This window comes from Chlorogloea sp. CCALA 695, from assembly GCF_003003885.1.
In the GTDB taxonomy this organism is placed as follows: domain Bacteria; phylum Cyanobacteriota; class Cyanobacteriia; order Cyanobacteriales; family Chroococcidiopsidaceae; genus Aliterella.
Window position 1 is genome coordinate 1 of the sequence record NZ_PVWN01000012.1, and the last position, 57,671, is coordinate 57,671.

Below are 57,671 nucleotides of genomic sequence, written 5' to 3' on the forward strand. Positions count from 1 at the left end.
TGGGGGAGGCAACTCGTCCCCCAATGGGGGGTTTGGGGGGCAGACCCCCCAATTCTTGGTTTTTCTTCAGACAAGATGGACAGCAAAACCCACTTTAATTATGCGCGGAGGGTAAGAGAATCGACAGTTACCAAAGGCAAAGAAGCCTTCGCACTAATAGCAGCCTCCACAAATTGGCTAACCCGATTGGGATCGATAGACCCGTCTATTCGCCCATGACGCTTGAGGGAACTTGAAACAATTACCCCATCGGCGGCGGACAAAAGCGTAGAGACATTTTCCCAATTTGCCCCACTGCCGATAAAAACTGGCGTACCTTTCGCCGCAGCGCTTGCCAACTCCAGATCCTCCAAGTTTGGCGGACTACCCGTAGCCCAACCTGATAAAATGATCCCATCAGCCAAACCCCGCTCAATCGTATCTTGTACCGCCACCGTAAGATTTGGCGAGTTCAAAGGTCTAGCGTGTTTGACCAACACATCGGCAAATATTTTCACATCGCTGCCCAATTCCCGACGATAGCGCAGCAAGTGATGGGCTGCCCCCTCAATTAGCCCCTGATCGGTCGCCATTACGCCTGTCAGCACATTTACCCTGATAAATTGAGCTTTGACCACACTAGCAATGGCGATCGCGCTATGAGCATCATTACGCAATACATTGATCCCAATCGGTAAAGTTACTAAATTCATCAAACGATCAATTACAATCGTCATCGCACTGACAATCGCCGGATCTACCTGACCTTTAGTAAATGGCGCATCAAAAAAATTTTCAACAATAATGCCATTAACTCCGCCACTAGCTAAAGCCGTTGCTTCTTGCTCTGCGCGATCGATTACAGCTTTAAGACTACCTCCCCACCGGGGCGATGTAGGCAAAGGCAGTAAATGAACCACACCAACGATCGGATTTGGAGTTTTAAATAGCCGAGTTAAGTCCACTTCTTTCCTATCTGAATTCAGCCCTTAGTTAGCTAAAGTTCCGTTAAATTTTTACACAAACAAGCCTTTATTATGCCTTTTTCCGAAAATAGGAAAATTTAGCCGTAAAGTACTCATAAGATATGTTAAGATAAAAGCGATACAAGAACAGGAGTTTGCCACTCCTGCAAATTAAAGGCTTACCTCTACTACGCCAAGCGTTACTGTGAGATGAGCCTATCTCTAGGGTAAAGTACGGTAGCTTATACCAAAATCAAAATTGGTGCTTTAAAGTTTAAAAATTATAAAGTTTAAAGAAATATAGTTTCATCGACTAAGCCCCGCCACAAACGGCATTTTTTAGCGTCCTAAGTTAATTGTACAGTCACGAAGATCAATTTTTTAATGGCGAACACAAAAACAAAAGAACATCAAGTTAACTTCACAACGAGCGTTATTTCACTTTATGGGAGATAAGCCAACCATAGCAATTTCACATCTAGGTTGCGAGAAAAACCGAATTGATACCGAACATATGCTAGGACTGCTGGTAGAAGCGGGGTACAGTGTAGATAGTAATGAGGAGTTAGCCAACTACGTTATTGTCAACACCTGTAGCTTTATTCAATCGGCGCGAGAAGAATCTGTAAGGACGTTGGTAGAACTTGCCGCAGCAGATAAAAAAATTGTGATTACAGGCTGCATGGCGCAGCACTTTCAAGAACAACTATTAGACGAATTGCCTGAAGCCGTAGCCGTCGTTGGTACTGGCGACTACAACAAAATTGTTGATGTAATTTCGCGGGTACAAGCAGGAGAAAGAGTCAAGCTAGTTTCCCCCGAACCAACCTACATTGCCGATGAAACAACGCCCCGCTACCGGACAACTACCGAAGGTGTAGCTTACCTGCGGATAGCTGAAGGTTGCGATTATCGCTGTGCTTTTTGCATTATTCCTCACCTACGGGGAAAACAGCGATCGCGCTCTATTGAATCAATCGTTACTGAGGCAAAATTACTAGCCAGCCAAGGAGTAAAGGAAATTATCTTAATTTCCCAAATTACTACTAACTACGGTTTAGACTTGTACGGCGAACCAAAGTTAGCCGAGCTATTAAGAGAACTTGGCAAAGTAGATGTTCCTTGGATTCGGATGCACTACGCCTATCCTACGGGATTAACAGCAAAGGTAATTGAGGCAATTGTTGAAACCTCCAATGTTTTACCTTACTTAGACTTGCCTTTACAGCATTCGCACCCGGAAATTTTACGGGCAATGAATCGACCTTGGCAAGGGGCTATTAACGATGCGATCGTTGAAAGACTAAAAGCAGCTTTACCAAAAGCAGTAATGCGGACAACTTTCATCGTCGGATTTCCTGGAGAAACAGACGAACATTACAGACATTTGTTACAGTTTGTAAAGCGCCATCAATTTGATCATGTAGGAGTATTTACTTTTTCACCAGAAGAAGAAACCCCAGCCTACAATTTACCCAATCAATTGCCCCAAGAACTTATGGAGGCAAGGCGAGATGAGTTAATGGAACTCCAGCAACCAATTTCGCTACACAAAAACCAACAGGAAATCGGTCAAGTGGTAGACGTACTAATTGAGCAAGAAAATCCTGAAACTAAAGAACTGATTGGACGCTCCGCCCGATTTTCGCCCGAAGTAGACGGTTTAGTCTACGTCCAGGGCAAAGCCGCTCTAGGCTCGATTGTGCCAGTAGCAATCTCGGACGCTGATATATACGACTTATACGGGCAAATTGTTAATAGTTACAACTAAAAGCGTTACATCCCGTAAGACACTCATACAAAGAACATTATCTAAACGTAAACATTTAGGAGAATAAATGACTCTTTCCTTTGAAAGCTTAGGACTTTCGGCATTTCGTGTTAGCCAATTAGAAAGCCTAGGATTTACCGAGCCTACCAACATCCAAGCCCAAGCAATACCAGAGGTACTTAAGGGAAACGATGTAGTAGCAAAATCGCAAACCGGAACAGGCAAAACTGCCGCTTTTGCATTGCCAATATTAGAGCAAATTGATAGCACTACTAGAGGAGTGCAAGCTTTAATTTTGACTCCTACCCGCGAACTTGCAGTGCAAGTTTGTACAGCGATTACTAGCTTTGTCGGCAATCAAGACATTAGAGTAGCGGCAATTTATGGCGGACAATCTATCGACCGTCAAATGATGCAACTCAAGCGCGGCGTACAAATAGTTGTTGGTACACCCGGACGAGTAATCGATTTACTAGATCGGGGCAACTTAAAACTAGAGTCGATTAAATGGTTTGTGTTGGATGAGGCCGACGAAATGTTGAGCATGGGCTTTATTGATGATGTCGAAAAAATCCTCAAATCAGCCCCCGACGACAGACAAACGGCTTTATTCTCGGCAACAATGCCTGTAACTATTCGCCACTTGGTTGCAAGATTTTTGAAGTCACCCGTAACAATTACGGTAGAGCAGCCTAAAGCTGCACCAACAAAAATCAATCAAGTAGCTTACTTAGTCCCCCGTCAATGGACAAAAGCTAGAGCTTTACAGTCAATTTTAGAGCTTGAAGATCCAGAATCGGCGCTAATATTTGTTCGCACTCGACGCACGGCGGCAGAATTGACCAATCAATTACAAAATGCTGGTCATAGCGCCGATGAGTATCATGGAGACTTGACACAGCAAGCTAGAGAGCGGCTATTAAGTCGTTTCCGCAATAAACAAGTTCGGTGGGTAATTGCTACCGATATTGCGGCTAGAGGCTTGGATGTAGACCAGTTGAGCCATGTAATTAACTTTGATTTGCCCGACAGCGTAGAAACTTACGTTCACCGGATTGGTCGTACTGGTAGAGCCGGGAACGAAGGAACAGCGATTTCTGTAGTGCAGCCTTTTGAGCGCCGCAAACAGCAGCAAATCGAGCGCCACGTCCGCCAAAATTGGAAAATGACCTCAATTCCTACTAGGGCGCAAATTGAGTCACGGCAAATAGAAAAGCTGCAAGCCCAGGTAAAAGAAGTTTTATCTGGCGAAAGATTGGCATCATTTTTACCGATTGTACGCGAATTGAGCGAAGAATACGATGCTCATGCGATCGCCGCCGCCGCCTTGCAAATTACCTATGACAAAACTCGTCCTACCTGGATGCAGTCTGAAGCTGGGAGTGCTGAAGAAGAAAGAACTTCTTCGCCAAAGCCAGTTTTACTTAAGCGCGCTCAACAACCACAGCAGCAACAACAACTACCGTCTGTATCAAAAAACGGCTAATTAAGAATGGAGGAAGAAAGTTAATTTCTTCCCCCATACCTGCTAATGGAGCCAAGGACGGCTAATTTGTTCTAGTTCTGCAATTTCATCATTAGTTAGTTTCCAGCCTAGCGAGCCAGCATTTTGCTGTACTTGTTGGGCTGTTTTTGCGCCCGAAATTGCTACTACATTGCCTTGAGAAATCAGCCAATTTAGGGCTACTTGGGCGGGAGTGCGATCGCGCTTTTCACCAATTTGTCTTAATAGCGCTACCACTGGTTCAATTTTTTCTAATCCCGCCTTACTAAACTGGGGATCTAAGGATCTAGCGCCTGTAGGTTTTTCTGAACTATCGGGGCGATATTTGCCTGTAAGTCTTCCTTGCGCCAAGGGGCTATAAGCAAGCAAAGTTACCCCTAATTGTTTGGCTGTAGCAGTTATCCCGCTACTTTCAATTTGTCTAGTTAATAGCGAGTAGCGAACTTGATTTACAGCTAGAGGTACGCCGCGACGAGCTAAAATTTGGTGTGCTTCTTGCATTTGCTGGGCGGAGTAGTTGCTTACACCAACAGCGCCGATTCTACCGCGCTGAACTTCATCTGCTAGGGCATTCATAAGAGTTTCTTGGCTCATCAAAAAGCTAAAGGGCCAATGTACTTGATACAAGGCTACTTGCTCTACTTGGAGACGTTTTAGGCTGTCTGTAAGCGCATCTGAGACAGATTGAGCGGTAAATCGCCAAGGTAAAGGGCCAAATTTAGTTGCAATTATGGCACTGCGATCGCTTTGCTTCATGAATTGCCCTAAAAGTTCTTCCGACAACCCCAAACCATAAATTTCTGCCGTATCAAAGAAAGTTGTACCCGCTTCTAGGGCGGCGTTAAAGGCTTCTTTTAGCTGTTTTTCATCATAATCGCTGCCATAACTCCAAAAAAGCTTATCTCCCCACGCCCACGTCCCAATACATAATGGTGGCACGGCTATACTACTCTGCCCTAATGTAATTGTTTCCATTATCACCTTTACACTTATTTACATTTTTCTAGTGTAACTTTGTAGTTGGTAGTCGGTGAGTGGTAAGGAATACGTCTATAAATTGTATTTTTATCAAGTATGCTGTGGTCTAGTTAGTTTTTTGTCTAGAGAGATAATGACCCCCACCACAGCCCAAGTATGGAAATGTTTTCAACTTTGCTGCGCTCTTACTGAAAAGTATTGTTCTGTTGATTTAGTAACAATAGACAAGCGGACTGGAAAAGTAATTATTCTAGTAAGAGAAGAAATTAATATTGAAATTGAGCATAATGGGGAATGGAAGTTTGTATGAGCATAAAACCAAATTTTACTACTATGACTGCGACTGAACTTCGAGCCTATGTATTAGCCCACCGGGGTGAGGAGGAGGCTTTACACGCATACCTTGACAAACTCCATGCTGAAAATCGAGGTTCGCAAATATATAACCCCGACGATAATGTAGCTGATGCGATCGCAGAGTATCTAAAAAACAAAAAATAAGTAGAGTGCATTTAGGGTTGCAAAATCTAAAGGCAGGCAATAATGAGTAAGGAAATTAAAGTGCAATCGAGTAGCAGTAATGTTTTTGCCGATATGGGGCTGCAAAATCCTGAAAATTGTTAATTAAAGCAGAACAAGTTCTGCAAATTAGCAAAATAATTGCTGCGCGCAAAATCACCTAAACAAAAGCAGCACAAATACTCGGAATCGATCAACCAAAAGTTTCGGCTCTCGTAAGTGGTAAGCTTTCAGGGTTCCCAACAGAACGTCTACTTCGATTCTTAAACTTGCTTGGCAACGACGTAGAAATTTGTGTAATAACGAAGCCTAATTCTGATTTTCAGGCACAAACAACGGTTTAGTTGAAAGGAAATATAAAACCGTATTTATAAAGCGATCGCTCTAACGTTTTCTGTTAACTTCTATTATCGGCAGAAGGAATAACCGCATCATTCTTAGGGAAATTTTTGTATATAAAATGACCGAGTAAAGTGGCAGTTATAGCTATTAAAAAAACTATTTGACCTAACAATGGTTGGAGGGAAGCTTGATAATCGCTTGCTGAAATAAAGAATTCTCTTTCAATTGTTGACTTGCTGAAAAAATTTACAATATCAACAATGGTAGTGATAGTATTATGACCAGTTTGACAAAGAATTGGCGCTAATAAATTGCGGGTTTTAAAATACAAAATTGAATACAGAATACTTCTAATAAACAGAGGAATAATATCAAAACTAAAATCAAAAACTGCAAACAGTAAAGATGTAGTTATAATTCCCGATTTAACTCCCCATTTAATTGACCACTTTTGCAAAATTATTCCGTGAAAAAGCAATTCGTCAATTAGGGGAGCTAATAATATAGTATAGAAACTCCATAGGAGCGCTTCACCAACGTTAGTAAAGTATTTTTCATTGAGATAGCTTTCTACATAACCTGGAAAAATAAATGATAACTTGTAAAGGACTAGGGAGTGAAAGCTTCTTCCGAAAGTAGGCTCTAAAATAGCAATAAATAATATTAATTTTAAGCTCACATTATTCTTGAAATTAATAAAGTTAGGAATTTTTAATCCTGATTCTTGAAGCTTAATAATTAAAATGCTTCCAAAAATAAGACTGCAAAATATACTTTCTAAATTAAAAGTGCTTGATTCTTCTATTAGTGCAACAGGAAAGTTTAAACTATCTAATAAATAAAGTATTAAAGCTGGTACAAATACGACTCCAATAGCAATAAAAAATAGCAAAAACAATTCTATAATATTAATATCGTTAAAAGGGTTGTTATTGTTTTTGTTTGATAAATTTAGATTAAAAAAGGGCTTTCTATTGACAGGAATAAGCAAGATAATTAATAAGCAAAATATACTTAATAAGCCTAACCAACCCCAATTAGATGAGTAACCTTTACTTTGAGTGTAAAAGCGACATCCTTGAATAAATAATGTATAACCTAATAAAAATAAACCCAATATCAAAAAGTATAAAATATAAGGTGATGTATTAATATTTTCTACAAATACTGCCAATGTAATCAATGGAACATATTTTAAAACAAGCCCCAGCGAAATTAAATTGATAGCTTTCTCTTTTTCAATCTGCATTCTTATCCTCGCAAGTTGTCAAACGCTCCTGAAGTTCGATGTCGGAGTCCACTATTATGGCTGTAATATTTGCGATCGCCAATTAGAGTAAAATTGGTACAAATTGAATAGCTAGATGTGAGAAAAAACTATGACATCTCTAGATTCATTGGTATGGCTGCAAGAACGAACAGCTTTAGGTATTCTCTCCCCAACGGTACTAGAGGCAATTTCCGCCGTTATTAAAGAACAAATAATTCCCGCAAATACGCGCCTTATTGAAGAAGATACTAATCCAGTTGCATTATATATTCTCATTCAAGGGCAACTAGAAAGTAATCGCATTAATCAACTGGCTCCTACTGCTCCCTATGGTTTTTTACCTGGAGCGGTTATAAACTTGCAAGAATTGCTATTAGAGCAACAAGCCGCGCAAACAGTAACTACTTTAAGTGAATGTCATTTGTGGGCTGTTCCCGCCGCTACCTTTAGGCAATTAGTCGCTCAATATCCAGAAATTGCTCAAGCTTTCTCCCGCCAACTTGCTCAAGAATTAGCGCAATTAACTACTGCTTTTAGTTACGAACAAGAGCGCTCCGTCGCCTTACGTCCTTATTTAGTAACTAAAGCCCAACGGGGAATTGTGGGGACGAGTCGCTATGCGGTGCGTTTGCGTCAACAAATTAGACAAGCGGCAGGCGATCGCAAATCTGTATTAATATTTGGAGAGCCAGGTTTAGAAAAAGATAACATCGCCGCCCTAATTCACTTTGGCTCACCCCAAAGGCGCGAACCAATTATTAAAGTCAATTGCGGTATTTTGCAAACTAGCGGCGCAGACTTATTTGGACGCACAGGCGGTAAGCCAGGATTGCTGGAATGGCTAGGAAACGGTACTTTAATTCTCAATAATATTCAAGAATTACCCCCCGAATTAGTCCCATCTTTAGCTCAATTGCTAAGAACTAACACTTATACCCCCGTTAGTCGTAATGATGAAGCCGCCGAAACCCAGACTTCTAGCGCCCGAATTTTGATTGTTTCGGAAACCACGCAGCCAACAATTGAACGTTGTATCGGTCACAATATCAAAGTTCCACCGTTGCGGGTGCGAAAAACTGATATTAAAGCGCAAGTAGATTACTATATCAGCCTTTACTGTCAAGCCCGAAGCTTAACTAAACCCAAAGTTGTCCCTGAAGCTATCCGCCGCTTGCAGGCTTACGACTTTCCAGGAAACTTAAAAGAGTTGAATAGTTTAGTAGAAAGGGCAATTGTTCAAGCTGGAGGCGCACCAGAATTAACAGAAGAAATATTTTGGTCAGCCGAAGCCAAGAAAAAGCGATTTCGAGTAAATTTGTTGAACCTTTACCCACAATTGCGGCGGTTTTTGCGGAGCGATTGGTGGCCCGACAAAATTAATTATGGTTTTACTTTAACAGTATTTGCGATCGTTGTGGGAATGTTATTTATTGGCCCGCAACATCGCAGCGAAAATGTAGCCCTAAACTTATTTTGGGCTTGGTGGTGGCCCTTAATACTATTCGGATTTCCTTTTGTCGGGCGGTTGTGGTGTTCAATTTGTCCATTTATGATTTACGGAGAAGTTACGCAAAAGCTTTCCTTATGGCTAGTTCCCAGACAATTAAAACGCTGGCCAAGAGAACAAGCCGAAAAATGGGGAGGTTGGTTTTTATTTGGTTTATTCGTCTTAATTTTCTTATGGGAAGAACTCTGGAATTTAGAAGACACGGCTTATTTATCTGCTTGCTTGCTACTCTTAATCACCGCCGGAGCAATGATTTTCTCGGCAATATTTGAGCGCAGGTTTTGGTGTCGCTATCTTTGTCCAATTGGCGGTATGAATGGCTTATTTGCCAAACTATCAATGACAGAATTACGAGCGCAGCAAGGCACTTGTTCGGCGGAATGCACTACTTATCAATGCTACAAAGGTGGTGTACAAAAAGGTGAAGGGATGGAGACTAATGGATGTCCTTTATATTCCCATCCCGCCCAACTAGAAGATAACAAAGATTGCGTACTGTGCATGACTTGTCTTAAAGCTTGTCCTCATCGGTCGGTAGAATTTAACTTACGTCCTCCAGGGATTGAATTATGGACAACTCACACTCCCCACCTCTACGAAATTGCTTTATTATTTTTGCTACTAAGCGGTGTATTTTTGCATCGTTTACCGGAAATTCAGACAATGGGTTTGGAGAATATAGACTTAAAGCCGTTTTTCCCTCATTTAGTCGCATCTATACTAGCTTTAACAATTCCGGTAATTATTCCTGTAGCTGCTTACGGTTTGACTTCATTAATTTACAGGCTACAAAATACCACACCACGAAGTTTTGTAGAACTCGCTTACGGTTATTTACCTTTAGTATTAGGAGCAAACTTAGCTCACTATCTGCGTTTGGGATTAGGGGAAGCGGGGCGGATAATACCAGTAACTTTAGCAACTTTTGGTTACAGCAGTTCATCAATGCCCGTGTTAGTAGCGCATCCAGCCGTTACAGCATTTTTGCAAGGAGTAACGCTAATTAGTTCAATTTTATTGACGATTTTATTAACTCAAAAAATTGCTCGTCAACCTTTACAAAGTCTCTTTCCTCAACATCTTGCTACTATGTTGTTAGGCGTTGGCTTTTGGATAATTATTGTAGGAAGATAGTGAAACAAAAGTAAAGATTTATTTTGCTGAGATTTTCCACAATATATTTATTTTATCCTTGTTTTCACCCATAAAATAAAGTACGTTGCCTACAACAGTAAGGTCTGTAGGGTTAAAGATATCCTCTGTTACTAAAGTAGTGTTTTTACCGTCAAATCTCCATAACATTGTTTTGCTACGCTCGGAACCTACAAAATATAGCTGGTCGTTAAAAACGGTTAAATAGTCTGGACTATAAACTTCATCGACTGCTAAATAAGTTTTCTCTCCATCATATTTCCATAGTTTCCAACCACTTGTTTCTTCATAAGCTTTAAAATAAAGCTCATTTTTAAAAACAGCTAAAGTAGTTGCTGTTTCATAGCTGTTCCCTGCTAGTTTCTTAACTAATGATGCTTTATTTTCCTTGAATTTCCAGAGTTCATAGCCACTATTAACAAAGAAAAAAAGTTGATTATTATAAGTAGCAAAATAAAATGGGCTGGAACTTTCTTCACCTGGATTTATATCGGCAATTAAGGAAACTTTTTTACCGTCATATCTCCATAGCTCACTGCCATGTTCTGCATCTATAGCACTAAAATAAAGTTGATGATTAAATTCTATAAAGGAGCTACCGTAAGCAGGAGACGATTTTGTATTTGCTAAAAAAGTAGGTTTTAAACCATCATATTTCCATAACCCTCTACCAGTTTTATCGGTACTAGCAAGAAAATAAAGATTGTTATTAGAAACAGTTAGAGAACTTGGCTCTGAACCTACTATACCTGGTTGTATATCTATTACCTCAACATTTTTGCCATCAAACTTACATAATTCATTACCGTATTCTCTATCGTTAATTGTGAAATAGAGGGCATTATGAAAAACTACTAAGTTGCTAGGTTGAAATTGAAAATTATCATCGGTAATCATAGAAAGTAGATTGCCATCATACTTCCATAATTCTAATAATCCTAACGATTCATTTATTGCCTGTTCTCTTAATGGAGAATCGCTTTTAATACTCCCTATTGGTAGGGGTGATAAAGAATCAAATATTGGATTTACTAACTTTTTATTGCCAACTAAATACAAATTATTCTGAAAAGTTGCTAAATTAGATATATTGAATAAATTTTTAATTTTTACACCAGTGAGTTGCTTGGCTGGAGCTTGGGAATGAATAATTGGGCTAGTTGTTGCCACTAACTTAGACTCAAACTGCTCTAATGGTATAAAAATACATAAAGTCTGTTTATTGAAATGTTTGTGACTGGGCGTTGCAAGTTTTGCATCCTCAAAATACCTAGGTAGCAAAGATACTTTTAGTAAGTCGTTAAGCTTGGTAATAAACGATACTGATTTCTGATAAAAGTCTTTAGATTTCCAAACTTCCAAAGTAACTTGCTTCAGCCCATCTTTTTCAGGAATACCACCTCTGCGTACTCGTTTGAAGTTAAACTGATCGGTGTCGAGCTTGGCAACAACTTCAGTATAAGAAAGATTGTTATCGGTTTTAGACTCAAAGCTAAGAATTTGAAACGATTTAACGGAATGCAATTTTAAAGTTTCACTAGGCTTACAGTATTGCTGGTTAGCTTTGCTAAAGTTACCAGCCTGAAGAAAACTTAAATGATTTTCAGCTAAAGATTTAGGGCTAATACAAGCTATAGGGGTTAACAAAAGAACGATCAAGAGAACAAAAATATAGTGTTTGCGATTCATAAGAGAGCAGTTGCAGCAATGTTTTTAAATAGGTATGCCCTAGCAACAGCTTGTTAGGCTTTCAAAAATCACAGCTCTTGGCAAGTAGCTAGCTCCCTTAGGATAGGATTCCCAAATCACAGCCTAGAATAACTACAACGAGATATTTAAGTTAGAAGATGCGATCGCCTCATCCACCTCTGACAATTAATAAATTCTGGCGGAAAAAACAGTGACTTAAAATACATTTTGCCTTTTGCAAAATGACAAATTTTCAACTTAATGCTTTTAAATTCTCTACATTCAACCCCAGGTTAGAACTATAAAACTGTAAATATCTGTAACTTATCTGTGAAGCACTAAAAAGTAATCATGCAGATTCAAACCCCAGATTGGGTAAAACACGCAGTTTTTTATCAAATATTCCCTGATCGCTTTGCCAAAAGTCAAGAGCCGCACAAGCGAGTTTTAAAAACTGTATCTTGGGAGGAATGGGACGATATGCCTACACTCCAAGGCTACAAAGGTGGTGACTTGTGGGGAGTTTTAGAGCAGTTAGATTATTTGCAAAGTCTAGGCGTTAATGCAATTTACTTTACGCCAATTTTTCAATCTGCCAGCAATCACCGTTACCATACCCATGATTACTACCAAATCGATCCTATGTTGGGCGGAAATGATGCCTTTAAAGATTTACTTGTAGCCTGTCACGATCGCAATATTAAAGTAGTTTTAGATGGAGTATTTAACCACTCTAGTCGCGGCTTCTTCTTTTTCCACGATGTCCTAGAAAATGGCCCTCATTCCCCTTGGGTAGACTGGTTTAAAATTCACGGTTGGCCCTTGTCTCCCTATAATGGCGAATTTCCAGCAAATTACGAAGGCTGGGCAGACAACCGAGCGCTACCAGTATTCAACCATGACAATCCTGAAGTGCGAGAGTACATTATGGAAATTGCCGAGTATTGGATTAAATTGGGCATCGACGGCTGGCGTTTGGATGTACCCTTTGAAGTCAAATCGCCCGGATTTTGGCAAGAATTTAGAACTCGCGTTAAGGCTATTAACCCCGAAGCTTATATTGTGGGCGAAGTGTGGGAAGACTCTACAGAGTGGCTAGACGGCACGCAATTTGACGGCGTGATGAATTACTTATTTGCTGCGCCTACCATCGCTTTCGCAGCAGGCGATCGCGTGGATATGGCACAAGTCCAAGACAGGTCTTACCATCCCTATCCCCCATTATTTGCCGCCGAATACGGTGACAAAATTCAATCTTTACTAGAGCTTTACCCTTGGGAAATTCAGTTAACTCAACTTAATTTGTTGGCTAGTCACGATACGGCTAGGCTAATTTCTATTGCTGGTGGCGATCGCTCAAGTGTAGAATTATCAACGTTACTATTACTAACTTTTCCTGGCGCTCCTAGCATCTACTACGGCGATGAAGTTGGTCTACCTGGGCGTTTAGATCCCGATTCAAGGCGGGGTTTTCCTTTAGAATCTCAGTGGGAGCGCGATGTTTTAGACTATCACCGTCAGCTAATTTCTATTCGTCACAATTACCCAGCCTTGCGTACAGGTAGTTATAAAGTTATCTATGCTCAAGGTGCGTTGTATATATTTGCCCGAATTTTAGACGCGGAAGAATTGATTATTGCTGTTAATGCTGGTACGGCAGAAGTTACCGCTACTGTTAAAGTTGAAGCTTTAACTTCTCAACCTAGCAAAGTTTTGTATGGCACGGGAGAAATAAGCTGGAGTGACGAAGAACACTCTTTAACTATTAATATTCCGTCTCGTAGTGGGAGTATTTTCGCCGCTAGTTAAAACAAAACAAGAGGTATCTGTAATTAGATACCTCTTGTTTCAATGTTTGTGCTAAGTTGCAACAGTGTTTTGCTACTTAACGATTTTTTGGCAAAGCTTTACAATGCTGTGATCGGTTCAGTCAATGCCAGAAAAATTATGAGAGTGACTTACCAGCTTCAGTAAGCATTTTGCCTAATTCTGCCATTTGCGTACCTGCATCACCACCAGTGCTTGTACCAGCACCAGAAGCTTGTCCACCTAGTTTTGTCAACAATGCACCGATTGAAGAACCAGAGGCGCTACCGCTTGTTAAAGCAGTTTTGAGTTCGCTAAGAGTTGCTGCAACTTCTGGTGCTGCATCTTTGAGTTGTGAGTGCCAGCTTTCAATATTTTCTACTGCTGCTGCTGCTGGAAGTGCTGTTAATCCGCCTTTCAAAGCAGAGATTGTTGAACTGAGGTCTGCTGTTGCCATAATTATCTACTTTGAAATGTTTTACCTTGTTACTGTAACAAGTTTTACAACTTTGTGGGTTGAAATTAGGTTAATTTGAGTTTAAAAATTATTTAAATCCAACCTAATCTTAGAAATAATTTATTTACAGATAAAAACCATCCTTTTAGCAGATGTATTTGTTTAGAAAATGTAAGTAAAGCAGAATAAATACTTCTACTTTACTTGCGAACTTCAAAAAAGAGCGATCGCCTAAATTATACAAGTATCTACTCAGCCGCTACTAATGCAGGTATTAAAACGCCATCAATGATATGGATTACACCATTATCAGCAATAATATCTGTTTGCAAAACGTTAGCGTCATTAACTTTAATACCATTATTATTTTCAATAGCAACGATTGAACCTTCTACAGTGGCGGCTTCTTCAATTTGCTGCAAATCTTCTGCTCTTACGTCTCCAAAGACTACATGATAAGTTAAGATTCTTTTGAGTTTGGGGATGTCTTGGAGTAAAGCAGCTAAAGCTTCTTGAGGCAACTTAGAAAAGGCTTCGTCAGTGGGGGCAAAAACTGTATAAGATCCTTCACTTTTGAGCAAATCTACTAAGTCGGCGCTTTCAATTGCTTTTACTAAGGTAGTAAAATTTCCGGCATTAACAGCAGTTGCGATAATATCAGCCATGATAGATTTTTGAAATGGTTCAACTTTATAGTACAGCCTGCCTCCTTCAAGAGAACATCAAACTTGCTGCAATAAGCACGGGATTGGTTGAGAGCTAAATCGGATTTAAAGGCTCGTACATGGGTACAAGTGGACATTAGCAAAGCTGTAGCCCATTATTGCCTCCAATCGTCAGCAACGCTCACATCCATAAAGTTGCTAATTTTCCATCAACTCAGCTTACGACACCGAGAATTTGCAGAGGTACTAATTTGTCGATTGCCACATTATTTGTCCACTTGCCAAATTATTGACCGCTAATTCTAATAGCTTGCTAGCCTAATCTACACAAGGGTTACAGCTATTAAATCTCCTAAAAATATTGAATAAGCTTTTTGACAAATTAGTTGTCCGGTTTATGAAACTTGACAAATTCTTTGTCCTCTCTTGAAAGAGGCGAAAATCACAACTTTTGTAAAGAATTGACACAATCTTTGTCCTTAAAAGGATAATACAAACATGATTGTATAAAACAATTGTGTAAATATGCAGGATGATCGCTCCTTGGAAGTACCAATACCTGCTGAAGTAAATGAAATCGTCACTGATTTCTCTGATGATGCAAAGCTGATGCAGGAAGTGATCCAGAGTCTTTTGGAACCCTGTGATCGCATTACCTACGGACAACGGCAACGGGAAGCGGCTGCCAAACTCGGAAAATCAGTACGGACTATACGAAGGCTGGTGAAGAAGTGGGAAGCAGAAGGTTTAAATGCACTACAAGCAACTCAAAGAACTGATAAAGGAAAACATCGAATTGATCAGAAGTGGCAGGAGTTTATTATCAAAACCTACAAGGAAGGTAATAAAGGTAGTAAACGGATAACTCCCCAACAAGTAGCTGTGCGCGTGGCAGCAAAGGCAGCAGAACTAGGTCAGGAAAAGTATCCGAGTTATAGAACGGTATATCGAGTCTTACAACCAATAATTGAGAAACAAGATAAAACCCAAAGTGTGAGAAGTCGCGGATGGAGAGGATCGCGGCTATCAGTGAAGACTCGTGACGGTCAAGATTTATCGGTGGAATATAGCAACCACGTCTGGCAATGCGACCATACCCGTGCGGATGTTCTATTAGTAGATCGCGATGGTCAACTACTTGGTCGTCCCTGGCTTACAACGGTGATTGATACTTATTCTCGTTGCATTATTGGAATTAATTTGGGCTACGATGCACCGAGTTCTCAGGTAGTGGCGTTGGCGTTGCGTCATGCGATTTTGCCAAAGCAGTATAGTTCTGAATACAAATTGCACTGCGAATGGGGTACTTATGGCAAACCTGAACACTTCTATACAGATGGTGGCAAAGATTTTCGTTCTAACCACTTGCAGCAGATTGGAGTGCAGTTAGGGTTTGTTTGTCATTTACGCGATCGCCCTTCTGAGGGTGGGATTGTTGAGCGTCCCTTTGGCACTTTTAACACAAATTTGTTCTCAACTTTGCCAGGATATACGGGTTCTAATGTGCAGGAACGCCCAGAGGAAGCAGAGAAAGAAGCAAGCCTGACTCTGCGGGAGCTAGAACAACTGTTGGTGCGCTACATAGTGGATAAATACAACCAAAGTATTGATGCACGTATGGGCGATCAAACTCGGTTCCAGCGATGGGAAGCGGGGTTAATTGCAGTACCTAGTCCAATTTCCGAACGAGATTTAGATATTTGTTTGATGAAGCAAACTCGGCGGACGATCTACCGAGGCGGGTATCTGCAATTTGAGAATTTGACGTATCGAGGCGATCGCCTGGAAGTTTATGCAGGGGAAAGTGTCGTTTTACGGTATGAAGAGAAGGATATTACGACGATTTTGGTCTACCGCAAGGAAGGCGGTAAAGAGGTTTTTTTAGCCCATGCTTATGCACAAGATTTACAAACTGAGCAGTTGTCTTTTGATGAGGCTAAAGCTAGCAGCCGCAAGCTCCGAGACGCTGGAAAAGCAGTTAGCAATCGTTCCATTTTGGCAGAGGTACGCTATAGCGCTAGCGCGCTCGCAGAGCTTCGCGAAACATTCCTGGCTCAAAAGAAAAGCAAAAAAGAACGTCAAAAATCTGAGCAAGTTCAAATTCACAGAAAAAAAGAACTATTTCCCATTGAGGCTGAAGCCACAGAATTTGAATCTCTTGTTGATGAACTCGAAACAGAGACTATAGAAGTTTTTGATTACGAACAAATGCGTGAAGATTATGGATTGTAGGGAATGATGAACCAAGAAAAAGAAGCAAAAGCCATAGCGCAGCAATTAGGTAATATTCCGCTTAATGACGAAAAAATACAGGTAGAAATTCAACGATTGAATCGCAAAAATTTTGTTCCTTTAGAACAGGTAAAAGCTTTACACGATTGGTTAGAAAGTAAGCGGCAGGCGCGTCAGTGTTGTCGGGTGATTGGAGAGTCAAGAACTGGAAAAACTATGGCTTGCAATGCGTATAGGCTAAGACATAAGCCGATTCAACAGCTAGGTCAACCTCCAATTGTACCTGTTGTTTATATCCAGATTCCCCAAGAGTGTAGTCCAAAGGAGTTATTTTCAGTAGTCATTGAGCATCTAAAATATCAGGTGACTAAAGGAACTACAGCAGAGATTAGAAACCGGACACTTAGAGTGCTTAAGGGTTGCGGGGTAGAAATGTTAATTATTGATGAGGCTGATCGTTTAAAACCGAAGACGTTTGCTGACGTGCGGGATATCTTTGACAATCTAGAAATATCTGTTGTCTTGGTAGGAACAGATAGGCTGGATAAAGTCATGACAAATGATGAGCAAGTTTGCAATCGTTTTTCAGCATCTTATCGCTATGGAAAAATTTCAGGGGAAGAGTTTAAAAGGACAGTAAATATTTGGGAAAATCAGGTTTTAAAATTACCAGTTTTATCAAATCTAACTCAACCGAAAATGCTAGAAATATTAAGGAATAAAACGCAAGGTTATATTGGTTTGATGGATATGATTCTTAGAGACGCTGCAATCCGAGCTTTGAAAAAAGGAATGCCAAAAATCGATCTCGATACGTTAAAGGAAGTTACTAACGAGTACACAGCACCCCCCAAAACGCAAAAATGAAAACCTCAGATTTTCAACCTTGGCTGTTTTGTGTGGAACCTTTTGAGGGGGAAAGTATAAGCCATTTTTTGGGGCGTTTCCGGCGGGCAAATGAAATGACTCCTAACGGGTTAGCTAAGGCGGCGGGACTTGAAGGCGCGATCGCACGTTGGGAAAAATTTCGCTTTAATCCTCCTCCTTCTCGTCAGCAGTTAGAGGCGCTGGCAGTGTTGGTTGGGCTGGAAGCCGATCGTTTAGTGCAGATGCTACCGCCTGTTGGGGTGGGGATGAAAATGGAACCAATTCGTTTGTGTGGGGCTTGTTATGCCCAGTCTCCTTGTCACAAGATTGAGTGGCAGTTTAAGTCAACACAGGGATGCGTAGGCGATAGCCATCGCCACAAACTAAGCTTGCTATCGGAATGTCCCAACTGTGGGGCAAGGTTTAAGATTCCTGCTTTGTGGGTGGATGGATGGTGTCATCGCTGTTTCTTGCCTTTTGAGGAGATGACAAAGCATCAAAAATTAATTCAAGTTTAGATTGCAGCTATTCTATGGCGAAACACTGTACTTAAGATGCCAAAATAAAAAATTGGCAATTCTGGATCAACTCCTCATGGCGCAACTCGAACACATCGAAGGTATTGAAAAGCGGTTATGGTCAGCCGCAGATACACTGCGATCAAACTCTAACTATGCGAGTAATGAGTATTTCTTACCTGTAATGGGTTTGATATTCTTGCGCCATGCTTACAGTCGCTTTTTGAAGGTAAAAGAGGAAGTTGAGGCAAATTTGCCCCAGAGGGAAGGGAAGACGAGAGAGTTAAAGAAAGAAGACTTCTCCCAAAAGGGCGCTATTTTTCTGAAATCAGAGGCGCAGTTTGACTATTTGGTGTCGTTGACAGATGGTGCAAAACGAGCAGATACCATCTTTGAGGCGATGGACTCCATTGAGAAAGATTACGAGACTTTGAAAGGGGTTTTACCTAAGTCTGAATACAAAGATTTGGATAATGAGGTGCTAGGGCAACTCCTACGGCAGCTAAACCCAGAGGAACTTAAATCTGTTTCAGGCGATGTGTTTGGGCGGATCTACGAGTATTTTTTAACCAAGTTTGCTGACCTTAAAGCCCATGATGGAGGTGAGTTTTTCACTCCTATTTCGTTAGTTTCTCTGATTGCTAATGTGATTGAGCCAGAGCGAGGGACAGTTTTTGATCCGGCTTGTGGTTCTGGGGGAATGTTTGTCCAGAGTGCGCGGTTAGTCGAGGAACGCCATGATAACCCTCAAAAGCTAACCTTTCGGGGCTTGGAGAAGAACCCCACAACAATCCGATTGGCAAAGATGAACCTGGCAGTACATGGTTTAGAGGGAAATATTCAACAAGCAATTACTTACTACGAAGACCCTTTTAATCTTGTTAGTCAGGCAGATTTTGTGATGGCAAATCCACCTTTCAATGTTGATGAAGTGGATGCGAAAGTAGAGGGCGATCGCCGTTTACCTTTTGGGTTGCCTGGGGTAAACAAAAATAAGAAGGTTTCTAATGGCAATTATCTCTGGATTAGTTATTTTCATAGTTATTTGAATCAGCGAGGACGAGCAGGTTTTGTAATGTCGTCTCAAGCTTCCAGTGCAGGAGGAGATCAGGCGAAGGTACGCCAAAAGCTGATCGCGACTGGAGATGTGGAGTTAATGATCGCTATTCGGAGTAACTTTTTCTATACTCGGTCTGTGCCTTGTGAGTTGTGGTTTTTCAATCGGGCAAAACTACAGCAGATGCGGGATAAGGTGTTGATGATTGATGCTCGTCAGATTTACCGCAAGGTGACACGCAAAATTTATGATTTTACCCCAGAGCAGTTACAGAATATAGTCTCAATTGTTTGGCTTTATCGGGGAGAATCTGAGCGATTTTTGGCTTTAGTTCAAGGCTACTTAGCCCGAATGCTGGATGAAGGCAATTCTTGTGTAGGGGTCTTAGCAGACTACCAAGGGGCTATTTCCGCGCTCCTTAAAACAGTAGAACCTTTCTTTAGTCCTTCCCTTTTCAAGCAGGGGGGATTAAAAGACCAAGATGAGGTGTGGCAGGAGTTTCAGCATACCTGCAAAACCTTCAAGGTCGATAGTGAAACATTCACAGACAAATTTTTAACTTTAACGCCACCAGAGGCAAAAGCAACCGCCCTTAATGGCTTTATCGAAAAGGTGCAGCATTTGGCTGAAACCAGCCGAGATTTAGTCAAGCAGACAGATTTAGTCTATAAGTTGGCAGGTCGTCTGGTAGAGCATTGTGAGGCTGATTTAGAGGCAAAAGAAAGCGATCTTTGGGTCAGTCGAGAGGTGAAAGCTTGCCTTAAAAAGTTGGATGTTTTTCGTCAGTCCGCAGTAGAGCAACTTAAACAGGTGCGGTATTTTTTCCGACAAGCACATTGGCTAATGGTGCGCTTTCCTGATGCTCAGTTACGCGATGTTGAAGGCTTGGTGAAACTGGTTGATCATCAGGAGTTAGAAGCGAATGATTGGAGTTTGACACCAGGGCGTTATGTAGGAGTTGCACCGGAAGAAGTCGATGAAGATTATGATTTTGAGGAAGCGTTACGGGATATTCATGTTGAGTTAAAAGGTTTGAATGAGGAGGCGATCGCTTTGGCAGAGGCGATCGCTAAGAATTTTGAAGAGTTGGGGATATGAAATCATATAAACAAAATACTATCCTTAGTGAACTAATAACCCTTCAGAGAGGTTTTGATTTACCAGAAAGCAATAGACAAATTGGAAATATCCCTGTTGTTGCTTCTAGTGGAGTAGTTGGTTTTCATAATGAAGCTAAAGTAAAAGCACCTGGAGTCGTAATTGGACGAAGTGGTAGTATTGGAGGAGGACAATATATTACAGAAGATTTTTGGCCATTAAATACTACTTTATGGGTCAAAGACTTTAAAGATCATAATCCCAGGTTTATTTACTATTTACTTAAAAATATTGACTTTTCTTCTTTTAATGGAGGAAGTGGTGTTCCAACATTAAACCGAAACCATATTGCAAATATTAAAGCCCCTTCATTTGATCAAAAACAAGAAAATAAAATCGCGGATATACTCTCAAAATATGACGACTTAATCGAAAACAACCGCCGCCGCATTGAGTTGTTGGAGGAATCAGCGCGATCGCTATATCGGGAATGGTTTGTTTATCTGCGCTTCCCTGGTCACGAACACACCCCCATTATTGATGGTATTCCTGATGGGTGGGAGAAGAAAAAAATTGAAGAAATCTGTGAAACTGTAGGTGGTGGTACTCCTTCAACACAAAATCATGAATATTGGAGTGATGGTAATATAACTTGGGTTGTTCCTACAGATGTAACAAGAAATAACTGTTTAGCATTATTAAATTCTGAAAGAAAAATTACAGAAGCAGGTTTGAAAAATTCATCAGCAAAACTTGTTCCATCTGAAACTATTTTAATGACAAGCAGAGCATCTGTAGGATTTTTTGCATTGATGGATCAACAAGTTTGTACCAATCAAGGCTTTATTAATATTATTCCAAATCAGAAAAATTACAGAATGTATCTTTTACATAATCTCATGTATAGAGTTGAAGAAATCCGCTCTTATGCTGGAGGTTCTACTTATCAAGAGATTAATAAAACTCGTTTTCGCAATTTAGATATAGTCATTCCTTCAAAAACTTTACTTCAGCAATTCCAAGAACAAAGCTATAAAATTTTGCAACAAGTTCGTTTATTAAATAAGCAAATCGCTAAACTTAACCAAGCCCGCGATCTCCTCCTTCCTCGCCTAATGAACGGAGAAATAGCAGTATGACCTACAGCGAAGACACACTCGTACAACAAACCACCGCCGACTACCTCCGCGATAAACTAGGCTGGGAATCCATCTACGCCTACGACCAAGAAAACTATGGCGAAAATAGTCTTTTGGGGCGCACAAACCGAAAACAGATTATCCTTACTCGCTACCTTGAGCGCAAACTACGAGAATTTAACCCCAATCACCCAGATCAAGCCTATCAGGACGCAATTCGAGCCATCACTGAATATAGCAGTAGTCAAACTTTATTTAAAATTAACCGTGAAAAAGACAAACTCCTCAGAGATGGTGTAGAGGTCAGCTATCGCAATAATAAAGGCGAAACCGTTAAACCCACTCTCAAAATTTTCGACTTCGACACTCCCACAAATAATCATTTTTTAGCCGTTCGGGAACTGTGGATAGAAGGGGGATTTGGTCGCCAAAAACGAGCCGATATCGTTGGCTTTGTGAATGGTATACCCCTAATTTTTATGGAACTGAAAAATATCTGGCGAAGTCTCCGCGCCGCCTATGAAGAAAATTATAAAGATTATCTTGATACAATTCCTCAACTTTTTCATCACAACGCCCTTGTTATTTTTGGGAATGGAGATGATGCCAAACTCGGCAGCCTTAACAGTCCCTTTGAACACTTCCATGAGTGGAAACGCCTTGCCGAAAGTGACCCTGGCGTAGTTGACATGGAAACCCTGCTTAAAGGAATTTGTGACAAAAATAACCTTCTCGATATCTTTGAAAACTTCATTTTATTTGATAACTCCTCTCAAAACACCGTCAAAATTATTGCCCGTAATCATCAGTATCTTGGAGTAAATAAAGCAATAGAAGCTGTAGAAGACCGCCACAACCGCAACGGCAAACTTGGTGTGTTTTGGCATACCCAAGGCTCAGGAAAAAGTTATTCAATGACCTTTTTTACAAAAAAAATTAGACGCAAACTGGGAGGTAACTTCACTTTTCTTGTCTGTACCGACCGTGACGACCTCGACACACAAATTTATGACACTTTCGCAGGCTGTGGACTCGCTAACAATGATCAAGACCCCTGTAGAGCCAGCAGTGCTGAACACCTCAAACAACTTTTAGGGGAACATAAATCTTATGTCTTTACCCTGATCCAAAAATTCAATCAAGATGTTGACCCTGAACAACCCTACAACACACGCAACGACATCATTGTCATCAGCGACGAGGCACACCGTAGCCAGTACGGGCGGCTATCTCTGAACTTACGCAACGCCTTACCCAATGCCAGCTTTATCGGCTTTACGGGAACGCCTCTATTTCAAGATGATGAAATTACCCGCCGCTATTTCGGGGACTATATCTCGACTTACGACTTCCAACGTGCTGTAGAAGATAACGCCACCGTTCCCCTTTACTTTGACGCAAGAGGAGACAAACTTGAAGTCTCAACAAATGACCTAAATGAACGCATTGCAGCCAAACTCGAAGAATTAGAAATCGAGGATGCAGATATTGATAAACGCTTAGAACGAGCATTAAAAGGGGATTATAAGGTCATTACAGCCGAAAAACGCCTTGATGCGATCGCCCAGGATTTCGTCACTCACTACGCTAATGGTTGGGAAATGGGCAAAGCGATGTTTATCTGCATCGACAAAATCACCTGTGGGCGAATGTACCAAAAAATCACCCACTACTGGCAACTCGAAATTAAAAAGCTCAAAAAACAACTCAAAACCATCACCGATCAACAAGAAACCATCTACAGAGAACGTCAAATTGCTTGGATGGAAGCCACTGTAGCTGCGGTGATCGTTAGCCATGAACAGGGAGAAGTTGAAAAATTCCGTCAGTGGGGTCTAGAGGACGATATTAACTTTCACCGTAACCGAATTAATAATGGTTTTGAACTAGCAGACGGAAAACGAGTTAGTGTCGAAAAAGCCTTTAAAGACTCTGCTCATCCCTTCCGCATCGCCATCGTTTGTGCCATGTGGTTAACCGGATTTGACGTGCCTCCTCTCTCTATCCTTTACCTTGATAAACCCCTTAAAGCTCATACTCTCATGCAGGCGATCGCCCGTGCTAACCGAGTTTTTGAAGGGAAAAATAACGGCTTAATTGTTGACTATTGCGGTATCCTCAAAAACTTAAGAGCCGCCCTTGCTACCTTTGCTGGAACTGCTGACGAAGGCAGAAAAGGCGACAAAACTGTCGATCCAACCCAACCCCAAGAAAACCTCCTCAATGATCTCCAAAATGCAATTAATGAAGTTAGAGAGTTTTTAAGCAGTCAAGGGGCTTCTCTAGATCGGATTCTTGCAGAAAAGGGTTTTGCTCTCAATGCTGCGATTCGAGATACCAAAGAAGCAGTCAACGAAAACGATGAAACCCGTAAACGCTTCAAAATTCTCTGTCGAGAGGTTTTCAGAAAATTCAAAGCCAGCACTAATATTTCAGGCATAAACGAGTATCGAAAAGCCCATGATGCCATCAAATTAGTGGATAAAAGCCTTGAAAAAGATGAACAGGTCAAAGATATTAGTCAAGTGCTAAGAGAGCTTTACAGCGTCGTTGACGAAGCCATTGAAGTTACTAATATCAATACTCAAGATGGTGAACTTTACGACATCAGCAAGATCGACTTTGAACGCCTCAAAGCAGAATTTCAAAAAAGCCCTGCTCCTCGTACTACTGTTCAAAACCTCAAGCAAGCTGTGGAACAAAGACTCCGGCGAATGCTTAATCAAAATACATCCCGTATTGATTATCAAAAATACTACGAAGAAATAGTCAGTCGCTACAACCAAGAAAAAGACCGCCTCTTGATCGAACAAACCTTTGAAGAACTCCTTAAATTCATTCAAGACCTTGATGAAGAAGCCCAACGTGCCACCCGTGAAAGCTTGAGCGAAGAAACCCTTGCTATTTTCGATCTCCTCAAAAAACCCGATCTCCAATGTGATGAAATTAAGCGAATCAAAGGTATTGCCAGTAACCTTCTCCAAATCCTCAAGCAAGAATTACTGCAACTCGATCTGTGGTATGAAAAAGAATCTACCCGCGATCGCATTAAGGGAGCGATTTACGATTTTCTTTACAGTGACAACACTGGATTACCCGTTGAAAGCTACGAAATAGAGGAAATAGCAGAAAAAACTAATGTTGTTTTCCTTCACGTCATGCAAGTTTACAAAACTATTCCCTCTCCCTACTACGAAAACGCAGCGTAAGCGCTATATTATCCAAATTTTTTCTTAGACGCTGAAATTTTGTTTAGCTTATCGTGAATCTCTTGTAAACAAAGGGGAATGACAGGCTGACCTCGATCTAGGAAGGCGATCGCCTTTTCCCTTTCAAACTCCTCCACCCCTAAGTCCTTGGTTTCTCTATCCCAAACCAAGATAAAACGCTTCTGCACCACTGGATCGGAAAAATCCGGTACTTTTTGCTTCACAGCCTGCAATGCCTTAGCCGCTACCTCAAAACTCAACCCCACCGATAGGCAATATTCCATTACTGCCAACTCAGTCAACTCAGAACGAGAGTAATAAATACTGCGTCCTGTTCCAGTGGCACTGATCGGAGGTACAACAACCCCCCTTTCCCGCCAATACTGCAATTGGCGCAAACTACACCCTGTAATCTCCGCCGCTTCCTTACTGCTAAAAAATGTTTCTGACATACCTCTGATTTTACAGAGAACAGCTATAATACTTATATGTGCGTATTAGACACTAATGTTTAAAAAGTATGAGCCAGATTACCATTCAGTGTCGTTTGATTACAAGTGAATCAACCCGCCATCATCTCTGGAAATTAATGGCAGACCTTAACACGCCATTAATTAACGAATTACTGACACAAATGGCTCAACATCCTGAGTTTGAAACCTGGAGAAAAAAGGGTAAGCTTCCAGGTGGTACAGTTAATCAGCTATGTCAACCTCTTAAAACTGACTCTCGCTTCAATAATCAACCAGGGCGGTTTTATAAAAGTGCAATTACCGTCGTTGAGTACATCTATAAATCTTGGTTTAAAATTCAGCAACGCTTAGAACAAAAGCTAAAAGGGCAAACTCGTTGGTTAGAAATGCTCAAAAGTGATGAAGAATTAACCACAGAAAGTAATGCTTCTCTAGAAACAATTTGCACCAACGCTGCCCAACTCCTTAGCGCCCTATCCCCTGAAGAGGGCAGTATTTCTAAAAGACTTTAGCAAGCATACAACGACACAGACGACCTCCTGACTCGCTGTGTTATCTGCTACTTACTCAAAAATGGTAGTAAAATTCCTAAAAAACTCGAAGAAAACTTAGAAAAATTTGGTTTACACCGTCGCCAAGCTGAAATTAAGATTGAGCGAATAAAAGAGCAACTAGAAAGTCGTATCCCCAACGGTCGAGATTTAACAAGAAAAAACTGGTTAGATACATTAGAACTCGCATCTACAACTGCCCCCACAGATGAATCAGAAGCTAAATCTTGGAAAGATGCACTGTCGACTGAATCAAAACTTCTTCCCTTCCCCGTAGCTTACGAAACTAACGAAGATTTAACTTGGAGTAAAAACGAAAAAGACCGCCTTTGCGTTCAATTTAATGGTTTAAGCAAGCATATATTTCAAATCTATTGCGACCAACGCCAACTGGAATGGTTTAAACGCTTTTACGAAGACCAAGAAATTAAAAAAGCTAGCAAAAATGAATACTCCAGTGGTCTTTTTACCTTGCGTTCAGGACGAATTGCTTGGCAAGAGGGTACAGAGAAAGGAGAACTTTGGAACATTCATCACCTCATCCTCTACTGCGCTGTAGACACCCGTTTATGGACGGCTGAAGGTACAGAACAAGTTCGTCAAGAAAAAGCAGAAGACATCGCCAAAACCCTTACCAACATGAATAAAAAAGGTGATATCAATGATAAACAGCAAGCCTTTATCCGTCGTAAACAATCAACCCTAGCCCGACTTGACAACCCCTTTCCCCGTCCTAGCAAACCCTTCTATCAAGGGCAGCCTCATATTCTTGTAGGTGTGGCATTAGGATTAGATAAACCTGCTACCGTAGCAGTTGTTGATGGACTAGCAAGCAAAGAAATCACTTATCGGAGTGTCAAACAATTACTTGGAGATAATTACGAACTCTTAAACAAACAGCGCCAGCTTAAACAAAGGCAATCTCACCAACGCCACAAAGCTCAAAGTGGCGGAAGATTCAATCAATTTAGAGATTCCCAATTAGGTGAATATGTAGATCGTTTATTAGCCAAAGCTATTATCGCCTTTGCTCAAACCTATCACGCAGGTAGTATTGTTTTACCAAAACTGGGTGATATGCGCGAGTTAGTCCAAAGTGAGGTTCAAGCCAGGGCAGAACAAAAAATTCCAGGTTATCTTGAAGGACAGAAAAAATACGCCAAGCAGTACAGGGTAAGCATCCATCAATGGAGCTACGGCAGATTAATCGATAATATCAAAGCTCAAGCTGCCAAATTAAATCTTGTCGTTGAAGAATGCCAACAATCCATCCGAGGAAGTCCCCAAGAAAAAGCCAAAGAAATGGCAATTTCTGCCTATCGCGATCGCTCTATTAGCAAAACTTAATCTTAATTCTGCACCTTGACAATAAAATAGAGTTATCAATCGCGCCGTAAGTCATGTTCATTTGAACCTCTGAATTGCGAAAAATCTGGGTTAGTTTAACTGTCTGCCGACAGTTGTGCTTTCTGAAGAAAGGTAGCTGCTCACCCTGATGCTGCTGTCTTCGGACAGGATAGGTGCGCTCCCAGCAATAAGCGGCATGGGTCTACTACTGTAGTGGCTACCGAATCACCTCCGAGCAAGGAGGAACCCTCCTTAATTATTCATTTGAAGGACTAAAAATAAGGCAAAATTTCTAAGATATCCGCGCAAGTCCTAAATTGCTTGCTCTGTCTAAATCTCATCATTTCTAACCCAGACATGATTTTTGTGGTGATAGTTTGAAGGATGGGTTAATTCCAATCCCATGTGACAACAACCCTCCTATTACAGGGTGGGTTGAAAGTCCCTGACCGTCATTAGCCTGCATTGACGACAAAGTGACAACAACCCTCCTATTACAGGGTGGGTTGGAAGTGATTACTGTCTCGATGTGCTGGGCGCGATCGCCCAATAGTTTCAACACCCCTCCCAGCTAGAGGCGAGTTGAAAGTAGTCGTGGTACGAGAAGTGGAAGAAAAGGATCGGGCTGTTTCAACTTTCCTTCCAGCTAGGGCGGGTTGAAAGTCAATCCCTATATTGTTGGCGGTTTAAGCGCGATCAGTGTTTCAACTCCACTCCTAACAGGAGGCAGGTTGAAAGATATGACAAAGTTTGCAAAAGCAAAAGCTTTTGAAGAAAAAGGTGGGTTGAAAGGCGCACTTCGTTCGGGATTGTTCCGACTTAGTAATTACAAAGTTAATAGGGTGGAGTTATCATAGAAACTCACAGAAATTCTGCCCGGTTGATTAAAGGAAGAACCGACCTATCAAGCGGACACTAATTTGTCAAAGCGACATCAATTTGACAACGACGACAAATAATTAGTCAATCGACAAATTTTGTACATTCGCACATTATATGTCGCAATTCTCAAGCCAGGTCGTAACTGCTTTTAAAGCCTGAGAACTCAATCGTGTAACCATCGTAGTCTATTTACCTATAAAAGACAAACTAACTTGATTCGCATATTGTACGTCGTAAACGTCAGTTTCGCAAATTGATTGTCGTTTATGAAAATTTAGGTGTTTTGCAAATTAGAAGTCGCATTTTTGATAAGATAATGGTACATTAGTACCTTAATTATTTACGAGTGGATTTCACTCTAATGGCAGACGAAGAATTTGAACTTACTGAAGAATTGACACAAGTTCCGGACAATATTTTACTTGACAAGAGAAATTTTGTCGTAGACCCATCGCAAATTATTCTGGAAACTTCGGATAGGCAAAAACTGACATTTAATCTTATCCAGTGGCTTGCTGAATCACCTAATCGCACTATTAAGTCTCAGAGAAAGCAGGCTGTTGCAGATACCCTTAATGTTTCTACCCGCCAGGTGGAACGTCTCCTCAAGCAATACGATGAAGACAGGTTAATAGAGACAGCAGGGATAGAACGAGCAGATAAGGGAAAATATCGAGTTAGTAAATATTGGCAAGACTTCATTAAAACAATTTACGAAAAAAGTCTTAAAGATAAACATCCAATATCGCCAGCATCAATAGTGCGGGAACTGAAGCGACACGCGATTGTTGACCTTGGGCTTAAGCCAGGAGATTTTCCTCATCAAGCTACCGTTTATAGAATTTTAGATCCTTTAATGGAGCAACATAAACGCAAGACAAAGGTTAGAAACCCAGGTTCGGGATCTTGGATGACAGTTGTAACACGAGAGGGTCAGCTACTGAAGGCTGACTTCAGTAACCAAATTATCCAATGCGACCATACTAAGCTGGATATTCGCATAGTTGATATTCATGGCAGTTTATTGTCTGACCGTCCTTGGTTAACTACTATTGTAGATACTTATTCAAGTTGTGTTGTCGGTTTCCGCTTATGGATCAAACAACCAGGTTCTACAGAGGTAGCTCTCGCTTTAAGACACGCTATTCTGCCCAAACACTATCCTGACGACTATCAGCTAAATAAAGCTTGGGAAATATGGGGACCTCCTTTTCAATATTTTTTCACTGATGGGGGAAAAGATTTTCGCTCAAAACATCTAAAAGCAATTGGCAAGAAACTAGGATTTCAGTGCGAATTGCGCGATCGCCCACCCGAAGGTGGTATTGTAGAGCGGATTTTTAAAACGATCAATACTCAAGTTCTCAAAGACCTACCTGGTTATACAGGGGCAAATGTTCAGGAACGCCCCGAAAATGCAGAGAAAGAAGCCTGTTTGAAAATACAGGATTTAGACAGAATTTTAGCTAGTTTCTTTTGTGACATTTATAACCACGAGCCTTATCCTAAGCAGCCTTGCGATACGAGATGTGAACGCTGGTTCAAAGGTATGGGAGGAAAACTGCCTCGGATTTTGGATGAGCGAGAATTAGATATCTGTTTGATGAAAGAAGCGCAACGAGTTGTTCAAGCTCATGGCTCTATACAGTTTGAGAACCTAATTTATCGAGGAGAATCACTCAAGGCATATAGAGGTGAATATGTGACGCTGAGATACGACCCCGACCATATCCTGACTTTATATGTCTACAGTTGCGAAACTGATGATGGTGTAGAAAATTTCTTGGACTATGCTCATGCAGTAAACATGGACACCCATGACCTGAGTGTAGAAGAATTAAAAGCCCTCAATAAAGAGCGCAGTAAAGCGCGTAGGGAGCATTTTAATTATGATGCCTTATTAGCATTGGGTAAACGGAAGGAACTTGTAGAAGAATGTAAAGAGGATAAGAAGGAAAAAAGACGGTTAGAGCAAAAGCGTCTTCGTTCTACATCCAAGAAAAGCTCAAATGTTATTGAGCTACGCAAAATTAGAGCTTCAACTTCTTTAAAGAAAGATGATCGTCAGGAAGTTTTACCTGAGAGAGTTGGCAGGGAAGAAATTAAGATTGAGAGGATAGAACCGCAACTACAGGAAGACATTTCAGTGCAAACTGATACTCAAGAAGAGCAAAGACATAAGTTAGTTGTCTCTAATCGTCAAAAAAACTTGAAAAAAATTTGGTAAATTATGGCGCGATCGCAACTTACAACTCAATCCTTTGTTGAAGTCTTAGCCCCACAGTTAGACCTCAAGGATCAAATCGCTAAAACTATTGATATTGAGGAACTTTTCAGGACTTGTTTTATCACAACTGATCGGGCTTCAGAATGCTTCAAATGGTTAGATGAACTGCGTATTTTGAAACAATGTGGTCGTGTCATTGGTCCAAGAGATGTGGGAAAAAGCCGAGCCGCGCTTCACTATCGGAATGAGGATAAAAAACGAGTTTCCTATGTAAAAGCTTGGTCAGCATCGAGTTCTAAACGTCTATTTTCACAAATTCTGAAGGATATTAACCATGCTGCACCAACAGGTAAACGACAGGATTTACGTCCAAGACTAGCGGGTAGTCTTGAGCTATTTGGACTAGAAATAGTCATTATTGATAATGCTGAAAATCTTCAAAAAGAGGCACTCATAGACTTAAAACAACTGTTTGAAGAATGTCATGTTCCTATTGTTTTAGTTGGAGGGAAGGAGTTAGATGATATCTTACAAGGTTGTGATTTGTTGACTAATTTTCCAACATTGTACGAATTTGAACGATTGGAATACGAGGATTTTAGAAAAACATTAAGTACAATTGAATTCGATGTTCTAGCTCTTCCAGAAGCGTCGAATTTAGGTGAGGGGAATATATTTGAAATTTTAGCGGTTAGTACAAATGCGCGAATGGGACTGTTGGTAAAGATACTTACTAAAGCAGTTTTACATTCTCTCAAAAATGGATTCAGTCGGGTTGATGAGAGCATCTTAGAGAAAATTGCTAGTCGTTATGGCAGAAAATATATTCCCCTCGAAAATAGAAATAGGAATGGATGAAGATAATAAAATTTTGCCAAAGTTGGCGTATGTTGAACCATACATAGGTGAGAGCATTAGTCATTATTTGGGACGTTTGCGTCGATTTAAAGCTAACAGTCTGCCTTCAGGATACTCTTTGGGAAAAATTGCTGGACTAGGTGCAGTTATTTCACGTTGGGAAAAGCTGTACTTCAATCCATTTCCTACTCAACAGGAGTTGGAGGCTTTGGCATCTGTAGTGGGAGTTAATGCGGATAGATTAACAGAAATGCTACCACCCAAGGGTATGACGATGAAGCCCAGACCAATTCGATTATGCGGGGCTTGTTATGCAGAATCTCCTTGTCATAGGTTTGAGTGGCAGTTTAAGGACATAATGAAGTGCGATGGCTACGCCGGTCGCAGACATCGCCACGAATTACGCCTATTAACTAAATGTATTAATTGTGAAACACCTTTTCCAATTCCCGCAGATTGGATTAAAGGCGAATGCCCTCATTGTTCCTTGCCTTTTGCAAACATGGCTAAACGGCAAAGGCGTGATTAGGAATTTCCACAATAAAGAGCAACGTACCGATGATTCAAATGGGAGAGATACGAAAACTACTAATTGTAGTACCGAGCGCCGAACAGTAGCAGGAGATTATTGTCGAATACAATAGGGCGCTTGAACTACGCCAGAAGATTGCAGACACCGAGCGCCAGATTGAATAAATTGATTCAACCTCCGGGTCTATGTCGCTAACTCTGAATTGAAAAGTCAGGGCTTTTAGAAATTATTTAGTGATCGCGCAAAGTTAGCTATCGAATCCGGGAATAATCTATTTAGGCGATCGCCAGATTTATCAATAAATTATTTTAGTAACTACCTAATGGATCAATCACTGCAAAACAAAATCGTTTCCTTTATCTGGTCAATTGCCGATGACTGTCTGCGAGATGTCTACGTGCGAGGCAAATACCGAGATGTTATCTTACCGATGTTTGTATTACGACGGCTAGATTGCTTGCTGGAGGTAACTAAGGATGCAGTTACAGAGGAAGTACGCTTTCAGCGCGAGGAAGCAGGTTTTACAACGCTAGATGCGATCGCTTTGAGAGATTCATCGAGCTATGTGTTTTACAATACTTCGGACTGGACTTTAAAAAAACTGGTTAAAACCGCCACAAATAATCGTCAAATTCTTGATGCCAATTTCAGCGCCTATTTAGATGGGTTTAGCGACAACGTTAAGGAAATTATTAGCAAATTTGACCTGCGAAGCCAAATAAGACGCATGGTGCAGGCAGACGTGTTGTTAGATGTGCTGGAAAAATTTACCTCTCCTTATATCAACCTCAGTCCTCATGATGTTTTAGATCCAGAGGGGCGCAGGTTGCCAGGACTAACTAATTTGGGCATGGGTTATGTATTTGAGGAATTGATTCGCAAGTTTAACGAAGAAAATAACGAGGAAGCCGGAGAACACTTTACCCCCCGTGAAGTAATTAACTTAATGACTCACGTACTATTTATGCCTGTAAAGGCGCAGTTGCCTCCGGTAATTGCCATCTATGACGGGGCTTGTGGGTCTGGGGGTATGCTTACTGAGTCTCAAGACTTTATTACTAATCCAGAAGGCGGGGTTCGCTCTAAGGCGGCGGTTTATCTCTATGGCAAAGAGGTAAATGGCGAAACTTACGCAATTTGTAAGTCAGACATGATGATCAAGGGCAATGACCCGGAAAAAATCAAGTTTGGCTCAACGCTGTCAACCGATGAGTTTGCAGGAACGCGGTTTGACTTTATGTTGTCGAACCCGCCTTACGGCAAGTCTTACAAGTCAGAGCAGAAATTTATCCTTGATGGTAAGGGAGTGCTTGACCCGCGCTTTCAGGTGGTACTTAAAAACTTTAAGGGAATTGAAGAGACGGTTCCAGCAACGCCGCGTTCGTCGGATGGGCAATTGCTATTTTTGATGGATATGGTTAGCAAGATGAAATCCTTGCAGGACAGCCCTTTAGGAACTCGGATTGCGTCGGTGCATAACGGGTCATCGCTGTTTACAGGGGATGCAGGCAGTGGGGAGAGCAATATCCGGCGCTACATTATTGAAAATGACTGGCTTGAAGCGATCGCGCAATTGCCCAATAACTTGTTTTATAACACGGGGATTACAACTTATATTTGGATACTGTCGAATAATAAAGCCTCTCAGCGCAAGGGTAAAGTGCAATTAATTGATGCGTCGGCACTTTACCAGAAGTTGCGGAAGAATTTGGGAGAGAAAAATTGCGAGTTTTCCGCCGAGCATATTGATAAAATTACTCACCTTTACTTAGAAATGCCCAACCAAGGTATTTCTAAAGTGTTTGATAATAGCGACTTTGGCTATTACAAAGTGACTGTTGAGCGTCCGTTGCGGTTGGCGGCTCAGTTTACACCAGAAAGGTTAGCGGCGCTGCGGTTTGTTCCGGCGTTGCGAGAGGTAATGGAGCGGGTGTATGAGCAACGGGGCGAGGCAATTTACAGCGAACTGACAGAGCATAAAGCCACAATTGAAGCTTATTTAGAGCAGCAAGACTTTGACCTCGATAAGAAAAAACGAGATGCGCTACTAGCTGTAAAAACTTGGGAAACTCAGCGTGAACTGATTGCTGTATGCGAAAAGCTCATGGCAGAAGTGGGACAAGGGCTGTGGATGGATTTCAACGAGTTTTCGGTAAAGGTGGAGGCGGCTATTAAAAAGCTGGCTATCAAACTTTCAAGTAGTGAGAAAAACCAGCTTATGAATGCGGTGAGTTGGCGCGATGAAAAGGCAGAAAAGGTAATCAAGAAAATTCACAAGCTAAAGGATGAGGCGTTGAGCGATTTGTTGCTGGAATTAGACACCAGTGAGGAGCGCTTGCAAGATTTTGGTTACTGGACAGGGAAGAAGCCGGGACAATGGATTGAGTACGAGTCAGACAGCGAACTAAGAGACACTGAAAATGTGCCGTTGAAAGATAATATTTATGATTACTTTGTCCGGGAGGTGCGCCCCCATGTAGATGATGCGTGGATGGCGTTAGATAAAACCCAGATTGGCTATGAGATTAGCTTTAATAAATATTTCTATCAACATAAGTCTTTACGAAGTCTTGAGGAAGTAACGGCGGAAATTTTGACGTTGGAACAAGAGACAGAAGGACTGCTAAAGCGGTTGGTGAGTTTTGGGGAGGTTGAGTAATGGTAAATTTCCCTAAGTATGAGAGTTACAAAGATAGTGGGGTTGAGTGGTTAAGCGAAGTCCCTAGCCATTGGGAATTAATGCCCCTAAAGCGATTATTCTCCGTCAGTAGTGGAGATTTTCTAACGCCTCAAAATCAAGCTAACAATGGTTATTCCGTATACGGAGGAAACGGACTACGTGGATTTGCTAACACCTTCAACAATTCGGGAAGGATGCTTTTAATTGGTAGAGTTGGTGCTAAGTGCGGAAATATTCATTTAGTGAATGGTAATTACTGGGTGTCAGAACACGCACTACGAGTAATTCCAAAAAAGATATTTTGTTTGGATTACTTTAAGTATTTACTAGAAGCTATTGACTTTAATAGATTTGCTATTAGAACTGCACAACCTCTAATCAATTCAGATATAGTTTTGACTCAAAAAGTCGCTGTACCTTCCACTGAAGAACAAAAAAGGGTTGCAAAATTTCTTGATCGCAAAACCTCCGAAATTGACCAAGCGATCGCCCAAAAACAGCGCCTCATCGAACTCCTGCAAGAACAAAAAGCTATTCTCATTAATCAAGCTGTTACCAAAGGTCTAAACCCAAACGTTCCTATGTGCGATCGTGGGATCGAGTGGTTGGGAGAAATCCCTGCTCATTGGAAAATTTGTAAAGCAAAGTACCTTTTTGAAGAAGTAAATGAGCGTTCAAAAACAGGTCTAGAGGAATTACTTTCGGTTTCTCATATGACTGGCGTAACCCCACGCTCAGAAAAAAATGTTTATATGTTCATGGCAGAAGACTATTCAGGCTCAAAGCTTTGCCGAAAAGATGATCTTGTAATCAATATTATGTGGGCATGGATGGGGGCTTTAGGTGTTTCGGCTCAAACTGGAATTGTTAGCCCGTCTTATGGGGTATTTAGACAGCTAACACCAAATACTTTTAATTCTTGGTATTTAGAGCATTTGCTTCGCAGTACAGAATATGTAGCTGAATACAATCGCCGCTCAACAGGATTACATTCATCTAGACTTCGGCTTTATGCACATATGTTTCTAAGCTTAGAAATTGCTTTTCCTTCAAAAGAGGAACAAGATCGAATTGAAGCTATAACAATTGATCGAACTGTAGAGATTGATACAGTTATTAACACAGTTAAACGTGAAATCAAAGCTTTGGAGGAGTTTTGCTCAATTATTATCTCGCAAGCCGTAACCGGAAAAATAAAAGTTTGAGTAAATTTTATGGTCAGTCAAACCAAAAATCGCGCGTAAACAATAGCTTCTTAAAACAATTCTTTAAAGTAAACAATAACTTTAACTAGATATCTTTACTTTGTAGAATAATTATCGTGAGTAATTTTACAGCACTTCCGGCAGCTATGAGGTACATCCTAAAAGCTGAAAGCGATGATAGGAGAGGGGCAAGGAGAAAACTATATTGCATAATAGCCGGAAGCGCTGTAAGAAGTAAACTATGTCGTGCAAGGCGATAGTTTTCTGAAGAGTGAAATTACGCAGCTTTAGTAGGTTCATCTTTGGCACGCCTGTGAAAATCCTTTATCTCAATCGTCGTGGATTTTCCTGCTACCTCCCAAATCTCTTCTATAACGTCTTGAAGCGCTGGAATGACTATAAGAGTATATTGACCAATACCTTTTCTATGTTTGCCAGCAACTTTTAAAACTGAAATTTGCTTGCCGAAGTCTGACCAGTTGCGTTCTATCCAGAAAACTTCGTCATCGACGACGATTAGTTGCTTATCCCTGAGCTTTTTATCGAATTGGCATTTCTCAAAAAAGTCAATAACCTTTCTAATCACCTGCAATGACGTTTCCTTTCTTAAATTGCGGATTGCCCTAATCTCCAGCAATTGCTCCCAACTGTAGTAAACTTCGGGTTTTTTCTTTCCCTCTTTCAAAATCCTCGTCGGGACAATCAAGCCAGAGCGTTCAAGGTACTGTAGCTGGTTGGAAGTAGCTCCAGCCAACTCCATAGCTTCTCGTCTGCTGAAAGAGTCAACAACACCCATAACATCTATTTAAAAACACAAAAATGAATACATTTGCTAGGATAAGAAAGTAAACTTAGTTTTCAATTCAGGAGGTGATTTCATGAAAGAACGTCGCACTGGTAAGGCGGCTGCAAGTGCAGCTTCTAAGGTGTTGAAGGGAAAGAACTACAGCCAAACCGCCAAGCAGGCTGCTGGTTCAGCCCTTTCCCAACGAGTTAGGAAGAAGTAGTAAGGTACGCCCAAATTGCTTCTTTTTTTAAGTAGTATCCATTAGCTATAGCTAGTGGATACCCTTCTGTAACTATTGTATTTTATAATAAAAGTTCAAAAAATACGCATTCTGGGCAGCAATAAAGTGACTTGGCTGGTTTTAGGTGACGACTACTTATCTATTGAACCGATTGAGCAGTTTCTTTCATACTTAAGAAGCACAGAAAAATCTCCTAACACAATCAGAAGCTACGCTCACCATCTCAAGCATTATTTTCAGTTTTTACAGGCTTACAACATAGAGTGGGCAAAAGTTACAACAGAAATCTTGGCAAATTTCATTTCCTGGCTAAGGAAGCCAGATTCAAAAGTTGTTTGTATTCACGGAGAAGAATCAAGAAGGTTAGAAAGCACAGTAAACGTATATGTTGAAAAAATTGTCTGTACATTTTTATCAGGTTAAAATTTCTCAACCTTCCACTTTGTCTTTTGAAGCAATCCTTCAAACGGTAGCCAATGCTTCAGCAGATCAAAGACCTAGAGAAGTTCGCTTACATCATGTATATGTACTCAGCATTCAATATGGATGGCAGGAAACTTGGGAGGGAGAAATTGTCCGTTTGCGTATGAATGATATACCTGTAAAAGGCAACCTTTCTGGACAAATAGAAGATTTCAAATTAACACATGAGGAAGGTATAGGTGAGCAATCAGCATTTATTTATCATCCAGCCACTCGAATTCTCGCGCTTCAATCTAATAGACACGGTGTATCACCAGGAGATTTCGCTAGATATTTTGAAATATTTGCACTGTCAAATACTTCAATTACTTTAGATTTTGTACTTCAGATGAGTGCAATGCAACGGCTGGCAAAATTAAAAGAAGTAATCAACTTTGAATTTAAAATTGCTAGTTTATCAAATATGAGTATCTTTGCTGAGGATGATAATGCTGTTGAGACAATAGTTCATCTAGCAGAAATTTTTCAGGCACCTTCTATAAATATAGAAGTCAAAAGTTCGCTCAAGAGGAAAAATCAGTCGTCTTTACTTCTTAATAAAGTAGTTGATACGGCTCAAGCTCTGCTAAGAGCTTCGCTACTAAAGCAAAACAAAATTACTACATTAAAAGTTTCAGGCTGTGACGACGACAATCACACAACAGTCATTGACTTATTAAAAGATAGAATGCAAGATAATATTGATATAAATAATTTAGGCAGAAATCGTAATATTGCGTATCCTCTGCGACAAAAGGCTTTACAAGAAGCTTGGAATAATAAATTAACTGAAATATTACGTATGTTTCAAAATTAATATTTGGCACCACGCATTATTGAAGCAAATAATCGGATAACTCTATAAGAACTTAACATAGAAGTCATAAAAGCTAAACTCCATAAGCCAAAAGCTGGAATTCTGAAGGATTGGTCAAATTTAGTAATATCAACAAAAAGACCTATAAAGCTTAAAAACAGTAATACGAATAGCCATTGAATTGCATCTATAAAATAATTAATTAACTTATCATAGACTTTTGCATTAATAACTTGTTGTACAACATAAGACTTGATTATTGTTAACAATATTGACATTGCAGTAGCAAGAAAACCTATCATAATGCCACTAAGCGTAGTAGCCGCAGAAAACAATCCATCGAAAGAGTTTGGCGAGGGATTTCCTTTATAAAAGTAAGAGCATAAAATTGCAAATGATATTGCAAAAAATAGAGGATACCATTTCTCAATTTTGCTTTTCATAAATTTGCCTATGTCAAACCCAATAAAAAACCCTCTTATATATCATTTTACCTAGGATAGTACATATATACTATCCTTTCTAAAAGGATTAAGATATATTACCCAAAGTTGTTACATCCATATATATTTAAGCGCTATTCACTCAAGTAACTAAGATTCTCAAATATTAACTTCAATGGGCTTTAAAGCTCAATCACTTCTTAAACACTTTTACTTAATTGACATATATAAAGTAAAAATGTTGTGGGCAGTGCGCCGCACGGTTTAAGTTATAGATAACCGGCGATGTATGACAAGCCCATGCTAAAAGCGATACTTGGTTAAAATCAAAGATACAATGCAGCGCAATTCTGATGTGTGGCAATGGTACAAACTCCCCTTCTTAACCAACCCTCCACCGATCAGCGCCTCGTTTATAGGGGTATTACCTGGCAACATTTCAAGCTGATTCAAGCAGGTTTTGCCGAGTCTCCAGGGGTCAGACTATCCTACTACAACGGCGAAATCGAAATTATTATGCCGGGACGCGAACACGAATTTTTAAAAACCATCATTGGGATGCTGCTCGAATTGTTCTGTTTAGAAATGGCAATCGAATTTGATCCTACAGGTTCTATGACGCAAGAGCGAGAAGGAGAAGTATCAGCCGAGACGGATGAATCTTACTGTTTTGGGACATCAAAGCCAATCCCCGATTTAGTAATCGAAGTAGTTTTTAATAGCGGTAGTTCCAAAAAACTCCAGCGATATCAAGCGCTTAATGTCTCTGAAGTATGGTTATGGCAAGACGGGCTATTTAGCCTTGATCATTCGCGAGATAATGGCTACGAAAAAATTTCCCGCAGCGAGATTTCAGAACTTGCAACCCTCGATCTAGATTTGCTCACCCGTAGCGTGTTGATTGCCCAAACGTCTCGATTAGAAGCAGCAACCACATTTCGCAACGCCCTGAAGACCATTTAAATAATAGTTACTATCCACCGTTGCTCTATTGCGTTCTAAAACTGAATAACTATGATTACCGCTTATAAATGGACAATAGAACGTTACCATCAGGCGATCGCGGCGGGATTATTTGACATCAGCCCGTCGAACTATTGCGCGGAGATATTATAGTTATGCCCCCCGAAGGAGAGTTCCACGTCTACTACAATAGCGAAGTTGGGGACTATTTACGGGCATTATTAGGTGATCGCTCCAAAATCCGTGAGACACACCCCATCCCCTTACCCAACAACTCTGAACCCATCCCAGATTTAGCGATCGCCCAACCTCTAGGATCGGTTTATCTACAACACCATCCCTATCCCAATAATATTTTTTGGTTAATTGAGTTCTCAAGCACCACTCTTGACAAAGACCTAAACGAAAAAAAGCTACCTATAGCGAAGCGGTATCATTGAATATTGGGTAGTAAACCTTACGGGTAAAGAGCTTATAGTTTTTCGAGACTTAGAAAGCAATCGTTAAACCATTGAGCGAACCTCCAAAACTGGTGTAGTGTCGCCTCAGACCTTGCCTAAAGTGGAAATTTAGGCGTAACGATTAATGAATCAACACTAATAGGAAACAATTAACATGGTCAGCCAAACCAACGAGCGGGCGCTAGAAAATTGCATTGAAACTTCTTTAATAGACCATTCCCGCTACGAAAAAGGAAACCCGGCTGACTTCGAGCGCGAATTTGCCATTGATAGCGAAAAGCTTTGGCGGTTTCTGGAAACGACCCAACCACAAGAACTAGAAAAGCTCAAAGATCGCCCCAACTGGCAAAGACTTATTTTAGAGCGGCTAGACCGTAAAATTAAAACTGGCGGCATTCTCTCAGTATTAAAAAAGGGATTAGCAATTGATGACGCTCATCTAACCCTGCTTTATAGCCTGCCCTACAACGACGCAAACCCCAAGGTAATAGAGAACTTCGAGCGCAATATTTTCTCTGTCACTCGACAGGTGCATTACTCAAAAAGCGATCCACTACTTTCTATTGATATGGTGCTATTTATCAATGGGATTGCGATCGCTACCATAGAATTAAAAAATGCTTGGTCGGGTCAAACTGTCTACCATGCTAAAGAGCAATACAAATCTAGCCGCGACCCCGCCGAAACCCTCCTTCAGTTTGCTCGGTGCGTCGTCCACTTTGCCGTAGATACCGATGAAGTGTGGATGACTACCAAGCTAGACAAAAACAACACCTACTTTCTACCCTTCAATAAAGGCTTTAACTTTGGTAAAGGCAATCCACCAAACCCAAAGGGACACAAAACCGCCTATTTTTGGTCAGATACTTTAACCCGCCGCAGCTTTACAAATATCATCGAACACTTAGCGATTTTAGCTCCCGGAGATAACAAAACCCCACTCCAGCAAAAATCTCTCTACTTTCCCCGCTATCACCAACTCGATATAGTCCGCCAACTCCTAACTCATGCTCGAAAAAATGGCGTAGGACACACCTATTTAATTCAACACTCCGCCGGGTCGGGCAAGTCTAATTCTATTACCTGGACAGCTTATCAACTAATCGAGCTATACGCACCAGGCAGTGATTACCCCCTGTTTGATTCGGTAGTTGTAGTTACTGATCGCACTAACCTTGATAAACAAATCCGCGACAACATTAAAGGTTTCTCAGAAATTAAAAATATTATTACCCATGCGGACAATGCTCAAGAACTCAAAACTGCGCTAGAAACAGGTAAGCGAATTATTATTACAACTATTCAAAAATTCCCCTTTATTGTCAATGGGGTAGAAGATTTGCGCGATCGCAATTTCGCCATCATTATCGACGAGGCGCATTCTTCCCAAAGCGGTCAAGCGGCGGACAAAATGAACGCGGCTTTGAGTAGCGATGAGGAGGAACCCGAAGACGACATCCAAGACAAAATTCTTAAGGCAATGGAAGGGCGCAAGCTTGGTAAAAACGCCTCTTATTTTGCCTTTACCGCTACCCCCAAAAACGCCACTTTAGAGAAGTTTGGACAACAAAACGACGATGGTAAGTTTGTACCATTTCATCTCTACTCAATGAAACAAGCGATCGAAGAAGGTTTTATTCTTGATGTGCTGGCAAACTATACCACCTACCACAGCTACTACGAGATTCAAAAATCTGTCCAAGACAATCCCCTATTCGATACCGCTAAAGCACAAAAGAAGCTGCGATCTTATGTAGAAGGACACAAAGAGACGATCGCTATCAAAGCCGACATTATGGTAAATCACTTTTTAGAGCAAGTTTGGAAGCCCAAAAAGCTCAAAGGACAAGCTAAAGTAATGGTCGTCACCCGCAACATTGAAGCTGCAATTGGCTACTATTTCGCCATCCGTAAAACCTTAAAACGCGAAAATGCCCCTTTTAATGCGATCGTTGCTTTTTCCGGCAAAAAAACTGTAGATGGTATTGAATACACTGAAGATATACTTAACGGCTTCCCTAGCAAAGATATCCCAGAAAAGTTGAGAGAAGATGACTACAAAATTTTAATAGTTGCCAACAAGTTTCTCACGGGGTTTGACGAGCCGCTTTTGCACACTATGTATGTAGATAAAAAACTGCAATCTGTTCTAGCGGTGCAGTGTTTATCGCGCCTCAATCGTTGCAATAACAAAATGGGTAAAGTTGATACTTTTGTGCTTGACTTTTTCAACACTGTTAATGATATTAAACACGCCTTTGATGACTTTTACACCTCCACCTCCTTAAGCGAACCCACCGATGTCAACGTTTTACACGATTTGCAAGAAGCTTTGGAGAATGTGGGCGTTTACGAAGGGCAAGAAATCGAGCAGTTTAACGAACTATTTTTTAGCAAAGCCCCAGCCGACACACTTAGCCCTCTAATCGATGTTGCTGCGGCTCGATTTAATCAAGAATTAGAGTTAGAGAATGAAGATAAAATCGACTTCAAAATTAAAGCCAAACAGTTTGTCAAAATCTACGGTCAAGTTGCTTGCATAATTGCTTACAACAACGTGCGGTGGGAGAAACTGTATTGGTTCTTGAAATTCCTCATCCCCAAACTAATCGTCCGAGATTCAGCCCTAGACCAAATCGACGAATTGCTCGAAAGTATAGATTTATCTACTTATGGTTTAGAACGAGTGTATCTCAATTATGCGATCGCTCTTGAATCAACCGAATCGCAAATCGCTCCCCAAAACTCTAACCTGCGCGGCTATCGCGGCGATGCGTCCCAAAGCGATCCTCTTAGTGAAATTATTGCCGCTTTTAATGATCGCTTTTTTTCTGGTTGGGATGCGACACCCCAAGAGCAAAGAGTTAAATTTATTAATATTGCCCAACACGTCGTCAACAATCCCAATTATCAAACCCAAGTAGTTGATAATCAAGACGAGCAAAACCGCCGCATTGCTTTAGAGAAGTTAATTCAACAAGCTGTTAGCCAGGAACGAAAGCGAGAGCTTGACCTTTATAAACGTTATGCTTCCGACCCCGATTTTAAGCGAACCTTTGATGCAGGTATTATGCAATTATTAATTCGTAGCAGTCCAGAACAACTAAATCAATTGCTTGCGTAGGCACGTCAAATTTTCTTACTTCTCTCTGGGTAGCTTTAGGTAGACAGTTGCTAGGGGTTTTATCCTCTCCTTACTACTCCCTCAGTTGTAGCGACCCACAATCATAATTACAGCAGACTACAATCATCGCGTTTTTGATACCACATTAACTGAAAATAATTCGTTGAGCGCTAAATCACGGTTAAAAGACCGTACGTAGTTACTTCAATCCAAGACTCCTAAGTCTAGATTTAAATTCTTGATTAATGTGGGCATAACCCGGATTTCTCACAAAAATTGAGAAAACGGGGTCAAAGGCAACCAAAATTTGTGTTTTATAAGTATTCCAACAGTTTTGAGCATAACTATTTAACTCCTCTGCAACTTTCCACCAGCAGGGGAATCTTTTTTTTGCAACCAATCTCTAATCGCCTCCTCCAGAGCCGCAGTTTGCGTCACTTCCAGACGCGCACAAGCGATTTCAAATGCGATTTTTAAGTCTTTAGGGACTCTCCCCCGAACCTCTCTAGTTTCTTCTGCCATCCTAATTTGAAGTCAAAGCTTGCGGCTTTTATTTTTGCACAGCCTTTCGGCAAAAAAACATTTGCGTCATTGCGCTGTTGCGTCATTGCGCTATAATAGAGTAAGTAAGAAAACACTTAGAAACCCTGTCAGTTTCATCAAATCTATAAAGCTGAGGACACCATGAGCGTTATTACAATTCAATGTCGCTTGGTTGCTGAAGAAGACTTCCTTCGTCAATTGTGGGAACTGATGGCTGAAAAAAATACACCACTAATCAATGAATTATTGGCACAGTTAGGAAAACACCCAGAACTTGAAACTTGGCTAGAAAAAGGCAAAATACCTACTGAATTACTCAAAGCACTTGGTAACGCCCTCAAAACTCAAGAACCTTTTGCTGGACAGCCTGGACGTTTTTACACCTCAGCAATTGCTCTAGTGAATTATGTATATAAATCCTGGTTCGCGTTACAAAAACGAAGAAAGTACCAAATAGAAGGGAAAGAGCGTTGGCTGAAAATGCTCAAAAGTGATCTAGACCTGGAACAAGAAAGTCAGTGTAGCTTAGATGTAATTCGTATTAAAGCCACCGAACTTCTTACCAAATTTACCCCCCAGTTTGATACCAATAACAAACAGAGAAAAGGTAAAAAAAATAAGAAAGCCTCAAAAACGCAAAAACCCTCGGTTTTTAAAGTCCTATTAAACACTTACGAAGAAACACAATGCCTTTTGACTCGTTGCGCCCTTGCATATCTGCTCAAAAATAACTGTCAAATCAGTGAACTTAATGAAAATCTGGAAGAGTTTACTAGAAATAGACGTAAAAAGGAAATAGAAATTGAGCGATTAAAAGACCAACTCCAAAGTCGGATACCTAAAGGTAGAGATTTGAAAGGGGAAGAGTGGTTAAAAATTTTAAAAATTGCTACAGCCAATGTAGCTCAAGATGAAAATGAGGCAAAAGCTTGGCAAGCAGCACTTTTAAGAAAAACTAAAAATGTGCCATTTCCTGTGGATTACGAATCTAACGAAGATATGACATGGTTGAAGAATGATAAAAATCGTCTTTTTGTTCGGTTCAATGGCTTGGGAAAACTTACTTTTGAGATTTACTGTGATAAGCGTCATTTGCCCTACTTCCAACGATTTTTAGAGGATCAAGAAATTAAACGCAATAGTAAAAATCAATACTCTAGTAGTTTATTTACTCTACGTTCAGCAAGAATTTCTTGGTTGCCAGGTAAAGAAAAAGGTGAAGCTTGGAAAGTAAATCAGCTAAATCTTTACTGCTCTTTAGATACGCGGATGTGGACTACTGAAGGAACCATACAGGTAGTTGAGGAGAAAGTCATGGCAATTACTGAAACCTTAACCAAGACAAAACAGAAAGACGACCTCAATCATAAACAGCAAGCTTTTATTACTCGTCAGCAATCAACTCTAAACCGAATTACTAATCCCTTTCCTCGTCCCTGCAAGCCTACTTACCAAGGCAAACCATCAATACTTCTTGGCGTTAGTTTTGGACTAGATAAACCTGCAACGGTAGCTGTGGTAGATGCTGCTAACAAAAAAGTTTTGGCATATCGCAGCACTAAACAATTACTGGGAAAAAATTACAATCTCCTAAATCGTCAGCGACAACAACAGCAACGCCTATCTCATGAACGTCATATAGCTCAGAAACAGAATGCGCCGAACTCCTTTGGTGAGTCAGAGTTAGGGCAATATGTGGATAGATTGTTGGCAGATGCAATTATTGCGATCGCCAAAACTTACCAAGTGGGCAACATTGTTTTACCAAAACTCCGTTATATGCGTGAGCAAATCAGCAGTGAAATTCAATCCAGAGCAGAGAAAAAGTGTCCTGGTTTCAAGGAAGCTCAACAAAAATACGCCCAAGAATATCGGATTAGCGTTCATCGCTGGAGTTACGGACGATTAGTTGAAAGCATCAAATCTCAAGCTGCAAAGGCTGGAATTTCTACTGAAATTGTGACATTGCTAACCAGAGGTAGTCCAGAAGAAAAAGCACGAGATTTAGCCGTCTTTGCTTACCAAGAACGTCAAGCTGCACTAATTTAGTTTACTTCCGAACCTTGAAAATATAATATGGATATAACAGCGCCGCAGTTCATGCTCTTTAAAGCCTCTGTACTGTGAATAATCTGGGTTAGTTTGGTGGTTGGAAGACCGTCATGCTTTCTGACCCTGGTAGCTGCCCGCTTCTGATGCTGCTGTCGCCAGACAGGATAGGTGCGCTCCCAGCAATAAGGAGTAAGGCTTTTAGCCATAGTCGTTATTCATAACGGCGTGGATCTCCACAGTGGTGGCTACTGAATCACCCCCTTCGTCGGGGGAACCCTCCCAAATATTTTTTGGCAAACCGAAGCGAGGTGAAAACCCTGGAGCTTTGCCAAAATATTGAATCCCTTGTCCAGTATTGGTTTGATTCTTTGGAGGAGTGATGAATCTCCTCACATTAAAGCAGAAAAGCGAGTATTTTGACAGGGTTGCCAAAATTGCATCTGGAACCCTGTACTAACAAGGGGTCAGACGGGTGCGGTTTCAAAGACCATCCCGGCTGGAGGTAAGTTGAAAGCTTAGGGTTGAAGTCGGGCGATCGTACATCTTTTGAGTTTCAAAGACCATCCCGGCTGGAGGTAAGTTGAAAGTGACAGTAGCCTAAAAATACACGCTTGCCATTACTGGTTTCAAAGACCATCCCGGCTGGAGGTAAGTTGAAAGAGGCGTGAGTGGTGAGGTTCAAAAACTATCCGACCAGGGGTATGTTAGAAGAGAATAGCAATTTTTGTTATTGATACTTCACGGATGTATTTTTCAAGGGGAGGGTAGAAAGGCGCACTTCGTTCGGGATTATCCTAAAGTTTGTCAGTAAATTATAAAAGTAGTGGACTAAACTTCATCTTAAGACAGTCTACGACATCAATTTGCAAAAACTCAGTGTGATTAAATCACATCATTAAAACTACTAAGGCAACATTAATTTGCGAGTAACGACACTAATTTGCGAATTGCGACATATAATGTGCGAATGTACAAATTTAAGTCGGGATGACTGGATTCGAACCAGCGACCCCTTCGTCCCGAACGAAGTGCGCTACCAAGCTGCGCTACATCCCGCGAAAAAATGCTTTCATTTCACGCCTTTCTATCCTACACCAAACGCACCAATTCCCGCACTTTTAGACCCGACTTGGTACAGAATTGGTACGACGATGAAAACGGCAAAAGGCAATGTAGCCATAGAGAATAACTGCGATCGCAACTACTGTCGGGTCATTATTTGAAACTTCTAGCGTCACGGCTTATGTAGAATCTATTTCTGGGGTACTTGAAGGGGGACGGACTGGATCTACAGCCGTTATTGTAGGACTTTTATTTTTACTATCTTTATTTTTTATCCCGATTTTTCAAGCTATCCCAGCTTTTGCAACTACTCCGACATTGGTAATCGTGGGTGCAATGATGTCCCAAGTTAAGGAAATTCGCTGGAATGATTTATCTGAAGCTATTCCGGCATTTTTAACCATATTTATGATTCCGCTTACTTATTCAATCGCCGAAGGCTTAGCGATCGGTTTTATTGCTTATCCAGTGGTTAAAGCTTTTCAAGGTAAAGGTCAAGAAGTATCGTTAGATACTTGGGTTATTGCCGGGGTTTTTGTTGCTAGGTTTGTATTTATGACGTTGCGTTTTCAATAATTTTTCTATAAAAAAGCTAAAACCTTTAGTATCCAAAAGTTGCCTTTAAACATTACTAATTACTATGAATAGAATGCTTACAGAAAAAGCCTTCTATTCATAGTAATTAATCGATAAAGTTTTGCACTTGTTTCAACAGTTTTTTAATTACTGTGATGCTTGTTTAGTGGAATGGAGTGAAAGATTATAGAAAAAGTTTCAATATAATAAATAGTTAAATTTCACAAACTGGATAACCCATGATTTTAGATATTTGACTACAATAGGGAAGACAAAATTACAAATGAGCATACTAGATCACTATGGGTAGCCAAAGAGAAAATTATTTCTTCCTGGGCTTTCAGGGTAAGTGTTCACCTCCAAACTATCAAGACGTTAGAAATTCAGACTTAAGTGGTAAGTCATTTATATTAATTCCTGACAATAATGTTTGCATCCATATATCTGAGAGTGATGCCTTAAAACAAGATAATTTAAAAAAAGCAAAAGTTAATAACTTCTTGAATTATTATCATACATCTAATATTACTGTTCTTCCAGCTTATGGGTTAATAGAACGTGCAAGCCAACCTGGAACCCTAAAATTAAACAAAGATAAACTTATTCATACCGAGGATATCTTTTGGAAAAAATTAGGTCATTATTTTCATAATGACCTAATTTCATCTGGGATTTCAACAATTGAACCTCTAAAAGTATTTATTTATCCACTTTATGCATACCTGTTAATGATTAAACTAATTCTTGTTAAGAGAGAGCCAAGCCGAACAAACGTAAGAAGTAACTTACAAGATTTATATGAATTTACAAATGAAATAGGTATAAAATTAGCTTTACCGTGGCAATTTGCTCTAGCTATATTTGGAGGAAACACAGAATTAAATAAATTTATACATCCGAAAAAAGGAGATGTATTTAAGGCTCTGTGGGGAGCGGCTTGGGACTTATTTTATATTCAACTAATTCATGAGCATAACGGAATAAGAGAGAAGGTTAAAGGTTCCTTTCCTCGATTCATTCTAGTTACAGATGATAAGGCATGTTTTACTATCGGTGATTTGGCAAAAGTTACTGCTGCTTTTGATTATGGAGATACTATTTATGATGGGGTTATGATGAATTATGATTTTCCTCATTTAAGGGCAGATTCAATTTTTCTGTCTGAAATAAGTTCGAGGATGGATCTTGACCTGCATCAAAAGGCTAATGAGCGAGCATTAATGTCTGAATTAGAGCGTCAAAATGATATTGATAAAATAATAAATAGAGCATATGCTTTCATTTTAGAAATCACTAAAAAAATTCAACTTCATGAAAAGAAAGGATTTGGATAAAATGGAAAGATACATTACTTCCTCCTTAAAAGCAAAATTGCGTACGCCTTCTTTATTAGCTACCGTTGCTATTCGTATTGATTCTGAGACTTTGGCTTGGTTTCAATCAAAGGGTGAAAAGGCAGAGCAACATAGGGCTGCGGCTCTAAGAATTTACGCAGAAGTAAAAAAAATGCCGCTAGTATGAGTCAATTACCCTCATAAACCTTCGACAGTAAATGTATTGAAAAGGGCAATCTTTATAAATACTCGTGATGGCGCGATCGCACTTTGTCATAAAAATTCCCTCTCCTTATACAACCGCGAGTATGTATCCAACAATTTCAACGGATTATCTATTGAATATTCCGCTCTATACCGATAGAATCCACTCGTCAGTAAATCATAAAAAAGGTCAGGGAATCTCGCAAAGCGCGGAGACAATTTAAACAACTGCTGGAAATTGCCAAAATAGGAGTATAACAAGCGATCGCAACAGCCTGGATAAACCAGCATTTTGAAACCTTGGATATTAACCTAACCACTATTATTGAAACAATTTTGGAGTAGCAATGAAAGCACTTAAAGTTATGGCAACAGTCGATGAGCAAGGACAACTAACCTTAGATCGTCCTCTCACAACGGATAAAAATAGCCGTGTAGAGGTTATTGTTTTAATCCCAGAAGCAGCAGACCTAGACGATAAATCTCAAACAGAAATTTTGGCAGATTTCCGGCAAGCTTGGCATGAAGCAACAAGTGGACAAACTATCCCCGTTGCTCAACTTTGGCAAGGGATTGAAGATGCCTGAGCAGCCGTTGATTCAAGTAGAAGCTTCGCTAACATTCAACCGAAACTTGCGTACTCTTGCTAAGAAATATCGCAGTATTCGGAATGACATACAACCCATTATCGAACAACTTGAACAGGGAGAGTTGCCAGGAGATCAAATAATAGGAGTTGATTATACAGTCTTCAAGCTAAGAGTCCGAAATACCGATATCCAAAAAGGTAAAAGTGGTGGCTACCGTCTGATTTACTACGTCAAAACAGCAATGGGGATTATTCTGCTGACTATTTACACAAAATCTGAACAAGTCAATATTGCCGCCGATGATATTCGGAGCATTATTGCAGAATACGAACAATGTGCAGTCGAAGAATAAACAGGAATGATGTTATTAAAGTTTAAAAGATTAATTAAGTCGCTCATAAGATAACTTTCCTAAGATGTAAGTAGCATAAATAGTGCGATCGCTTCCCACCACCATTAAAGTAAATACTTTTGCTGCTAATTCCGCTAATGATGTTGCGGTTGCGTCTCCATTACGAAAAGCTAAAAGCTCTGTGCATCTTGGATCTATAACTATAAAATCTGCTTCTTTACCTGTTTCAAAGTTGCCAATTTTGTCTTCTAATCTTAATGCTCTTGCACCGCCCAAAGTGGCTAAAAACAAAGCTTGAAAAGGAGATAGTTTTTGCTTTTGCAGTTGAGCAACTTTGTAAGCTTCACCCGCAGTTTGCAGCAACGAAAAACTCGTCCCCGCGCCTACATCTGTACCTAAACCTAGTTTAACGGGATGCTCTTTAGATTTGGCTTTTTCTAGCTTAAATAATCCGCTACCCAAAAATAAATTGGAAGTTGGACAAAAGGCGATCGCACTTTTCGCCTCAGACAATCGAGCAAATTCAGCATCGGTTAAATGAACGCCATGAGCAAAGATAGAGCGATTTCTCACTAACCCCGCGCGATCATATACATCTAAATAACCCTCATTTTCGGGGAAAAGCTGCTTAACTAAAGCAATTTCGTCTACATTCTCCGATAGGTGCGTATGCAAATAAACATCAGGAAATTCATCTAGAAGTTGACTTGCTACTCTTAATTGTTCAACGCTAGAAGTTACAGCAAAACGAGGAGTTACAGCATAAAGTAGACGTCCGTTTTTATGCCATTTTTCGATTAATTGCTTGCTTTGGTAGTAAGAACTTTCGGGGTTATCGACAAGATAATCTGGAGCGTTTCTGTCCATCATTACTTTACCTGCGATCGCTCGCAGATTTCGACGGCTTGCTTCAGTAAAAAAAGCCTCCACAGATTCAGGATAAACCGCCGCAAATACTAACGCTGTGGTTGTACCGTTTTTGAGTAATTCATCAAGGAAAATTGCCGCAACTTTTTGAGCGTAGGCAAATTCTTGAAACTTCCTTTCGGTGGGAAATATGTACTTATGCAACCATTCCAGCAATTGTTCGCCGTAGGATGCGATCGCCCCTGTTTGCGGGAAATGAATATGAGTGTCGATAAATCCTGGCATAATCAGCATTCCAGAATAGGAAGTAATTTCAATTCCTACATATTTAGCGTGTAAGCTCTCGTAATCGCCTAGTTCTTTAACTAAACCATTTTCGATAATTAATAAACCATCCGCAATATAACGAACGCTCTCTAGTTCGCTTATATAAAAGGGATCGTCTATAAAGTCTAAAAAGGAGCAACGAAAAGCTTTTAGCTGGGCTGGCATGGATTTAAAATTAGTTAAAGGTTAAGGGCAATAGTTTAACCATTTTGCCCTTAACCTTAAAAATCGCTTTTAGTTTAATTGTCCAAGCAAAACTTTACTTATAAAGTTCTGTTGACAGGCGCAAAGCCAAAACGCCGGGAATTAATGCAACAAGTAGCGCTGCATATATTTGAATGTCGGATAAAGAAGACATGGTTTAAACCCTCGTATATGAACGGATTTCACTTTTATAGATCGTTCCCTACTTTCGGCTACATTTCCTAAGTAGAGGAATATTTTGTAACAAGTTGAAACACTAGATGAATTTTTACTTGGGTATAGACTTCGGAACGTCGGGCGCGAGAGCCGTTGTTATTGATGATGCAAGTATTATTAAGGCAGAAGTTGAACAGCGATTTGAGCTAGTAGCGCCGGAATATTGGGCAGCTATGTGGCAAAAAGCTTTATTCAACCTAATTGAGCAGTTACCTAGAGATTTACGCGCCGAAATTAATGCGATCGCCATTAATGGCACTTCTTCCACCGTAATGCTCTGCGATCAGCTAGGAAACGTTCTAAATACACCTTTGTTGTACAACGATGGGCGCGGGGTTGAAGTATTGGAAACATTGCAGGCGATCGCACCTGCTAACAATATTGTCCTCAGCGCCACTTCTAGCCTCGCTAAACTGTTGTGGATGAGCAAACAACCCTTTTTCAACCAAGGGCAATATTTACTGCATCAAGCTGATTATTTGGCTTACTTATTACATGGCAAATTGGGAATTAGCGACTATCACAACGCTTTAAAGCTGGGTTATGACGTAGAAAAGTTAGCATATCCCGCTTGGTTAACGAATTTAGCTGTAATGCCGTTATTGCCTCAAGTTTTAGCGCCTGGTAAGCCCATAGGAGAAGTTACGCCAGCCATTAATCAAACTTTGGGTTTGCGGAACGATTGTCTAGTTTGTGCAGGTACAACCGATAGTATTGCGGCATTTTTGGCTAGTGGCGCTATAAAGCCTGGGGAAGCGGTAACTTCTTTAGGCTCTACGCTGGTACTTAAACTATTAAGCCGTACTCGCGTAGAAAATGCAGAGTTGGGAATTTATAGTCATCGTTTGGGGGATTTGTGGCTAACGGGCGGCGCTTCTGATACAGGTGGTGCGGTGTTAAGGCATTTTTTCAGTGAGGCAGAGTTAGCAAGCCTCAGCAGCCAAATAGAGGCACATACAAGTAACCTTGATTATTATCCATTATTGAAAATGGGCGATCGCTTTCCCATCAACGATCCTCTACTCCCACCACGCCTAGAACCTCGCCCAGATAGCGATGTAGAGTTTTTACATGGTTTGCTAGAAAGTATGGCGCGAATTGAAGCTAAAGGCTACGAACTATTGCAGCAGTTAGGCGCGGATAAATTAACTTGCGTTTATACGGCAGGTGGTGGTGCAAAAAATAGTGTTTGGACGAGAATACGCGGATTCTACCTGCAAGTTCCAATGCTTCCTCCCATTCATACCGCCGCCGCTTACGGTACGGCATTGTTAGCAATGCAAGCAATCAAAACCGGATAAACTCAAGGTAGTTTGTACTTGCTGTAGATATATGACTACATTACTAATTCAAAATGAAAGCACCTTGCTATCAGTAATTCTTCCTAACAGCGAATCGATGACAACGGAGCAGTTTTATCAATTTTGTCAAGCAAATCCAGATTTACGCATTGAGCGCACCGCCAATGGAGAAGTAATTGTTATGCCGCCAGCCTTTTCGGATACAGGTAATCGTAACGGTAAGATTTTTCAGCAAGTTGCAAACTGGGCGGATAGAGATGGCACAGGCGAAACTTTTGACTCTAGTGCAGGCTTTACCTTACCCAATGGTGCAATCCGCGCTCCTGATGCCTCGTGGATGAAGCTAGAACGCTGGAATGCTTTAACAGAACAGCAAAAAGCCTCCTTTGCCCCAATTTGTCCAGATTTTGTAATTGAGTTACGCTCTAAAAGCGATACTTTAAAAAGCTTACAAGCCAAAATGCAGGAATATATCGCAAATGGTGCGTTATTAGGTTGGTTAATCGATCGCCAAAACCGTAAAGTTTATATTTATTGTCCTAACCAAGAAGCAGAAATTTTAGATCATCCTGAATCTGTAAGCGGCGATCGCATATTACCGGGATTTGTGTTCCAAATGGCGAAAATCTGGTAACTAATCTACTTTTTCTAATTGAGCAATTCTCGGATCGATGATCTTTTTTTGATTGAGACTAGGAAAAGCGATCGCTAATGATATCTTGTTCCCAGAACCTAAAATATGCGTAATTTCGCCAATTCCAAAGCTTCGGTGTAAAATGCGATCGCCTACTTGCCAACTTTGATTAGTAGAAACTGTAGTACGCGCACTCGCTGGGGGTTTAGTTGCAACCCGCGTTTGCTGTCTTGCTGCTAACAATTCTTCTGGTAACTCTGCTAAAAATTGCGATGGCATGGCGCTTTCACGATTACCATACAAGCGACGTTCGCGGGCGTGAGAAATGTACAATTTTTCTTCAGCGCGAGTTATACCAACGTAACATAAACGCCGTTCTTCTTCCAAAGATGCCGGATCGTTTAACGAACGAAAATTAGGAAATAAACCTTGTTCTAGTCCTACTAAAAATACTACCGGAAATTCTAAACCTTTCGAGGCGTGTAAGGTTAGTAAAGAAACGGCGGTTTGTCCTTCTTTTAAGTTATCCAAATCCGAAGTTAAAGCTGTACTTGCTAGAAAAGCTCCAAGGTTTGGTTCTTCGGTTTCTTCTTCAAATTGCTTGACAGCGTTATAAAGTTCTTGAACGTTTGCTAGTCTATCGGAACTTTCATCTGTACCTTGATTTTGTAAGTCTTTGACATAACCCGATTCTTCTAAAACGCCTTGCACAATCTCCGATGGTGTTGCCGTATCTACCTGTCCTTGCCAAGTGCTAATTATCCGGGCAAAACTATTTACACCTTTGGCTGAACGACCAGCTAAAGTATTTACAGAAGTTTCATCGCTCAATATTTCCCATAATGGTAAACCTAATTCTTGGGAAGCTTTGACGAGATTATCTATAGTTGCTTTACCAATTCCGCGCCGGGGGGTATTGATTACACGTAATAAACTTACTGTATCTGCTGGATTTGCGATCGCTCTCAAGTATCCTAAGATATCTTTAATCTCTTTGCGATCATAGAACTTTAAACCACCGACAATTGTATAAGGTATACCCCGCCGTACTAATAAGTCTTCAAAAGGGCGAGATTGCGCGTTAGTTCTGTATAAAATAGCAAAACTACCCCAGTGTATATCTGATGTTTTACTTTCTAAAGTCCGAATTTGATTGACTACAAAATCTGCTTCAACAGTTTCATCTTCTGCTCTGTAAATATAAATTTGTTCTCCAGCGCCTCTAGTAGGTTTAAGAACTTTATCAATCCGTTGGGTATTATTAGAAATTAGTTCGTTAGCCGCTTCTAAAATGTTGTCTGTAGAGCGATAATTTTCTTCTAGCTTAACCATTGTCCGCGTATCATCATCGGGCAAACCATCGCCAAAGTTGTTTTGAAACTCTAGCAAAATTGTAAAGTCTGCCATCCGGAAACTATATATAGATTGATCGGCATCGCCAACTACAAATACCGAGCGGTTTTGCCAATTCCATTCACTTTTAGTCATTTCTCCGTTAGTGACTAAAAGCCGAATTAGATCGTATTGAATCCTGTTAGTATCTTGGTATTCATCTACTAAAATATGCTTAAACTTTCTATGCCAATAATTTAATACTTGTTCGTTTTGTTCAAATAATTTAACTGGAATTAAAATCAAGTCGTCAAAATCTAAAGCATTATTTTCGGCTAGTTTATCTTGATAGTGACCGTAAACTTCCGCAATTACCCGTCCGCGATAATTTGGCTGATCTCTTTCAAAATCTTGGGGTGTAATTCCTTGGTTTTTGGCATTACTAATTGCGTAACGAACCGAACGCGGCTCAAACTTTTTATCGTCTAAGTTAAGCTTTCTAACAACAATTTCTTTAACCAATCCTTGAGCGTCAGATTCATCAAAGATAGAGAAATTACGATTCCATTTACGCCCTTTTTCATCTTGGTACTTTTCAATGTCGTAGCGCAAAATGCGAGATAAAAGGCTGTGAAACGTTCCCACCCAAAGGTCTTTGATGTATTCTTTATAAACGTGCGATCGCAATTGAACTTGTTGGACTGGTGGCAACTGCTCTAAAGGCTTACCATAGTTAGTAATAGCTAATTGCTCGGCAAATAACTTTTGAATGCGATCTTTCATTTCCCGTGCAGCTTTGTTGGTAAAAGTAACTGCCAAGATATTTTCGGGATCTACTCGATGCTTTAAAATTAAGTTAGAAATACGATAAGTAAGCGCTCTAGTTTTACCAGAACCCGCCCCCGCAACTACCAATAAAGCACCACAATAATGCTCTACGGCTTGGCGTTGGCTGGGGTTAAGATGGCTGAGAAAATCGATAGTTGTCATAAGTAATATCTATAAAATAATTTAGTTTACAGGCTAAAGAGCCTGTAAGAATTTTTAAGCTGGGTGAAAGTAAAAAGCTGCACCCAAAACTACATAAGTTGCTAGTAATAATGTTCCTTCTAACCAATTAGAACGCCCATCTAAACTAACTAAGTTAGCAACTACAACTGCAACTGCAACTGCAACTACTTCAAAAGGATTGAAATTTAGATCCATTGGTTGATCGATCGCAACTCCAACCAAAACTAGAATAGGTGCAACTAAAAGCGCTACGAGTAAGCTAGATCCCATTGCAACTGAAACAGATAGATCCATATTATTTTTTATAGCAACGCCTACCGCCGTAACATATTCAGCAGCGCCGCCAACTAAAGGTAGAAGAATTACCCCGGTAAATAATGGAGTCAAACCTAGTCCTTTTGTTGCTTCTTCCACAACACCTACAAAAATTTCTGATTCAAAAGCAACACCAAGAGTAGCAACAACTAATACACCAATCCACAGTGTCAAGTTTGGCTTGTGAGCGGGAGTTTCGACTACACCATCTGGCGATCCTTCTAATTCTACCAATCCCACCTCATAAAGGTAGCTGTGAGTTTTCAAAGAGAATAGCAACGTCAAAGCGTAAACAATCATTAATACAACCGCGACGGTAATTGAGAGATTGCGAATTGCTAAATCTTCAACTCCGTTTGATGTGTAGATTACCATTGTAGGCAAAACGATCGCCGTAACCGCCAGCGTCATCGACGAACCATTTACCCGCGCGACAATGGGCTGAAATACTTGCTCTTTGTAACGCAGTCCTCCCAGCAGCATAGACAGCCCCATCACGAGCAACAAGTTACTAATAATAGTTCCCGTAATACTTGCCTTAACAATGTCTACCAAGCCTGCTTTTAGGGCAACTAGAGCGATAATTAGCTCGGTAGCATTACCAAATACGGCATTTAACAGCGCCCCAATAGAAGAACCCGCAACAACAGCTATTTCCTCTGTTGCCGTACTTAACCATATCGCCAAAGGCACGATCGCAATTCCCGAAGTGATAAATACTGTCAGCGTACCCCAGTGCAAATACTCGGCGGCTATTGAAATTGGGATAAAGACAAGTAAACCGATAGAAAGTGTTTTTTTGATTGACATAAAGTTAGATTGCCCTATTCATACAACAAGTTAAATCCTCAACCAAATGTAGCTTTTAGCCATACTACCGCCCCAATTCCTAACAAAAACCACAAACCAACTATGATAATGGCAGCTACCCAATTTGTCGGCTTACCGTCAGCCATAGCTGTAGCAGCTTTTTCTCGACATTCAACCAATACATCTGGGGGAATCATTTTAATTACTAAAGCAATCCCCAAAGGAACCAATATTAGATCGTCAAGATAACCAATTACAGGAATTACATCAGGAATTAAATCGATGGGGCTAAAAGCATAAGCAACTACCGCCGCCGCCAGCAACCGCGCATACCAAGGTACGCGAGGATCTTTGCAAGCAATGTAAATAGCATAGGTTTCTTGCTTGAGTAGCTTTAGCTGTTGTTTCCATCTCTGCATCATAAATAAAATACCCCCTTGTGGGGGCGAAATAGAGCGATCGCACTCCGCGCAGCACTAAGAGCGATCGCACTCCGCGCAGCACTAAGAGCGATCGCATATCCAGTATTTAAGCGCGATTATCCCACTCTTGGGCGGCATCAGCCACCGCTTGATCTACAGTTTTCTCTCCTAACATTGCTGCTTGCAAGTTTTCATAAATTGCTTTTTGCAAAACGTTGATATTCTTCATCGCCGGAACTAAAACTTCCGCGTTTGGCAACTCTCCAGCGCTAATTACCCGTGCCTTTTCCAAAGCACTCCCATTGGCTGCAACAGTTTTAAAGTAACTATCAGCAAGGGCGGCGGTTGTCGAAGGTAAAACATTAGCAGCTTTAGCAAAACTTAGCTGATTTTGATTATTTGTGACAAATAAGGCAAATTTAAGTGCATTATCTGGTTGTTCGGTATCGCGGGGAATCACTAAATTCATTACTGCTACGTTTTTTTTGCCCGTTTCTCCGGTGATTTGTGGGGCCGTAGCCGATACTTTAGCAATAGCTGGGGCATTAGTTGCGATCGCTGTTAAAAATTCTCCTCCCGATGCTAACATTGCCGCTTCTCCAGATTGATACATCTCTATACCATGTCTGTGTCCTTGAGTCAAAACTTCTTTCGGTAGTAAACCATCTTTATATAGATTCACCCAGTATTCAAAAGCTGTTTTTCCCACTGGTGTATTAAATGCTGCTTTCCCTTGGTCATC

General features: G+C 40.6%; 49 protein-coding genes, 1 tRNA gene, 1 pseudogene and 1 CRISPR repeat array (1 of these 52 running past the window's edge). Of the genes and pseudogenes, 33 read left to right on the forward strand and 18 right to left on the reverse strand.

Features of this window, described 5'->3' with window-relative positions:
* Positions 1 to 98: 98 nt before the first annotated feature.
* The gene (gene btpA, locus C7B70_RS08645) at positions 99 to 944 is read right to left on the reverse strand and encodes a photosystem I biogenesis protein BtpA (protein WP_106368657.1); all 846 of its coding nucleotides are present in this window, start codon (positions 942 to 944) and stop codon (positions 99 to 101) included.
* A 445-nt stretch (positions 945 to 1,389) separates the two neighbouring features.
* Between btpA and rimO the strand changes: the two genes are divergently transcribed.
* Complete coding sequence (gene rimO, locus C7B70_RS08650; RefSeq protein WP_106368658.1) at positions 1,390 to 2,715, forward strand: 30S ribosomal protein S12 methylthiotransferase RimO; 1,326 nt, start codon at positions 1,390 to 1,392, stop codon at positions 2,713 to 2,715.
* Positions 2,716 to 2,782: 67 nt separating this feature from the next.
* A complete protein-coding gene (locus C7B70_RS08655; RefSeq protein WP_106368659.1) occupies positions 2,783 to 4,201 on the forward strand; it encodes a DEAD/DEAH box helicase in 1,419 nt (472 codons plus the stop codon).
* Between the two features lie 42 nt (positions 4,202 to 4,243).
* Here C7B70_RS08655 and C7B70_RS08660 read toward each other — a convergent pair whose 3' ends face one another.
* Positions 4,244 to 5,200, reverse strand: a complete 957-nt coding sequence (locus C7B70_RS08660; RefSeq protein ID WP_199192147.1) for an aldo/keto reductase — start codon at positions 5,198 to 5,200, stop codon at positions 4,244 to 4,246.
* Between the two features lie 130 nt (positions 5,201 to 5,330).
* Here C7B70_RS08660 and C7B70_RS26285 point away from each other — a divergent pair, with 130 nt between their 5' ends.
* The 3 genes from C7B70_RS26285 (at position 5,331) to C7B70_RS28710 (ending at position 6,060) form a co-directional block, all read left to right on the forward strand.
* Positions 5,331 to 5,507 carry a hypothetical protein gene (locus C7B70_RS26285; RefSeq protein ID WP_233220860.1) on the forward strand — a complete coding sequence of 59 codons (177 nt, stop codon included), beginning with the start codon at positions 5,331 to 5,333 and terminating at the stop codon, positions 5,505 to 5,507.
* 23 nt (positions 5,508 to 5,530) lie between these two features.
* Positions 5,531 to 5,698 carry a hypothetical protein gene (locus tag C7B70_RS08665; RefSeq protein ID WP_199192148.1) on the forward strand — a complete coding sequence of 56 codons (168 nt, stop codon included), beginning with the start codon at positions 5,531 to 5,533 and terminating at the stop codon, positions 5,696 to 5,698.
* A gap of 197 nt (positions 5,699 to 5,895) precedes the next feature.
* On the forward strand, positions 5,896 to 6,060 hold the full coding sequence (locus C7B70_RS28710) for an XRE family transcriptional regulator (RefSeq protein WP_199192155.1): 165 nt from the start codon (positions 5,896 to 5,898) through the stop codon (positions 6,058 to 6,060).
* A 53-nt stretch (positions 6,061 to 6,113) separates the two neighbouring features.
* Here the strand turns inward: C7B70_RS28710 and C7B70_RS08675 are convergent, their stop codons facing one another.
* Positions 6,114 to 7,307, reverse strand: a complete 1,194-nt coding sequence (locus C7B70_RS08675) for a CPBP family intramembrane glutamic endopeptidase (RefSeq protein WP_106368662.1) — start codon at positions 7,305 to 7,307, stop codon at positions 6,114 to 6,116.
* A gap of 130 nt (positions 7,308 to 7,437) precedes the next feature.
* Here C7B70_RS08675 and C7B70_RS08680 point away from each other — a divergent pair, with 130 nt between their 5' ends.
* Complete coding sequence (locus C7B70_RS08680) at positions 7,438 to 9,969, forward strand: sigma 54-interacting transcriptional regulator (protein WP_106368663.1); 2,532 nt, start codon at positions 7,438 to 7,440, stop codon at positions 9,967 to 9,969.
* 18 nt (positions 9,970 to 9,987) lie between these two features.
* Here C7B70_RS08680 and C7B70_RS08685 read toward each other — a convergent pair whose 3' ends face one another.
* Positions 9,988 to 11,676: a hypothetical protein gene (locus C7B70_RS08685; RefSeq protein WP_106368664.1), complete on the reverse strand. Its 1,689-nt coding sequence runs from the start codon at positions 11,674 to 11,676 to the stop codon at positions 9,988 to 9,990.
* 351 nt (positions 11,677 to 12,027) lie between these two features.
* Here C7B70_RS08685 and C7B70_RS08690 point away from each other — a divergent pair, with 351 nt between their 5' ends.
* The gene (locus C7B70_RS08690) at positions 12,028 to 13,485 is read left to right on the forward strand and encodes a glycoside hydrolase family 13 protein (RefSeq protein ID WP_106368665.1); all 1,458 of its coding nucleotides are present in this window, start codon (positions 12,028 to 12,030) and stop codon (positions 13,483 to 13,485) included.
* A 136-nt stretch (positions 13,486 to 13,621) separates the two neighbouring features.
* On the opposite strand, the gene C7B70_RS08695 is transcribed toward C7B70_RS08690, so the two are convergent.
* Entirely contained in the window at positions 13,622 to 13,939 is a 318-nt protein-coding gene (locus C7B70_RS08695; RefSeq protein ID WP_106368666.1) for a hypothetical protein, read from the reverse strand.
* Between the two features lie 248 nt (positions 13,940 to 14,187).
* The gene (locus C7B70_RS08700) at positions 14,188 to 14,604 is read right to left on the reverse strand and encodes a fasciclin domain-containing protein (RefSeq protein ID WP_106368667.1); all 417 of its coding nucleotides are present in this window, start codon (positions 14,602 to 14,604) and stop codon (positions 14,188 to 14,190) included.
* A gap of 525 nt (positions 14,605 to 15,129) precedes the next feature.
* On the opposite strand from C7B70_RS08700, the gene C7B70_RS08705 reads away from it, so the two are divergent.
* The 6 genes from C7B70_RS08705 to C7B70_RS08730 all read left to right on the forward strand — a co-directional run bounded on the left by C7B70_RS08705 (position 15,130) and on the right by C7B70_RS08730 (position 24,724).
* On the forward strand, positions 15,130 to 16,836 hold the full coding sequence (locus C7B70_RS08705; protein ID WP_106368668.1) for a Mu transposase C-terminal domain-containing protein: 1,707 nt from the start codon (positions 15,130 to 15,132) through the stop codon (positions 16,834 to 16,836).
* A 3-nt stretch (positions 16,837 to 16,839) separates the two neighbouring features.
* Positions 16,840 to 17,703 (forward strand): TniB family NTP-binding protein, encoded by an 864-nt coding sequence (locus C7B70_RS08710; RefSeq protein WP_199192149.1) that lies wholly within the window; start codon positions 16,840 to 16,842, stop codon positions 17,701 to 17,703.
* Complete coding sequence (locus tag C7B70_RS08715) at positions 17,700 to 18,221, forward strand: helix-turn-helix transcriptional regulator (protein WP_106368670.1); 522 nt, start codon at positions 17,700 to 17,702, stop codon at positions 18,219 to 18,221. Before C7B70_RS08710 ends, C7B70_RS08715 begins: the two co-directional genes overlap by 4 nt.
* A gap of 76 nt (positions 18,222 to 18,297) precedes the next feature.
* Positions 18,298 to 20,376 (forward strand): type I restriction-modification system subunit M, encoded by a 2,079-nt coding sequence (locus C7B70_RS08720; protein ID WP_106368745.1) that lies wholly within the window; start codon positions 18,298 to 18,300, stop codon positions 20,374 to 20,376.
* Entirely contained in the window at positions 20,373 to 21,515 is a 1,143-nt protein-coding gene (locus C7B70_RS08725) for a restriction endonuclease subunit S (protein ID WP_106368671.1), read from the forward strand. Before C7B70_RS08720 ends, C7B70_RS08725 begins: the two co-directional genes overlap by 4 nt.
* Complete coding sequence (locus C7B70_RS08730) at positions 21,512 to 24,724, forward strand: type I restriction endonuclease subunit R (protein WP_106368672.1); 3,213 nt, start codon at positions 21,512 to 21,514, stop codon at positions 24,722 to 24,724. Before C7B70_RS08725 ends, C7B70_RS08730 begins: the two co-directional genes overlap by 4 nt.
* An 8-nt stretch (positions 24,725 to 24,732) precedes the next feature.
* Here C7B70_RS08730 and C7B70_RS08735 read toward each other — a convergent pair whose 3' ends face one another.
* The gene (locus C7B70_RS08735) at positions 24,733 to 25,176 is read right to left on the reverse strand and encodes a MerR family transcriptional regulator (protein WP_106368673.1); all 444 of its coding nucleotides are present in this window, start codon (positions 25,174 to 25,176) and stop codon (positions 24,733 to 24,735) included.
* A 68-nt stretch (positions 25,177 to 25,244) separates the two neighbouring features.
* Here C7B70_RS08735 and cas12k (C7B70_RS08740) point away from each other — a divergent pair.
* From cas12k (C7B70_RS08740) to C7B70_RS08770, 6 genes and pseudogenes are all read left to right on the forward strand, one after another.
* Positions 25,245 to 27,095: pseudogene (gene cas12k, locus C7B70_RS08740) on the forward strand (type V CRISPR-associated protein Cas12k).
* Between the two features lie 1,243 nt (positions 27,096 to 28,338).
* A complete protein-coding gene (locus C7B70_RS08750; RefSeq protein ID WP_106368675.1) occupies positions 28,339 to 30,204 on the forward strand; it encodes a Mu transposase C-terminal domain-containing protein in 1,866 nt (621 codons plus the stop codon).
* A gap of 3 nt (positions 30,205 to 30,207) precedes the next feature.
* Positions 30,208 to 31,062: an AAA family ATPase gene (locus C7B70_RS08755; RefSeq protein ID WP_106368676.1), complete on the forward strand. Its 855-nt coding sequence runs from the start codon at positions 30,208 to 30,210 to the stop codon at positions 31,060 to 31,062.
* Positions 31,055 to 31,591 (forward strand): hypothetical protein, encoded by a 537-nt coding sequence (locus C7B70_RS08760; protein WP_106368677.1) that lies wholly within the window; start codon positions 31,055 to 31,057, stop codon positions 31,589 to 31,591. The genes C7B70_RS08755 and C7B70_RS08760 overlap by 8 nt, the downstream gene beginning before the upstream one ends.
* Before the next feature lie 325 nt (positions 31,592 to 31,916).
* Complete coding sequence (locus C7B70_RS08765) at positions 31,917 to 34,253, forward strand: class I SAM-dependent DNA methyltransferase (RefSeq protein ID WP_106368678.1); 2,337 nt, start codon at positions 31,917 to 31,919, stop codon at positions 34,251 to 34,253.
* Complete coding sequence (locus C7B70_RS08770) at positions 34,253 to 35,479, forward strand: restriction endonuclease subunit S (protein WP_106368679.1); 1,227 nt, start codon at positions 34,253 to 34,255, stop codon at positions 35,477 to 35,479. The genes C7B70_RS08765 and C7B70_RS08770 overlap by 1 nt, the downstream gene beginning before the upstream one ends.
* Before the next feature lie 277 nt (positions 35,480 to 35,756).
* On the opposite strand, the gene C7B70_RS08775 is transcribed toward C7B70_RS08770, so the two are convergent.
* Complete coding sequence (locus C7B70_RS08775; RefSeq protein ID WP_106368680.1) at positions 35,757 to 36,275, reverse strand: MerR family transcriptional regulator; 519 nt, start codon at positions 36,273 to 36,275, stop codon at positions 35,757 to 35,759.
* Positions 36,276 to 36,357: 82 nt separating this feature from the next.
* Here C7B70_RS08775 and C7B70_RS28300 point away from each other — a divergent pair, with 82 nt between their 5' ends.
* The 3 genes from C7B70_RS28300 (at position 36,358) to C7B70_RS08785 (ending at position 37,786) form a co-directional block, all read left to right on the forward strand.
* Positions 36,358 to 36,486 carry a hypothetical protein gene (locus C7B70_RS28300; RefSeq protein ID WP_255409321.1) on the forward strand — a complete coding sequence of 43 codons (129 nt, stop codon included), beginning with the start codon at positions 36,358 to 36,360 and terminating at the stop codon, positions 36,484 to 36,486.
* 126 nt (positions 36,487 to 36,612) lie between these two features.
* Positions 36,613 to 36,930, forward strand: a complete 318-nt coding sequence (locus C7B70_RS08780; protein WP_158260475.1) for a site-specific integrase — start codon at positions 36,613 to 36,615, stop codon at positions 36,928 to 36,930.
* Positions 36,893 to 37,786, forward strand: a complete 894-nt coding sequence (locus C7B70_RS08785) for a DUF6731 family protein (RefSeq protein ID WP_146134021.1) — start codon at positions 36,893 to 36,895, stop codon at positions 37,784 to 37,786. The genes C7B70_RS08780 and C7B70_RS08785 overlap by 38 nt, the downstream gene beginning before the upstream one ends.
* Here C7B70_RS08785 and C7B70_RS08790 read toward each other — a convergent pair.
* Positions 37,783 to 38,229: a hypothetical protein gene (locus C7B70_RS08790; RefSeq protein WP_106368683.1), complete on the reverse strand. Its 447-nt coding sequence runs from the start codon at positions 38,227 to 38,229 to the stop codon at positions 37,783 to 37,785. The genes C7B70_RS08785 and C7B70_RS08790 overlap by 4 nt on opposite strands.
* Positions 38,230 to 38,592: 363 nt before the next feature.
* On the opposite strand from C7B70_RS08790, the gene C7B70_RS08795 reads away from it, so the two are divergent.
* The 3 genes from C7B70_RS08795 (at position 38,593) to C7B70_RS08805 (ending at position 42,777) form a co-directional block, all read left to right on the forward strand.
* Entirely contained in the window at positions 38,593 to 39,192 is a 600-nt protein-coding gene (locus C7B70_RS08795) for a Uma2 family endonuclease (RefSeq protein WP_106368684.1), read from the forward strand.
* Positions 39,193 to 39,347: 155 nt separating this feature from the next.
* Positions 39,348 to 39,632: a Uma2 family endonuclease gene (locus C7B70_RS27620; RefSeq protein WP_233220861.1), complete on the forward strand. Its 285-nt coding sequence runs from the start codon at positions 39,348 to 39,350 to the stop codon at positions 39,630 to 39,632.
* 175 nt (positions 39,633 to 39,807) lie between these two features.
* Positions 39,808 to 42,777: a type I restriction endonuclease subunit R gene (locus C7B70_RS08805; protein WP_106368685.1), complete on the forward strand. Its 2,970-nt coding sequence runs from the start codon at positions 39,808 to 39,810 to the stop codon at positions 42,775 to 42,777.
* 348 nt (positions 42,778 to 43,125) lie between these two features.
* Here C7B70_RS08805 and C7B70_RS26930 read toward each other — a convergent pair whose 3' ends face one another.
* Complete coding sequence (locus C7B70_RS26930; protein ID WP_199192150.1) at positions 43,126 to 43,299, reverse strand: hypothetical protein; 174 nt, start codon at positions 43,297 to 43,299, stop codon at positions 43,126 to 43,128.
* A gap of 162 nt (positions 43,300 to 43,461) precedes the next feature.
* On the opposite strand from C7B70_RS26930, the gene cas12k (C7B70_RS08810) reads away from it, so the two are divergent.
* Positions 43,462 to 45,369 (forward strand): type V CRISPR-associated protein Cas12k, encoded by a 1,908-nt coding sequence (cas12k, locus tag C7B70_RS08810; protein ID WP_106368686.1) that lies wholly within the window; start codon positions 43,462 to 43,464, stop codon positions 45,367 to 45,369.
* Positions 45,370 to 45,570: 201 nt separating this feature from the next.
* On the opposite strand, the gene C7B70_RS08820 is transcribed toward cas12k (C7B70_RS08810), so the two are convergent.
* The gene (locus C7B70_RS08820) at positions 45,571 to 45,765 is read right to left on the reverse strand and encodes a hypothetical protein (protein WP_106368688.1); all 195 of its coding nucleotides are present in this window, start codon (positions 45,763 to 45,765) and stop codon (positions 45,571 to 45,573) included.
* 83 nt (positions 45,766 to 45,848) lie between these two features.
* A CRISPR array of direct repeats spans positions 45,849 to 46,032; the repeat unit is 37 nt; unit sequence GTTTCAAAGACCATCCCGGCTGGAGGTAAGTTGAAAG.
* Between the two features lie 322 nt (positions 46,033 to 46,354).
* A tRNA-Pro gene (locus tag C7B70_RS08825) sits at positions 46,355 to 46,428 on the reverse strand.
* 138 nt (positions 46,429 to 46,566) lie between these two features.
* Here C7B70_RS08825 and C7B70_RS08830 point away from each other — a divergent pair.
* The 5 genes from C7B70_RS08830 (at position 46,567) to C7B70_RS08855 (ending at position 49,490) form a co-directional block, all read left to right on the forward strand.
* Entirely contained in the window at positions 46,567 to 47,010 is a 444-nt protein-coding gene (locus tag C7B70_RS08830; protein ID WP_233220864.1) for a solute carrier family 23 protein, read from the forward strand.
* Between the two features lie 302 nt (positions 47,011 to 47,312).
* The gene (locus C7B70_RS08835) at positions 47,313 to 48,344 is read left to right on the forward strand and encodes a hypothetical protein (protein ID WP_106368689.1); all 1,032 of its coding nucleotides are present in this window, start codon (positions 47,313 to 47,315) and stop codon (positions 48,342 to 48,344) included.
* Position 48,345: 1 nt separating this feature from the next.
* Entirely contained in the window at positions 48,346 to 48,531 is a 186-nt protein-coding gene (locus C7B70_RS08840) for a hypothetical protein (protein ID WP_199192151.1), read from the forward strand.
* A gap of 364 nt (positions 48,532 to 48,895) precedes the next feature.
* Positions 48,896 to 49,135, forward strand: a complete 240-nt coding sequence (locus C7B70_RS08850; RefSeq protein WP_106368691.1) for a hypothetical protein — start codon at positions 48,896 to 48,898, stop codon at positions 49,133 to 49,135.
* Positions 49,128 to 49,490 (forward strand): type II toxin-antitoxin system RelE/ParE family toxin, encoded by a 363-nt coding sequence (locus C7B70_RS08855; protein ID WP_106368692.1) that lies wholly within the window; start codon positions 49,128 to 49,130, stop codon positions 49,488 to 49,490. The genes C7B70_RS08850 and C7B70_RS08855 overlap by 8 nt, the downstream gene beginning before the upstream one ends.
* Positions 49,491 to 49,520: 30 nt before the next feature.
* On the opposite strand, the gene guaD is transcribed toward C7B70_RS08855, so the two are convergent.
* Complete coding sequence (gene guaD, locus C7B70_RS08860) at positions 49,521 to 50,849, reverse strand: guanine deaminase (protein ID WP_106368693.1); 1,329 nt, start codon at positions 50,847 to 50,849, stop codon at positions 49,521 to 49,523.
* Positions 50,850 to 50,943: 94 nt separating this feature from the next.
* Complete coding sequence (psaM, locus tag C7B70_RS08865; protein WP_106368694.1) at positions 50,944 to 51,042, reverse strand: photosystem I reaction center subunit XII; 99 nt, start codon at positions 51,040 to 51,042, stop codon at positions 50,944 to 50,946.
* Between the two features lie 106 nt (positions 51,043 to 51,148).
* Here psaM and C7B70_RS08870 point away from each other — a divergent pair, with 106 nt between their 5' ends.
* Both C7B70_RS08870 and C7B70_RS08875 read left to right on the forward strand, forming a co-directional pair.
* Positions 51,149 to 52,405: an FGGY-family carbohydrate kinase gene (locus C7B70_RS08870; protein WP_106368695.1), complete on the forward strand. Its 1,257-nt coding sequence runs from the start codon at positions 51,149 to 51,151 to the stop codon at positions 52,403 to 52,405.
* A gap of 31 nt (positions 52,406 to 52,436) precedes the next feature.
* Positions 52,437 to 53,039, forward strand: a complete 603-nt coding sequence (locus C7B70_RS08875; RefSeq protein WP_106368696.1) for a Uma2 family endonuclease — start codon at positions 52,437 to 52,439, stop codon at positions 53,037 to 53,039.
* On the opposite strand, the gene pcrA is transcribed toward C7B70_RS08875, so the two are convergent.
* From pcrA to C7B70_RS08895, 4 genes are all read right to left on the reverse strand, one after another.
* On the reverse strand, positions 53,040 to 55,361 hold the full coding sequence (gene pcrA / locus C7B70_RS08880) for a DNA helicase PcrA (RefSeq protein ID WP_106368697.1): 2,322 nt from the start codon (positions 55,359 to 55,361) through the stop codon (positions 53,040 to 53,042). It abuts the gene before it with no gap.
* Positions 55,362 to 55,415: 54 nt separating this feature from the next.
* Entirely contained in the window at positions 55,416 to 56,507 is a 1,092-nt protein-coding gene (cax, locus tag C7B70_RS08885) for a calcium/proton exchanger (RefSeq protein ID WP_106368698.1), read from the reverse strand.
* Positions 56,508 to 56,545: 38 nt separating this feature from the next.
* Positions 56,546 to 56,929, reverse strand: a complete 384-nt coding sequence (locus C7B70_RS08890) for a YkvA family protein (protein ID WP_106368699.1) — start codon at positions 56,927 to 56,929, stop codon at positions 56,546 to 56,548.
* A gap of 106 nt (positions 56,930 to 57,035) precedes the next feature.
* On the reverse strand, positions 57,036 to 57,671 hold the final stretch of the coding sequence (locus C7B70_RS08895) for a sugar ABC transporter substrate-binding protein (protein ID WP_106368700.1). Its footprint extends 678 nt past the window's final position; the window shows 636 of its 1,314 coding nt (coding positions 679-1,314); its start codon lies beyond the right edge, outside the window; the stop codon is at positions 57,036 to 57,038.

Bases quoted from the DNA above. Each gene is read 5' to 3' on its own strand.
- rimO (WP_106368658.1), top strand. From the start codon at position 1,390: ATGGGAGATAAGCCAACCATAGCAATTTCACATCTAGGTTGCGAGAAA.
- C7B70_RS08655 (WP_106368659.1), top strand. From the start codon at position 2,783: ATGACTCTTTCCTTTGAAAGCTTAGGACTTTCGGCATTTCGTGTTAGC.
- C7B70_RS26285 (WP_233220860.1), top strand. From the start codon at position 5,331: ATGACCCCCACCACAGCCCAAGTATGGAAATGTTTTCAACTTTGCTGC.
- C7B70_RS08665 (WP_199192148.1), top strand. From the start codon at position 5,531: ATGACTGCGACTGAACTTCGAGCCTATGTATTAGCCCACCGGGGTGAG.
- C7B70_RS08675 (WP_106368662.1), bottom strand. From the start codon at position 7,307: ATGCAGATTGAAAAAGAGAAAGCTATCAATTTAATTTCGCTGGGGCTT.
- C7B70_RS08680 (WP_106368663.1), top strand. From the start codon at position 7,438: ATGACATCTCTAGATTCATTGGTATGGCTGCAAGAACGAACAGCTTTA.
- C7B70_RS08685 (WP_106368664.1), bottom strand. From the start codon at position 11,676: ATGAATCGCAAACACTATATTTTTGTTCTCTTGATCGTTCTTTTGTTA.
- C7B70_RS08690 (WP_106368665.1), top strand. From the start codon at position 12,028: ATGCAGATTCAAACCCCAGATTGGGTAAAACACGCAGTTTTTTATCAA.
- C7B70_RS08695 (WP_106368666.1), bottom strand. From the start codon at position 13,939: ATGGCAACAGCAGACCTCAGTTCAACAATCTCTGCTTTGAAAGGCGGA.
- C7B70_RS08700 (WP_106368667.1), bottom strand. From the start codon at position 14,604: ATGGCTGATATTATCGCAACTGCTGTTAATGCCGGAAATTTTACTACC.
- C7B70_RS08705 (WP_106368668.1), top strand. From the start codon at position 15,130: ATGCAGGATGATCGCTCCTTGGAAGTACCAATACCTGCTGAAGTAAAT.
- C7B70_RS08710 (WP_199192149.1), top strand. From the start codon at position 16,840: ATGATGAACCAAGAAAAAGAAGCAAAAGCCATAGCGCAGCAATTAGGT.
- C7B70_RS08715 (WP_106368670.1), top strand. From the start codon at position 17,700: ATGAAAACCTCAGATTTTCAACCTTGGCTGTTTTGTGTGGAACCTTTT.
- C7B70_RS08720 (WP_106368745.1), top strand. From the start codon at position 18,298: ATGGCGCAACTCGAACACATCGAAGGTATTGAAAAGCGGTTATGGTCA.
- C7B70_RS08725 (WP_106368671.1), top strand. From the start codon at position 20,373: ATGAAATCATATAAACAAAATACTATCCTTAGTGAACTAATAACCCTT.
- C7B70_RS08730 (WP_106368672.1), top strand. From the start codon at position 21,512: ATGACCTACAGCGAAGACACACTCGTACAACAAACCACCGCCGACTAC.
- C7B70_RS08735 (WP_106368673.1), bottom strand. From the start codon at position 25,176: ATGTCAGAAACATTTTTTAGCAGTAAGGAAGCGGCGGAGATTACAGGG.
- C7B70_RS08750 (WP_106368675.1), top strand. From the start codon at position 28,339: ATGGCAGACGAAGAATTTGAACTTACTGAAGAATTGACACAAGTTCCG.
- C7B70_RS08755 (WP_106368676.1), top strand. From the start codon at position 30,208: ATGGCGCGATCGCAACTTACAACTCAATCCTTTGTTGAAGTCTTAGCC.
- C7B70_RS08760 (WP_106368677.1), top strand. From the start codon at position 31,055: ATGGATGAAGATAATAAAATTTTGCCAAAGTTGGCGTATGTTGAACCA.
- C7B70_RS08765 (WP_106368678.1), top strand. From the start codon at position 31,917: ATGGATCAATCACTGCAAAACAAAATCGTTTCCTTTATCTGGTCAATT.
- C7B70_RS08770 (WP_106368679.1), top strand. From the start codon at position 34,253: ATGGTAAATTTCCCTAAGTATGAGAGTTACAAAGATAGTGGGGTTGAG.
- C7B70_RS08775 (WP_106368680.1), bottom strand. From the start codon at position 36,275: ATGGGTGTTGTTGACTCTTTCAGCAGACGAGAAGCTATGGAGTTGGCT.
- C7B70_RS28300 (WP_255409321.1), top strand. From the start codon at position 36,358: ATGAAAGAACGTCGCACTGGTAAGGCGGCTGCAAGTGCAGCTTCTAAG.
- C7B70_RS08785 (WP_146134021.1), top strand. From the start codon at position 36,893: ATGTTGAAAAAATTGTCTGTACATTTTTATCAGGTTAAAATTTCTCAA.
- C7B70_RS08790 (WP_106368683.1), bottom strand. From the start codon at position 38,229: ATGAAAAGCAAAATTGAGAAATGGTATCCTCTATTTTTTGCAATATCA.
- C7B70_RS08795 (WP_106368684.1), top strand. From the start codon at position 38,593: ATGGTACAAACTCCCCTTCTTAACCAACCCTCCACCGATCAGCGCCTC.
- C7B70_RS27620 (WP_233220861.1), top strand. From the start codon at position 39,348: ATGCCCCCCGAAGGAGAGTTCCACGTCTACTACAATAGCGAAGTTGGG.
- C7B70_RS08805 (WP_106368685.1), top strand. From the start codon at position 39,808: ATGGTCAGCCAAACCAACGAGCGGGCGCTAGAAAATTGCATTGAAACT.
- C7B70_RS26930 (WP_199192150.1), bottom strand. From the start codon at position 43,299: ATGGCAGAAGAAACTAGAGAGGTTCGGGGGAGAGTCCCTAAAGACTTA.
- cas12k (WP_106368686.1), top strand. From the start codon at position 43,462: ATGAGCGTTATTACAATTCAATGTCGCTTGGTTGCTGAAGAAGACTTC.
- C7B70_RS08835 (WP_106368689.1), top strand. From the start codon at position 47,313: ATGGGTAGCCAAAGAGAAAATTATTTCTTCCTGGGCTTTCAGGGTAAG.
- C7B70_RS08840 (WP_199192151.1), top strand. From the start codon at position 48,346: ATGGAAAGATACATTACTTCCTCCTTAAAAGCAAAATTGCGTACGCCT.
- C7B70_RS08850 (WP_106368691.1), top strand. From the start codon at position 48,896: ATGAAAGCACTTAAAGTTATGGCAACAGTCGATGAGCAAGGACAACTA.
- C7B70_RS08855 (WP_106368692.1), top strand. From the start codon at position 49,128: ATGCCTGAGCAGCCGTTGATTCAAGTAGAAGCTTCGCTAACATTCAAC.
- guaD (WP_106368693.1), bottom strand. From the start codon at position 50,849: ATGCCAGCCCAGCTAAAAGCTTTTCGTTGCTCCTTTTTAGACTTTATA.
- psaM (WP_106368694.1), bottom strand. From the start codon at position 51,042: ATGTCTTCTTTATCCGACATTCAAATATATGCAGCGCTACTTGTTGCA.
- C7B70_RS08870 (WP_106368695.1), top strand. From the start codon at position 51,149: ATGAATTTTTACTTGGGTATAGACTTCGGAACGTCGGGCGCGAGAGCC.
- C7B70_RS08875 (WP_106368696.1), top strand. From the start codon at position 52,437: ATGACTACATTACTAATTCAAAATGAAAGCACCTTGCTATCAGTAATT.
- pcrA (WP_106368697.1), bottom strand. From the start codon at position 55,361: ATGACAACTATCGATTTTCTCAGCCATCTTAACCCCAGCCAACGCCAA.
- cax (WP_106368698.1), bottom strand. From the start codon at position 56,507: ATGTCAATCAAAAAAACACTTTCTATCGGTTTACTTGTCTTTATCCCA.
- C7B70_RS08890 (WP_106368699.1), bottom strand. From the start codon at position 56,929: ATGATGCAGAGATGGAAACAACAGCTAAAGCTACTCAAGCAAGAAACC.